The sequence below is a fragment of the Olsenella profusa genome (genome assembly GCF_016900315.1).
In the GTDB taxonomy this organism is placed as follows: Bacteria; Actinomycetota; Coriobacteriia; order Coriobacteriales; family Atopobiaceae; genus Thermophilibacter; species Thermophilibacter profusus_A.
In genome coordinates this window covers 1-56959 of the sequence record NZ_JACSNQ010000004.1, presented here as the reverse complement: position 1 = coordinate 56959, position 56959 = coordinate 1, and the positions used below count along the sequence as shown (strand labels likewise).

Below are 56959 nucleotides of genomic sequence, written 5' to 3'. Positions count from 1 at the left end.
GGCGAACCTCCAGCGCGCGCCGGTCGCCCTCCTTGGGGCGACGCTCGATGAGGCCCGCCTCCTCCATGCGCCCGAGCACCCCGGTCACCGTGGCCCGGTCCATCGCGCACGCGTTGGCGATGTCGCGCTGCAGGCAGCCCTCGTTGTCCGCCACGAACTCGAGCACCTTGGGCTGTCCGGGCATGAGGCCGTACCTGCGCGTTCGCGACGTCATTGCGTGGTTGGAGCGGCCAAACGTCACGAGCAGCAGGTGGTGGATCGTGTCTGCCTCCACACGCGCCTCCGCGGTCCGATTGTTTGGATAGCAATAGTTAGTATACAAACGATTTTGAAGAGGATGTGAGCCGGCTCTGTGTCGTCAGGCAACCTGCCTCCGGCGTGCGAGGGCATAGGCGCCCGCCCCCACCGCCACGAGCGCAAGGGTGACGGCAACCGTGACGCCGGCGGCGACCCAGTCGCCCGTGGACGCAAAGCCCGCGGCAAGGGTCGAGGTCACGACGGAGGGAATCCGCCCGACCGTAGCAATCAGGGCGATGCGCCACCAAGGGCAGTCGGTGAGCCCAGCCACGTAGGTGAGGGCGTCCTTCGGCGTGCCCGGGACGAGAAACACCACGAACATGAGCAGCTCGAAGCGCGCCGAGTCGCGCAGCCACGAGACATCCTCGATCTGCTCGGCCGTGAAGAGCGCCCGCACGACGCGCATGCCCAGCGCGCGCACCACCGCCGTCACCGCGAGCGTCCCCACGAGGCCTCCCGCAAGGCAGATGACCGTTCCCTCCCAGAACCCAAACAGGTATCCCGCGGCAAGCTCGATCGGCTCTCCGGGAAGCACCGCAACCACGACCTGCGCAACCACGAGCGCCCCCATGGCAACGGGAGCGAGCGCCCCCTGTGCGTCGACCCACGCCCGCACGGCCTCACCGTCCGTGAAGAACGACCACAGCCGCGGCCCAAACGCGGCGACCCCCAAGGCGGCGAGAAGAACCACGGCCGCCGCCACGGCAACGTAGATCGGGCGCACCACACGGTGCTCGCGGCGGCCCCTCACGCCCGAGGTCCTTCTCGCCGGTGCGCCCTGCGCCGTGTTCTCCATGCCAGCCATGCGGCCTCCTGTCTCGCTTTCCTGTCTCGCAAGCCTAGGGGACGAAGGTCAAGAAACCCTCAACGGTGGGCACCGCACTTTGTCACGCCTCGCCGACCCCGGGTGCCGCCACGCGCACGCTCACAACCGCGCCACCGTGCGGTCCGTTTGCCAGCTCGAGCGAGCCGCCGTGCCGCTCGGCGAGGGTTCGCGCAACGTAGAGTCCCAGCCCCATGTGTCCGCCCGTGCCCTTAGACTCCCCCCAGAACGGCTCGGCCGCGCGGTCGAGGGCGGCCTCGGCAAACCCCGGGCCGTCGTCGGCAACGTCGAGCTCGAGCGTCCCGTCCGCCCACGAGAGCGCCAGGCTTATCTCGGCTCGCGCGTAGCGGGCCGCGTTGGCCACGAGGTTGTCCGCAATACGCGAGAGCGCCCGGGCGTCCGCACGGACGAGCGCGGGCAGCTCTCCGTGCGTGGCGCGCACGTCCACGTCGCACGAACGCGCCACCTCGCGGGCGTCGAGAAGCGCTCCGTCAAGCCACGCTCCCGGGTCAAGCGGCCCCGGGCTCACCTCCGCCACCTCGAGCGCGTCGAGCCCGCTCATGGATTCGGCGAGGTCGGAGAGCCGCTCGGCCTGGCGGACGATTACCGCGGAGGCGGCACGCACGTCGTCCTTCTCGGCCACCCGCCCGATGAGCTCCGCCTGGCCGCGCACCACGGTGAGCGGCGTCCGCAGGTCGTGCGCGAAGGCGGCGTTCACCTGCCGGCGACCCTCCGCCGCGCGCCAGAGCTCCCCCTCGGTCCGCTCGAGCTCAAGGCGCATGGCCTCGAGCTGCCCGCAGAGCCGCCCCAGCTCGTCGGCGCGCCGGGGCTCCACGTGGAAGTCGAGGTCGTTAGCCGCGATGCGCCGCGCCGCCTCGTCCATGTCTGCCAGCGGGCCGCAGAGACGGTCGCGGTAGAAGCGCCGTCCCGCCACCACGAGGCTGGCGACGAAGATCGCCGGCACTGAGGCTATAGCCAGCCACGCGGTGGCGCGGTAGGGCTGCGGATTGCCCGGGTACGGGAGGTAGTAGCCCACGTTTGAGACGACGGGCCGCTCTCCGTCCGCGTTGGCGGGCAGCGCGGCCGCAAGCTCGGCGGCCTCCCTGGCGCCGGGACGCGCCGAGGATGCCTCCGCGTCGTAGGCGGCAAGGTCGGCAAGGGTGAGCGGGCGTCCGGAGGCGGCCGTCTCGTCAGAGAGGGACCACGCGAGGTCGCTCATCTCGTCGTCGGTCACGTCAGCGGGCGGGTCGTCCAGGGAGACCGGCAGCCTGTCGGCAGGCTCGGCCGACTCCACGTAGAGGACGACGGCCCCCTCCGCCGCACCCTCCTCGGCGACCACCTCGTAGGCGGGGGCCTCGTACCACGAGAGCGCCTCAGCCGGCACCAGCGCGTCCTCCCGCGCGTCGTAGACGTAGGTGCCAGAGTGCGCGTAGGGGTCCTCGGGCAGCGTCGACTCGGCAAGAAGCCCCAGGAGCCCGGTGGAGACAAACGACAGCACGAGCGCGGCGAGAAGGGCGACGGAGGCGTAGAGGGCGAAGGCCGCCTTGAGCGAGCAGTCGGCAACCCGCCCGCGTAGCTTCCGCAGCGCCGCCCTCACGCGCGCCACGAGTACCCCACGCCCCACACGGTAACGAGCGGTTCCGTCGTGCACCCCGCCTCGGCGAGGGCGCGACGGATGCGACGCACGTGCTCGGTCACCACGGAGGAGTCCCCGGGCTCGCCCCACACGCGCTCGTAGATCATGTCGCGCCCGTAGACCTGGCCGGGCCGGCCGGCGAGAAGCGCCACGATGTCGAAGTCCTTCCGCGCAAGCCGCACGTCCTTCTCGCCCACGCGGACCTCGCGGCGGGCAAAGTCCACGGAGACGTCGCCCGCAAAGCGGACCGTCGCCCGGTCGAGCGAGCGACGGTCACGTGCGAGCTGGGCGCGCACCCGGGCGCCGAGCACCTCCAGCGAGAAGGGCTTGGTCACGTAGTCGTCCCCTCCCGCGGCGAAGCCCTCGAGCGCGCCCGCGTCCTCTACCCGTGCGGTGAGGAAGACGATGGGACAGGTCACGAGGTCGCGAATCTGGCGGCAGACGGAGAAGCCGTCGGCGTCGGGCAGGTTCACGTCAAGCAGGATGACGTCAGGGGCCCGGTGTGCGGCGACAAGGGCACCCGCGGCGTCGCGCGCCACGAGGGTGCGGTAGCCCTCGAGCCCGAAGTACGACTCGAGCATGTCGGCGATGTCGCGCTCGTCGTCCACGATCAGGACGAGCGGCTGGTCGTGGCGTGCGGGCACGGCCTGCCCCCTTCCGTCAAAGAAGCCAATCCTGCCCATGCTATCCGGGCGATGTCAACAAACCCTCAACTCCGGTTGTCCGGGGCCGGTGGGCGCAGGGCGGGGCGCGGGGCGGGGCGCAGGGCGGGCTTACGAAAGCTCGGACGCTGCAAGCTGGCCTCCTCTGCGCTTACGAAATCGCGGGTAGTGCAGCGCTGCGGTCTCCGTGCGCTTACAGAAGTACGGGTAGTGCATCTTGCGTTCTCTGCGCGCTTACAAAATCGAGCCCCTTTCGGGTGAGAAGAACCTTGGCGCTTAGGCTTTGCCGGTCGTTGCACCAGTCAGGTTCTTCTCGCCTGCAACGGTTGTCGATTCGTAAGCAAATCGGGGTCGAGCGCCTGCAATAGCTGCGATTATGTAAGCGGCGTCGGGGTGAGAGGTACAACGGGCTTGGTTTTGTAAGCAGCAACGGCGGAGCGGAGCGCAACGGGCTCGAATTTGCAAGCGCCGTCGGCAGCACGGGACGCAACGGGCTCGAATTTGTAATCGACGACGGAGAAGCACGGGGAGGGGGCGCGCTATCGTAAGCCGCATCCCGCGCGCCGCGCTAAGCCGCACCCCGCACGTTCTGCTCGCCGGCGCCCGCCCCCTACAGCTCGCGCCGCTCGTAGAGCTTGAGGGAGATTGCGGCGGAGACGGCCAGCGCCGCGGCGGACAGCGCCACGCACGCCGCCACGCCGGCCACCATCCCGCCCGGCGTCTCCAGCGCTGCGAGCACGCCCGACACCAGGTCGAGGCCGGGGATGCCGCCGTCGAGCATGCCGCTGTTGCCGAGCACCGCCACCGGCACCACGAAGAGCAGCACAATCACGGTGGGCAGGATCTGCGTGGCGCGGGTCTGGCCCAGGCGGAAGTAGATCGGCGTGACCACGCTTGCCACCACGGCACCGATGAGCAGGCAGAAGCTGGTCACGAAGGCCATCGGCCCCAGCAGGTCCGCTCCAAAGGAGAACGCCTCGCCCACTTCGCCGCCGATGCCCAGCGCTGAGACCACGGCCACGGCGACGAGCGCGCCGGCCAGGCCCACGACCATGCCCATGAGCCCCAGCGTCACGATGGCCCCGTAGCGGCCGAGCACCACGTCGCGCCGGGAGAGCGGGAGGGTGAGCCTAAAGAGCCCCCAGTGGTTGAGCTCGTCGTAGGCAGCAAGGCCCATGGAGCCCATCATAAAGAACATGCAGGTCAGCGTTGCGGGCATGGCAAGTGGGGTCTGCATGCCGAGGCCTATGCATAGACTCACCAGAAGCCCCAGGCCCAGGAGCTGCCGTGCGTAGTCGCGGAAGATCGTCATCTCAATCAGGTAGGCGCGCTTCATTATCGGACACCGCCCTTCAGGGTGAGAGCCAGGTAGTCGTCGATGGTCATGTGGTCGCAGGGAATCTCGGGGAAGTTCTCCGCAAAGGCAAAGCGGTCGGGCACGAGCACGTCGATGCCGTAGTCGTGGCGCAGGTAGCGCAGCTCGGCGTCCGGGATGACACCTGAGGCCGCCACACGCTCGAGGTCGGCCACCCGGCAGCGCGCGATGCCCATCTCGTCGGTGATGACGTCCTTGGGCAGGTCGAAGACGATGCGCCCTGCGTCGATGCACACGATGCGGTCGGCGATGCGCTCGAGGTCGCTCGTGATGTGGCTGCTCATGAGGATGGCGCGGCCCGGCTCGGCCACGAAGTCCCGCAGACGGTCCAGCACCTCGTCACGCGCCATCGGGTCGAGCCCGGCCGTGGCCTCGTCGAGGATGAGCAGCCGTGCGTCGTGCGAGAACGCGCAGGCCAGGCTGAGCTTCATGCCCATGCCGCGGGAGAGCTCCTTGACCGTCTTTTTTGCGTCCAGGCCAAGTTCGGCCGTGAGGCGCACGAAGCGGTGGGCGTCCCACGTGGCGTATGAGCGGGCGTAGATGCGGCCCACGTCCGCCACCCTGAGGTGCTCGGGCAGGGAGATCGCGTCAAAGACCACGCCGATCTGCTCCTTGACCGCCGCCCCCGAGGGGCGGGAGAGCTCCTCGCTCGGGGTCCCGAGCACGCTGGAGGTGCCGCCGTCGGTGGGAAAGAGGCCGAGCAGTGCCTTGATGGTGGTTGACTTGCCGGCGCCGTTCTGCCCGACAAACCCCACGACCTCGCCCTCGCTCACGGCGAGGTCAACGCCCTGCAGGGAGAAGCCGTCGTAGTGCTTGGTGAGCCCGCGGGCCTCGACGAGGGTGCCGCCGGCGATGTCTGCGCTCATGCTGACGTCCTTTCTGCGCGAGGTTCTTCTCGCGCACTACTCCAGTACCAGGGCAAGCATCTCCGCGAGCTCGTCGTTGGTGAGGCCGACCGAGCGGCCCCTCTCGACGGCCTTGGCCATGAGGGCCTCGACCTCGCGCAGCTGCTCCTCGCGGATGAGCTCGGCGTTTCCGCCGGCGACGAAGCTGCCCTTGCCCTGCACCGTCTCGATGAGGCCGGCCGCCTCCAGGTCCGCGTAGGCGCGCTTGGTGGTGATCGCGCTCACGCGCAGGCTGTTGGCCAGGGCTCTGATGCTGGGGAGCTGCTCGCCCTCCGCAAGCTCGCCGCGCACAATCGCCGCCTTGATCTGGTCGGTGATCTGCTCGTAGATGGGCTTGCCGCTAGAGCTTGAGATGATGATGTCCAAGTTCGAGTCCTTCCTGCCGGCCCCTTGGGCGTCCCCGCGGGGTGTGCCGCCTCGGGGCGTCCCCCTGGGCGACCGGGGAGCCGCGGACGTCTTCGCGCCTCTCCGCCGAGTATAGCGTGTATACCCGATAAGCACAGTATATACTCACATATACACAGTGCAAGAGGTTTTTTGGATGTGGAGTGCGAGCGGCGCGGGGGCGGAGCAGGGACGCTTACAAAACCGCGGTTGTTGCGAGCGGCGACGGGGCGCGGCTTAGGGAATCGCGGCAGTTGCAGCCCCGACTCGGGTGGCCGCTTACGAAACCGCGGCTGTTGCACTCCCGGCTTGGGTGGCCGCTTGCGAAACCGCGGCTGTTACACTCTCGTGTTGTCGGCCGCTTGCGAAACCGCGGCCGTTGCAGCCCCGTGCCAGCCGCGTGCTTAGAAACACGCGGCTGGCACGCCTCACAGGCACCCGACAAGCGCAACAACCTCCGTTTTCAAAGCAACCAGACGGCCGCAAGCCGCAACAGCTCTCATTCTCTAAGCGCACGACAAGACGGAACTGCAACGGTCATCATTTCCTAAGCACGCAGCACCGCAGAAGCCGCAACAGCCGCGATTCCCTAAGCGCGCGGCCCCGCGCAGCCCCCAGCAGCCCCCCGTAACGCACCAGTGGCCGATTCTCCGTCCCCACCCCAGCACACCTCGGCGAGAAGAACGACAATTACCGAAACAGCAATGCCCGCGGCAAGAGAACGGCGGCAGCACCATGGACTTCTCGGCCATAGACGCCCGGCTGCTCGCGCACCCCGGCACCACGAGGGCACTCCACGAGACGTGGGGCTGGATGGTCTGGTGGGTGGGCGGCCGGCAGTTCGCCTGCGAGCTTGTTGCCGGGCCAGGTGCCAAGGCGCCCTATGCGGGACGGCACCTGCTTTCGCTCAAGTGCGACCCCGACCGCATCCTGGAGCTGCGTGCCGAGTGGCCGGACACGGTGCTGCCAGGCTACTACTCCGACGGTCGCACGTGGATCTCCGTCGACCTCGATGGTGACCTCCCCGAGGAGCTGCTGCTCTCCCTCTGCGACCTGAGCTACGAGCTCGTCTTTGCCCGGTTGCCCAAACGCGTGCAACGGGAGCTTGTCGGAAGGTGACCGCATGGTCACGTCCGGCTGACTAGCGGTTCAGCTTTAACGTCCCTTCCGGGCCACGGCAACGCACGCGGTCGTTCCGACCCGCCGCCACGAGACCTCGTCGAACCACGCCCCGAGAATCCCCCTGAGCTCGGACTCGGAATACATGTGAACGTCCCCCTCCCGCGAGCGCGCCATCCATGCGTTCATGACCGCGCGGGCCGGCGCCGGCTGCCACGTGTCCCCGATCACCAGCACGCCGCCCGGCGCGAGCACGCGCCACGCCTGGAAGGCGGCACGGTCGGGGTCCGGGTAGTGATGGAAGGAGTCGTTGCACCAGACGGCATCAAAGCTCGCCTCGTGGAAGGGCAGCCGCTCCGCGTCGCCAAGCCGGATCTCGGCCCGGTCCCCCAGACGGGACCGCGCCGCCCCGACCATCCCGGGCGCCAGGTCGATGCCCGTGACCCGGGCGCCCGGGACCTCGGCGAACACCCGCTCCGCAAGCGCGCCTGTCCCGCATCCCAGGTCGAGCAGGCGCGGGGCGTCCCTGCCGGCGACGGCGCGGGCCACCTCTCGCACAACGTAGGGGTAGAGCAGCCGCGTGCGCGCGCCCTCCCTGCCCTCGTCGTAGGTCGCCGCCTGCGCGTCAAAGGCGGCGCGAGAGCGAGCCTTGAGCAGCTCCGCGTTCTTCTCGTCCATGAACCTTCCTTTCTGTTGAGCATTGTTCAATACAAGGCGTCGAGAAAAGCCCCGGCCACGGCCGGGGCGAGTCTCCTATCTGGGGGATCCTCCCGCGCGGAACTCGGCGAGAAGAACGCGGAGGTAGCGGCGGGCTGCGGAGACCGCCGCCTCGTCCGGCATGCCCGGGCCGGAGGCGAGGCCCGCGCAGCCGTAGGTCATGATCGCGGCGAGCTCGTCGGCGTCTGACGCGGATTCCCCTCGCTCGGCGGCATCCTGCTCGAGCGCCGTGCGGAGGTGGGGGCGCACGGCCTCGCACAGGGCGAGGGAGAGCCGGTCGTGCAGGGCGCCCGTCTCCTCGGCGTGAAAGTAGGCGGCGTACGGGAAGGAGTCGTGGTCGGTCGCCACGGCCACGGCACGCTCGAGCTTCTGGTCAAGCGGCACGCCCCTCTCGTCGAGCGCGGCGTTGATGCCCTCGGCGCAGCGACGGGCGTAGTCCGAGATGGCCTCGGAGAACATGCGCTCCTTGGAGTCGAAGTAGTGATAGGCCAGGCCCGGCGCCACGCCCGCCGCGCGCGCGACGGCGCGCACGGAAACGTTGTCGTAGCCCTCCTCGGCAAAGAGCCGCATGGCGCAGGCCAGGAGCTCGCGGCGGCGCTCCTCGGGGTCCTTCACGGTTCTGGGCATGGGTACCACCTCCTCGTGATGAGGGTATCGCAGTATTGAACATTGGTCAATAGTTAGGCGAAACCATATGGTCCGACCCCAACGAGCAGGCATGTCGCACGTGCGAGCGCGGGGACAGTCACCTACGGAACAGCGTTACAGCGCCGCGGCAATCCTGGCAAGCGGCGTAATCTTCTTGAGCTCTGGCTCCAGCTTGCGGCGGGCCACCTCAATGTCATAGGCCGCCTGAGTACGCAGCCAGTAGCCATCGGAAAGGCCGAAGAACCGACAGAGCCTCAGATCGGTATCCGCCGTGACCGAACGACGACCCAGCACAATCTGTCCGATGCGCTGAGCGGGAATGCCCGTCTCCTTGGCCAAGCGGTACTGAGAGATTCCCAGCGGCTCAAGAAACTCCTCCTTGAGCAACTCCCCTGGCGTTACAGGGTCAACCAGGTTTGTACGGTCGGCCGTCTCAGTGATAGTCGACGATTTCGACATCCTCGGCACCTTCCTCAACCCAGCGAAAACAGAGACGGAACTGGTCATTGATGCGGATGCTATACGTTCCGACCCGATCCCCTTTAAGCGCCTCAAGCCGGTTTCCCGGCGGAACGCGTAGGTCATCCAGCGTCGCAGCCACCTGCAGCTGCCGCAGCTTGCGCAGGGCAACACGCTCGAAGGACACAAAACGAGCAACGCGAAACCCTGTGGCCAACCGCTCCGTATCCTCGTCTCTAAATGACCGTATCATAGTAACGCCTTACGTTATTACTGTCAATGTATGTCAAAGTATAGAACATATGTTCTGATTTGACAAGAGGCGTTTCTCGGTCCGTTCTCTCAGACGCCGCTCCCCGGCCTTACCGAAGCGCTCGCGCCCCCGCCCAAGCCCCGCAACCCGCTCTGGTAGTATCCCAAGCAGCAGACTGCCGAGCCAAAGGAGCCCCGCATGAGGAACCTGAAAGCAGCCGCCCTTCTCGCCGCCCTCGCGGCCTCGCTCACGCTGCCGGGATGCTTCGGTCTGCCCGTCGTAAGCGACGTGGTCGACCAGGCGGAGAGCCTCGCAAGCAGCGCGCAGGACGCAGCCGACGCGCTCTCAAGCATTGACTTCACCAAGGAGAGCCGTCTCATCGTGAAGGACGCCGCAACAGGAGAGGCGCTGCGGGAGCTGACCGACCAGGCGGAGATCGAGCAAGCCATCTCCACGCTCTCAGGGGCCAACGGGCTCGCCGGGGCGCCGGACGCCCCAGCCGAGTATGCCTTCGAAGTATGGCAGCCGGAGACGGTGAAGCTCGGGCAGGGCGAGGGCAGCACCGACGAGGTCAAGGTGCTCGAGCTCACCACCTACCGGGGCTCTTCCGTCGTGACGCTCGAGGTGAGCCCCATCGGCCTCAGCCTCAACCTTGATGCCGCCGAGGGTGCCGCCGACAGTCTGCGCGCACTGGCGGGATAGCCGTCCTCTTGCCTTACGTCATGAAGAACAGCGCGATGTTGCTGAGCAGGGACAGCACCGGCGCCACGAAGCACAGAAGCGTCCCCGTGACCGAGCAGAGCATCCCGATGGCGGTGGTGAGGCTCTTGCGGTAGTCGGCCCTCTTGGCCCGCCGCGCCAGCACGATGCCCGCGATGCCCACGAAGCCGCCCACGACCTGCAGCCAGATGAACGGCGTGAACGCCGTGGCAAGCGAGAGGACTCCGAGCACGATAGACAGGATGTCCATGGGACCTCCAACAGAAACGCGGTGACGCTGACGTAGCGTCAATCATACGGCAACGCGCAGCCAGCGCGCAGAAGCCGCCCCGGCGAGAAGAACCTCGCGAGCGAGAATCCCCCGCCCCTAGTTCTTCAGCGAGTTGAGCGGCGCCGGGAAGCGCCCGCCGCGGTGTGCGAGCACGCTGCCGGCAAACCGGTTGACCGGCATGACCGGCGCGGAGCCGAAGAGCCCGCCAAACTCGAGCATGTCGCCCTCGGACTTGCCGATCGCCGGGATCAGCCTCACCGCCGTGGTCTTGGTGTTGATCACGCCGATGGCCATCTCGTCCGCGATGATGCCCGCGATGGCCTCCACCGAGGTGTCCCCGGGCACGGCGATCATGTCCAGCCCTACCGAGCACACGCAGGTCATGGCCTCGAGCTTCTCGATCGTGAGCGCGCCGTCCATGGCGGCGCGGATCATGCCGGCGTCCTCTGAGACGGGGATGAACGCGCCGGAGAGCCCGCCCACCGAGCTCGACGCCATCACGCCGCCCTTCTTGACGGCGTCGTTCAGCAGCGCCAGGGCGCACGTGGTGCCCGGGCCGCCGCACTCGCCCACGCCGATGATCTCCAGGATGCGCGCCACGGAGTCGCCCGCGGCCGGCGTCGGCGCCAGCGACAGGTCCACGATGCCCTTCTCGACGCCCAGACGCCGCGACGCCTCGCGGCTCATGAGCTCGCCCGCGCGCGTGATCTTGAAGGCGGTCTGCTTGATCTTCTCGGCCACCTCCATGAGGCTCGCGGAGTCCGGCAGCTCCTCAAGCGCCGCCGCCATGACGCCGGGGCCGGAGACGCCCACGTTGATGACCGCGTCGGCCTCGCCGGAGCCGTGCACCGCGCCCGCCATGAACGGCGAGTCCTCCACCATGTTGGCAAACACCACGAACTTAGCGGCGCCGTAGCAGTCGATGTCTACCGTGCGGCGCGCGCACTCCAGGATGGTCTGGGCGGAGAGCAGCACGGCGTCCATGTTGATGCCCGCGCGCGTGGACGCGATGTTGAGCGAGGAGCACACACGCTCGGTGGTGGCCAGCGCCTCGGGGATGCTCGCGATGAGGCGGCGGTCGGTGGCGCCCATGCCCTTCTGCACCAGCGCCGAGAAGCCGCCCATGAAGTCGATGCCCAGGGTCTCCGCCGCGCGGTTCATGGCGTGGGCGATGGGGGAGAGGTCCTCGTCGGGGCAGCCGGCTGCGATCTGGGCCACCGGCGTCACCGAGACGCGCTTGTTGGCGATGGGGATGCCGTACTCGCTCTGGAGGTCGTCGGCGGTCTCCACCAGGTGCTCGGCCGTGCGCGTGATGCGGTCGTAGACCTTGTCGCACAGGCGGCCCATGTCCTCGTCGGCGCAGCCCGCCAGTGAGATGCCCATCGTGATGGTGCGGAGGTCGAGGTTCTGCTCGGAGACCATCGAGAGGGTCTCGGCAACTTCCTGCGGGGTGATGTCCAAGGCGGGGCCTTTCTCGCGCGTGCGTCCGGGGCCACCCATTATAGACGTGGCCGCATGCCAGGCGCAGCCCACGCCCCGGCGAGAAGAACCGTCGCCTGGTTCCTACGCCCGGCGAGAAGAACCCGCGGCCGCGCCTCGCAGCCGGCCGCTCGCCGCCCTACGCCGGCAGCGGGATCACGGCGTCGAGACGGAAGATGTGACGCTGCGCCCCGATGACGAGCGAGCCCTCGTACTTCTCGGCGATGAGGCGCATCGAGCGGGTGCCGAAGCCGTGGTTGAGCTCGTCGCCCTTGGTGGTGCGGGGCAGGCCGTCCAGGAAGGAGAGCTCTCCCTCGTAGTAGTTCTCCTCGTGGATCGTCACCATGGTGCCGTGGCGCTTCACGACGAGGGAGATGCTGCGGCGGTCGAGGTCGTCGAGGCTCGAGACCGCCTCGATCGCGTTGTCGAGCAGGTTGCCGAAGAACGCGTAGAGGTCGCTTGGCGCCACGAAGTCGAGCGACGCCCCGTCCACGATGCGGGAGAGCGTGATCCCGCGCCGCTCGCACACGAGGCTCTTCTCGGTGAGGATCGTGTCGAGGGCGTCGTTTCCCGTCTTGACCGCCGAGTCGTAGATGGAGACCTCGCGCGCCAGGTCGTCGAGGGCGCCCCGGTCCACGGCCGCCCCGCCCCCGGCGAGCGCGCGGATCTGGTGGCGCAGGTCGTGGCACTTGACGTTGATGGCCTCGATGTTGCCGCGAGCGAGCTCGTACTGGCGCTCGCGCGCGGCGAGGAGCTGGTCGGCGGTGGCCTTCTCCACGCGCAGCTGCTGGACGTAGAGGATTTCGTACTCGGAGAGCAGCACGAAGACGCATACGAGGATGTGGGTCACGCGGAGCAGCAGCGCGTTGCCGAGCGAGAGGCCGTCGTTGCACGCGCTCTTGACCACCAGGTCAAAGCCGATGACCGCAAAGGCCACGATCACAAAGACGGCGATCATGGCACGGCTGCGCATGCGCTCGAGGGAGGAGCGCTCGATCCTCCTGACAAGGACGACGTAGCAGAGCACGTAGGCGACAACGACGGCAAGCAGCCCTGCCGCGTTGGCCTCGGGCGCGCCAAGCTCCGCGGGCCGCCCCAGGAAGAGCATGCGCGCGAGCTGCTCGGCGCTGCTCCCGAGGTTCTGCGTGGCGTAGGCGGCCGTCGCGCAGAACAGCGAGGCCCACGGGTTCGCCTCGAAGAGGTAGCGCACGGCCATGACCAGCACTGCGAGTATGCAGCTGAACATGAGGAACTGGTTGAGGTAGTCCTCCGTGTCGCTCAGCTGCGCAAGGAGCCCGGTGACGCTGGGGAGGAGCGCCACAGCGGCGACGAGCACCAGGACGAGCGCGAGCCGCCGGGCAAAGTGCTCGCGCGCCTCCAGGCGCGAGCCCCACATGAGCGTCGCTACCACGAGCTGGATTGCCAGCAGGACGGGCCAGCTGCCCCAGGCCCCGCTCACCGGCTGCCCCCGAGGTAGGTGGTGATTTGGTCGGTGGCGCTGCGCTTGAGCGACCGGCTGATGCGCAGCATGTCCCCGGAGAGGGTGCGCAGGTCATAGCCGCGGACCCAGTCGATGCGCTCCATGTTGACGAGCACGCTCTTGGAGATGCGCAGCAGCGGCCCGCCGGCGTTCTCGCGCTCGAAGGCGCTCAGGTTGCCGCGGACGCGCAGCGGCTCCTCGTCGGCTATGTGGAAGATGAGCTCGTGGTTGCGTACCTCGACGTAGTCGAGCCGGGCAAGCGGCACCACGCGCACGCCGTCGGCCGTGGAGACGGGGATGGTCCTGCCCACGTTTGCCCTGAGCTTGCGCAGGGCCTTCTCCATGCGCAGGGAGAAGTCGTAGTAGCCGACCGGCTTGACCATGAAGTCAAGGGCGTCTACCTCGTAGCCGCGCACCGCGTACTGTGCCAGGTTGGTGACAAAGATGATCGGCGTCACCTCGTCGTAGGTGCGCATGAGCTGGGCGGCTTCCATCCCGTTGATGCCGGGCAGGTCAATGTCGAGAAACACCAGGTCAAACTTGCCGCCCTCCGAGATGAAGTCAAAGGCGGTCTTGAGCCAGCGCACGGAGAACTCGACGCCGTGCGCCGCGCCAAAGCGCTCGAGGTGACCGCGCAGCGTCTCGGCGGCGTCAGCCTCGTCCTCAACGATAAGAACCCGGTACATTGCCCTCCTTCGCCGTGGCCCCAGCGCTCCAGAACCACGCCCCGTTTTCAGGATAGTAGTGCCGCACCTGCGGACGGGCCGGGCATCGACCGGCGTGCCGTTCGTGCGTGCGAGCGTGCATTACGCGACGCGAGAGGTACCGTTCTCGACCTCACCGTGGGGCCGAGGACCCGCGCACGGATAGTGAGCCATGCATACAAAGGGGGCCGGGCCCAGGGGGCCGGGCAGCCGCGGGCGGGGTGCCGCCCGCACGAACGAAGGAGGAGACTGTGAAAGACAACCTGACTCGTCGCAACTTCCTGCGCGCCGCGGCGGTCGCGGGCGCTGCCGTGACGCTCGCCGGCTGCGACAACGCTACCGAAGGTGCCGGGCAGACCTCTGAGGTCCCGGCCGCCGACGCCTATCCCATCGACGCCGAGGAGTGGGGCTCCGGCACGCCCAAGCACAGCGAGGAAGAGACCCGCGACGGCTGGACGCGCGTCACCAACGAGGGCGGCGTCACGCTGGGCGTGGCCGACACTGGCAAGCTCATCCAGGTGGGCGGCTTCGCCTTCAAGGACCTCAACGGCAACGGCAAGCTCGACCTCTGGGAGGACTGGCGCCAGAGCGCCGAGGACCGCGCCGCCGCCCTTGCCGAGCAGCTCACGGCCGACGAGGCGCTCGCGCTGATGCTGCACGGCTCGGTCTTCAACGCCGGCGAGATCACCGACGTGCTCCCCGGCGTCGGCCCCGTCGAGGGCGACAACACCGACCCCACGATGCAGGAGGTCCTCGACCACGGCATCCGTACGATGCTCAACTTCGGCAACGCCAACGGCGCGCCCGTCCTCGCCCGCTGGACCAACGCCCTCCAGGAGTACGCCGAGGGCCAGACCTACGGCATCCCGGTGAACATCTCCAACAACCCCAAGGACTACGGCTTCCCGAGCACGCTCGGCCTCGCCGCGAGCTTCGACCCCGCCTTCGTGCAGCGCGTCGCCAACGAGGAGGCGCGCGCCTACCGCGCCGAGGGCGTCTCCACCCTGCTCGGCGTCCAGATGGACGTCACGAGCGAGCCGCGCTGGAGCCGCATCCCCGACACCTTCGGCGAGGACCCCGCCCTCACGCGCGACATGTCCCGTGCCTTTGCCGGCGGCCTGCAGTCGACCTTCGCCGACGGCGAGGACCAGGGCTGGGGCAGCGAGTCGGTCATCAACATGCTCAAGCACTTCCCCGGAGACGGCTGCGGCGAGCAGGGTCGCGAGGCGCACAACAACTACGGCAAGTTCTGCGTCTACCCGGGCAGCAACTTTGCCGCCCACCTCATCCCGTTTGTCGACGGCGGCCTGCACCTCGACACCAAGACCGAGCAGACGGCCGCCTACATGGACTCCTACTCCATCGCCTACTCGGACGACGAGGAGTACGGCGAGCTCGTGGGCTCCGCGTTCTCAAAGTGGAAGAACGACCTGCTGCGCGAGAAGTGCGGCTATGACGGGCTCATCTGCTCCGACTGGGGCGTCACCGACGACCCCGGCGCCATGGTCTCCACGCCGTGGGGCATGGAGGACGCGCCGAAGGTCGACCGCTTCAAGAAGATCGTCGAGGCGGGCGTCGACCAGATCGGCGGCGGCTTCGACCTTGTGACCCTCAAGGCTGCCTACGACAAGATTGCCTCCGAGACGAGCGAGGACGAGGCCCTTGCGCGTGCCCGCACCTCCGCCCGCCGCGCGCTGCGCACCTTCTACGTCATCGGCCTCGCCGACTGCCCCTACGTCGACTCCTCTCAGGCGGACAAGATCGTCGAGAGCGACGAGCTCACCTCCCTTGCCACCGAGGCCGTCGACAAGTCCATCGTCATGCTCAAGAACGCGGGCGGCGCGATCAAGGACCGCTCCGGCTCCAAGCCCAAGGTCTACGTCCCGATGAAGTTCGAGGCGAGCGCCTGGACGCTGCCCGTAACCGAGGAGACGGCCTCCGAGGTCATCGACATCGTGACCGACACCCTGGGCGAACCCACCGGCCCTGCGGACGAGGACGGCAACCCCACCTACCTCGAGAGCGACCTCACCCGCGCCACGGCCGACGAGGTCGCCGGCTGCGACCTGGTCGCCGCTTTCATCAAGAACCCGACCGCCGGCATGGGCTTTGACGACGAGGCGCAGACCTACGTGCCCATCACGCTGCAGTACGGCGAGTACGTGGCCGACGGCCCCAACGTCCGCGAGACCTCCATCGCCGGCGACGTGGTTGACGGCGTCAAGGAGAACCGCAGCTACGTGGGCAAGTCTACGACGGCCGCCAACGCCTCCGAGGCCACCTTCGTCCAGGAGATGGCCGACCTCTCCGGCGACGTGCCGCTGGTCCTGTGCGTCAACGCCGACCGTCCGATGGTCTTCTCCGAGGTCGAGCCGCTTGCCGACGCCATCCTGATGGGCTTCAACGCCCCCGGCGACGACTACCTCAACGTCCTAGCGGGCGCCGTCGAGCCGACCGCCCTGCTGCCGCTCCAGATGCCGGCCAACATGGACACCGTCGAGGCCAACCAGGAGGACGTCCCGCGCGACCTGGAGTGCTACGTCGACTCCGAGGGCAACGAGTACGACTTCGCCTACGGTCTCAACTGGTCCGGTGTCATCGACGACGAGCGCGTGCAGACCTACTCCGCCGAGCCGCTCACGACTCCGGAGAACATCGAGCTCTAGCTCAGCCCTCTCAGAGCTCCCCTCAGGTTATAAGAACGCGGGGCGTCGGGTGGTCACCTCACCCGGCGCCCCGCCGCTTTTTGTGTCGTGCCAGCCTCGTGGTTCTTCTCGCCAGGGCGTTGCCCCGTCCTGCCAGCCCCGCCTATGCCTCCGGCATGGCGAGAAGGACGTTGAGGTAGAAGACCCCGCCCTCGAAGCCGGCGTGGAGCGAGCCGCCGTAGCGCTCTGCGATCGCGCGCATGGAGCGCATGCCGAAGCCGTGGTTGGTGCTGTCGTGCTTGGTGGTGAGGGGGAGGCCGTCTGTGGCGAAGCGCGGCGTGGAGGCACAGCAGTTCTCGACGCTCACCGCGACCATGCGCCGTCTGCGCTGGACGGAGACGGTGATCGCGCGGCGCTCGGCGCCCTCCACGGCGCGCACCGCCTCGATGGCGTTGTCGAGCGCGTTGCCGAAGAGGGAGTAGATGTCCGCGGGCGCCATGAAGTCGAGCGCCGAGCCCTCGGCCATGACCGTGAGCACGATGCCCTCGCCGGAGCAGGTGAGGCTCTTCTCGGTGAGGATGGTGTCCAGGGCCTCGTTGCCGGTCTCCACCACGGAGTCGTAGACGTTGACCTCGCGCGCGATGTCCGCGAGGGCGGAGCCGTCCACCACGACGCCGCTGTCGGCGAGGTGGCGGATCTGGTGGCGGATGTCGTGGCACTTGATGTTGATGGCCTCGATGTTCTCCCTGCTGAGGCGGTACTGGCGCTCGCGCTCGGCAAGCAGGCGCTCGGTCTCGGCGCGCTCCTCGTCGGCGCGCTTGGCGTAGAGCAGCTCGTACTCGGCAAAGAGCACGAACACGCAGACCAGCGGGTGGATGAGCCTCAGCAGCACGAGGTAGCGGAAGGGTGCGCCGACGATGCTCAGCCCCTTGATGATGAGGTCAAGTCCGATGACGGTGATCACCACGATGGCAAACATCAGCAGCATGAGGCTGTTCTGGACCTCCATGAGGCCCTTCATGTTGACGCGCCGGATGAACAGTAGGTAGCCGACCACGTACACGGCTATAGGGACGCCCAGGGAGACCAGGGCGTCGGGGACGTCGGGCAGCTGGGCGCTCGTGCGCCCCGTGACGAGCATCTGGACCAGCAGCGAGAGGCCGCTCGAGATGTTCTGCAGCGTGTAGCCGGCCGTCGCGCAGAAGAGGGCCGTCCACGGGCTCACGTCATAGACCGCGAGGACCGCCACCACAAACACGGCGAGAAGCGCGCTGAACACCACGAACGACTGCGTGACGTCGAGCCCTCGGACGGTCCCCGTGGCCAAGGGGACGATGGCCAGGCACAGGAGCGCTGCGACCACAGCTGCCCCTCGCAGCACGCCATGCGACCGTCTTGGCAGATGAAACGCCATCAGGAACACGGGCACGAAGAGCTGCGCGAGCGGCTCAAGGGACCACCAGGTGTCAAGGAACTCCCTCATCGACGCCCGCCGAGGTAGTCGGTCACCGCGTCGGTCACCTCGCACTTGCGGGTGCGCGAGATGCTCAGCTGCTCGCCGGTCACCATCTGGAGCGACTGCGGGCGCAGGATCTGGATCTTGTCCATGTTCGCCAGGCAGCTCTTTGCGATGCGGATGACGGGCGCGCCGGCGAGCTCCTCCTCCACCTGCGAAAGCGAGCCGCGCGTCTCGATGACCTCCCCGCTCTCCAGGTGGTAGGAGAGTCGGTGCCCCGTGACCTCCACGTAGACGATGGCGCTCAGCGGCACCACGCGCATTCCCTCCTCGGTGGGCACGATTACGGAGCGACCGGAGCTCTTCTTGATGGCGCGAAGGGCACGGTCCAGGTTCATGGAGAGGTTGCCCCAGTTGACGGGCTTGATGATGAAGCCCGTGGCGCCCACCTCGTAGCCCTTGACGGCGTACTTGGCGAGGTTGGTCACAAAGATGATAGGTGTCTCCTCGTCGTAGACGCGCATGAGCTGCGCCGCCTCCATGCCGTTGATCCCCGGCAGGTCAATGTCGAGAAGAACGAGGTCGTAGTGGCTCTTGTCGGAGAGCATGTCCATGGCCGACTTGAGCCAGGTAATCTGGAACTGCTCGCCATGGGCCTTGCCGTAGCGATGCACGTATTCGGTGAGCCGGCTCGCCTCGTCCGGCTCATCCTCGACGATGAGCGTTCTATACATGTGCTCCCTTTCCCCGGATATGAACGATGTCATATCCGTCCCTGTTAAAGCATACCGTTTTACGTTCATCGACAAAATGGTACCGCTTGCCTGGCGTGAACGGCGAATTACGTTGCCGTTTGACGGGTCTGCGCGACCGACACGCCAGAAAACGCGCGGTTCATGCCAGAAGCACTTTTTGTGAGCTGGCTCGGATTTGAATGGGACTGAAACGTTAAGGAAACGTCAGGCGCGTCTGACAAAGGGAAGGGAAGGCGCCTGACGGCAAACAAGGGAGGAGAACCCATGAAGAAGAACGTGCTTCTGGCAGGCGCCCTCGCGGCCACGCTCGCGCTGCCGCTGGCGGCCTGCGGCAGCCAGCCCGCCGCCACCACGGGCGACGGCGGCTCCGGCGACGCCCCGGCCGCCGAGCAGGGCGGCGACTTCGACGCCCACGCCACCTACTGGGGCCAGTGGAGGGGCTCGGTGGAGATCACCGGCACCACCGTCTACGGCACCGCGGGCGGCTCCGAGCAGATGCTCGACCTCCAGCTCAACGAGGACGGCACCTGCGAGGTGACGCCGCTCGAGGCCCACGCCGACCTGCCGACCGACTCCGGCACCTGGGACGGCACCGAGAGCGAGATCACGCTGCACCTGGATACCGCCGGCGACGTGACGCTCACCGTCGTCGACGACGTCACCTGCGAGGGCGACGCCCACGCCTTCGGCATCGCCGACTTCGACACCATCAACTTCGACTTCTACGGCTAAACCATCAGGAAGCAACCCAGCTGAGCTGGGACGTATTGGTAGAAAACGCACAGAGGAGACAAGATGAGCAACATCTCGCGCAGGAACTTCCTCGCGGCTTCTGCGGTGACGGCTGGCTTGGTGGGCCTTGCCGGCTGCGATAACAGCGCTACCACCACGCCCTCCGGTGGCGACGACGCCCTCGCCGCTCCCGCGGCCGATGCCTATCCCATCGACCCTGACGGTGACGACGTCGAGGCCAAGTGGACCTCTGAGGAGGTGCGTGACGGTTGGACCAAGGTCACCCAGGAGGGTGGTGCCGAGATTGGTACCATGAACCCTGACAAGATCATTCAGGTCAACGGCTACGCCTTCCGTGACATGAACGGTAACGGCAAGCTCGATATGTGGGAGGACTGGCGTCAGACTGCTGACGATCGCGCCAAGGCCCTTGCCGACTCCCTGAGCGCTGAGGACATCTTCCCGCTGCTGTGGGCGGGCGGAAACACCTCCGGATCCGCCGTGCCGGGCGGCGACTCCGAGTCTAACGACTGGATCGAGGCCGGTTCGCGTGCGGGCGTCTCCCGTCTCTCCGCAAACGAGGAGTCCTACGCCTCCGCCGTCAGCTGGATCAACACGATTCAGCAGATCTGCGAGGAGGGTGCCAACGGCATCCCGTACCTGAACTACTCCGATCCCTACGTTCTCTTCAACGTTCCGTCGAGCAACGGCCTTGCCGCGGCTATGGACAAGGACCTCTGGCGTAAGGCCGGCATGTGGCAGGCTCGTGCCTGGCGCGCCACGGGTGTGCGTTGCGAGCTTGGTCCTCAGATCGACGTCTACTCTCAGCCGCGCGGCACGCGTCTGTCCGGTTCCGTGTCCGAGGACCCCGCTCTGAACCGTGACTTTGCCAGGGCATTTGGCGGCGGCATGCAGTCCACGTGGGGCGACGACGAGGCCACTGACGACCAGGGCTGGGGCTCCGAGTCCTGCGGCGTCATGCTCAAGCACTTCGTGGGCGAGGGTTCCAACGAGGGCGGCCGTGACGACCACTCCGACTCCGGCAAGTGGAACGTCTTCCCGGGCTCCAACTTCAACGCCCACCTCGTTCCGTTCCTCGACGGCGGCATGCACCTCGACTCCTCGACCGAGCAGGTGGCGGCCATGATGCCGTGCTATGGCATCGCCTACGACCCCAACGACCCCGAGGGCCTCGGCGAGCACGTTGGCAGCGCCTATTCCAAGCACAACATCTCGATTCTGCGCAACGCCGGCTGGGACGGCATGCTCTGCACCGACTGGATGATTCTCGACGCCATCGCCCACGGCTGCACCGACCTCACCACCGAGGAGCGCTACGCGAAGCTCATGGAGAACACGATCTCCCAGCACGGTGGCACCTTCGAGCCTGACGTTGCCAAGTCTGCCTACGACCTCATGGTCGAGCAGCTCGGAGAGGATGAGGCCCTCTCCACGCTCCGCGAGAACGCCCGCCGCATCTTTAAGCTCATGGTCGACGTCGAGCTCTTCGACCAGCCCTACTCGGACCGCACCGTGGCCAAGGCCGTCTTTGACAACGAGGCTCCCGCCCAGTTCGGCATGGAGGCTTCCGAGAAGTGCGTCATCATGCTCAAGAACGCCGGCAACGTCATCTCCGAGTCTGGCCTGAGCGGAAAGGTGTACATCCCCCAGAAGTTCACAGCTGGTTCCGCGAGCGCCTTCGGGACCTCTCCGGCCACGATCGCCCCGGTCATCGACCCCGCCATCTTCGAGGGTCTCGACGTCGTGACTGATGCGGTCAACTCTGCCGATTCCGAGAACCCGGCCGAGGGCGATATCACGCGCCTCACCGCGGAGGAGCTCGCCGACGTCCAGTACGCCATCGTGAAGGTGAACAACCCGCAGGATGCCTACCAGGGCGTTCAGGGTGGCCCGAGCTTCGCCTCCATCATCATGGGCACCGAGCCCGAGCCCGGCCCCTACTGGAAGCCCATCTCGCTCCAGTATCGTCCGTACACTGCGGACGGCCCCAACGTCCGCAAGGAGTCTCTGAACCCCGAGGACGAGTACGGCGAGTACATCAACCGTGCCTACTACGGCGAGTCCACCTACGCCACCAACGAGAGCGACCTTGACCTGGTCCTCGACGTCAAGTCCAGGCTCCCGGAGGGTGCCAAGCTCATCCTCATCGTCGACGCTGACCGCCCGATGGTCTTCTCCGAGATCGAGCCCTCTGCCGACGCGATTCTTATGGGCTTCAACGGCATCATCGACGAGGCGTTCGCCCACATCATCACCGGTTCGGTTGAGCCCTCCGGCCTTCTTCCGTTCCAGATGCCCAAGGACATGGACACCGTCGAGGCCAACGAGGAGGACGTCCCGCGCGACATGGAGTGCTACACCGACTCCGAGGGCAACACCTACGACTTCGCCTACGGCCTCAACTGGTCCGGCGTCATCGACGACGAGCGCACCCAGACCTACAAGGCCAACCCGCTCACCGAGCCGGAGACCGAGGTAACTGTAAGCGAGTAGCATTCGCCTCCCAGCGGGCGCGCCGTCCCACCCCGAGGGCGGCGCGCCCTTCTTGCTAGAGGGGCACTTTTGTCCGTGGCCGCCCGCATGCCTCGCATGCGCTTCGCGTCGCCAAACCGACAGGTTGCGAGAAAAGCGCTCCTCACACACGGTCCTTCTCGTTAGATGAGAGGGTCGAAGCACCAACCAGAAGGAGTCAGTATGGCTGATAAGAAGCCAAAGAAGCAGCCCAAGAAGATGTCGCGGCGCGCCTTCGTGGCAAGCGGCGTGGGGGCCGGCGCGCTCGTGGGCGTGACCGTTGCCGCCAACGTGGGCACCAACATGTTCAAGTCCGCCCTGGACCACTACGTCGGTGCCGGCACGACCACCATCACCAACGCGCCTGGTTCCGAGAACTGGGACACGGCCTACTATGACCGGCAGTATCGAGGCAAGGGAGCCGCGGCCGAGGACGCCAAGAACATCGTCATCGAGATCGAGGGCGAGGGCATCGTCCTGCTCAAGAACGACAACAACGCCCTGCCGCTGGCCTCGGGCACCGAGGTCTCGCTAATCGGCCGCTATGCCGCAGACCCCGTCTACGGCGGCGCGGGCTCCGGCACCGTCGACCCCAACGACTGCACCACGCTCTATGACGGCGTCGCGGGAGCCGGCCTTGTGGTCAACGACACGGCCTACAACTGGATCGCGGAGAACTACTCCAACTACCCCAAGGCCAACATCACGATGGACAGCCCCTCCACGGCAAGCTACTACATCGGCGAGATTCCCTGGGACGCCTACAGCGACGAGGCCAAGAACTCGATCTCGGGCACCACGGCCCTCGTGGTCATCGGGCGTGGCGGCGGCGAGGGCGGCGACCTCAGCCGTGACCTCATCGGCGACGTGAACTCGGGCGTGTCTGAGAACTTCACGGCCAACGACGAGACCGCCAACTACGTCGAGGGCCAGCACGAGCTCGAGCTCTCCAAGGAGGAGCGCGACCTCATCTCAGCTGCCAAGGCGGCCTGCGACAAGGTCATCGTGCTCTACAACGGCTCCACGCCGATGGAGATGGGCCCGCTCATGTCCGGTGACCTCGCGGTCGACGCCATCCTGAGCATCGGCTCGCTCGGCGCCTCCGGTGCGGCCGCCGTGGGCCAGGTCCTCACCGGTGCCGTCAACCCGTCCGGCAAGACCACCGACATCTGGGCCGCAGACTTCACGGCCGACCCCACGTTCGGCAACTTTGGCGGCAAGCAGTACACCGACGTCTCCGACTACTATCCCACCAACTACACCAGCACCCCCTCCAACGGTACGGCGTACTTCGTGGAGTACAAGGAGGGCATCTACTACGGCTACCGCTTCTACGAGACGGCGGCGGCCGAGGCCGAGGCGGGCAACTACTCCGGCTTCAACTACGACGAGGCGGTCGTCTACCCGTTTGGCTACGGCCTCAGCTATACCACCTTCGACCAGACGCTTGACTCCTGCGAGGTCGTGGACGACTCCGTGAATGCCTCGGTCACCGTGACCAACACCGGCTCCGTGGCCGGCAAGTGCGTCGTGGAGCTCTACTACTCCGCGCCCTACACCCCGGGCGGCATCGAGAAGAGCGCCGTGGTCCTGGGCGCCTTCGGCAAGACGCAGCTGCTTGAGCCGGGTGCCTCCGAGACCGTCGAGCTCTCCTTCCCCGTGCGCGAGATGGCGTCCTGGAGCTCCGAGCAGGGCGGCTACGTCCTCGACGCGGGCGACTACGTGATCTCCCTGCGCTCCGACTCCCACAACGTCATTGCCGAGCAGGCCGTGACCCTGGAGGAGCAGGTCTACACCACCGACTCCGCCACCGGCAACGAGCTTGCCGCGCGCTTCGCGGACATGGACGAGTACATGGAGGCCAACTGCGGGCACTTCACGCGCGAGAACTTCGCGGGCAGCTGGCCCGAGCCGGCCGAGGACAAGACCACGGCCGACTGCGGCATCACGCTCGCAGAGTACAACTACGCCGACCACCTTGGCGACGAGCCCATGCCCACCACCGGCGCCGATAACGGGATCTCCCTCATCGACCTGCGCGGCAAGGCCTTTGACGACGAGATGTGGGATCAGCTGCTCGACGAGCTGACCGTGGACGACATGACCACGATGCTTAACGACTGCGCCTACAACACGCCCGCCATCGCGCACATCGGCAAGCCCGCCACCTCCGAGCCTGACGGCCCGGCCGGCTTCACCTCGCTCACCGGCGCCACCGGCAACTGCGCGTACTGCTCCGAGTTCATCATGGCCCAGACCTGGAACACCGAGCTCATGTACCGCACCGGCCAGATGGTTGGTCAGGAGGCGCTCGCGTCCGGCTACAACGGCTGGTACGCGCCTGCCATGAACACGCACCGCAGCCCGTTTGCCGGCCGCAACTTCGAGTACTACTCCGAGGACCCGCTGCTCGCCGGTAAGATCGGCGCCGCGGTGGTCTCCGGCGCGGCGAGCAACGGCGTCTACGCGATGGTCAAGCACTACGCGCTCAACGACCAGGAGTCCTACCGCGTCCAGCACCTCTGCACCTGGGCGACCGAGCAGACCGCGCGCGAGATCTACCTGCGCCCGTTCGAGATCACCATCAAGGAGTCCTCGAACGAGATGAAGTACATCGCCGACGACCAGGGCACCGTCGAGACGGTCACCATGCCGGGCTGCACCGCGCTCATGAGCTCCTTCAACTACGTGGGCTCCCAGTGGTCCGGCGGCAACCACGCCCTCTGCACGGAGATCCCGCGCGGCGAGTGGGGCTTCACGGGCTGCATCATCACGGACTTCAACCTCTACGGCTACATGGACAAGAACTGGGGCCTCGACGGCGGCACGGACATGCACCTCACCTACGCTGCCATGACGCCCGCGTTCCAGGGCACCAACGAGGCGAGCGTCGTCGCGCGCCTGCGCGAGGCGTCCCACCGCGTGCTCTACACCGTGGTGAACTCCAACGCGATGCAGGGCATGGCCCCCGGCTCCACCATCAGCACCTCGCCGTCGCCGTGGCAGTACGGTGTCTGGGGCGCGAGCGCCGTCATGCTCGTGGGCGCCGCCGCGCTCGGCGCGCGCTGCTACCTCGGGTCGCGTCGCAACAAGGAGATCGATGCCGCCGAGGCCAAGAAGGGCCAGGCCGCTGACAAGAAGTAACGCGCCGGAAGCTGCGCGCTACGACGCTGACCTTCCTCCCGGGACCGGCCCGCCGCGCGCGGGCCGGTTTCTTTGTGCGCGGGGTGGCGGGCCGCAGGTTCTTCTCGCCAGGTCTTTTGCGGCGTGCGTTCGGCTGCCGTGACGTCCCATCAAGTGCTCCCGGGCCGAGGTGCCTCCGTCAAGTGCACCCGCTCGCCGTGCGCCTCTATCAAGTGCACCCGCCGGGCACGCCCGTACGTTGGGTGTACCCGTCAGGTGCACCCATCTGCCATGCGCACTCACCAAGTGCACTCCTCGTGCGCGCCTGTCCGCTGGGTGCACTCATCAAGTGCACCCATCTGTCAGGTGCACTCCTCAAGTGCACCCGGGAGGAGGCGATTTATCGCTCAAGTGCACCGATTTGGCGAGAAATACCTTCAAGTGCACTGACCTCGCAGTGCACTTAGCGGGTGCACTTGGCGAATGGCCGTCAGGTGTACCCGAAAGACGCGTCGGCGGTGCACTTAGCTGGTGCACCTACGAGATGTGGCTGCGGGTCGTGCCAAGCGGTGCACGTAGCGGGTGCACTTGTGGGCCGGCCGGGGTCGGCCGGGGTCAGCCGGGGCCGACCGGGCTGACCGGGGGCGGCTGATATGGCGCGCCAGCAGAGCGCGCCAGCGGAGCGCACCAGCAGGGTGCACCTGAAGCCTGCACCGAAGCCCGGCCGCGTTGCCGGCGACGGCCCCTACGTGTGCAGCAGGGCGTCGACGAGGCGATTGTCCTCTGGATCGGGCGAGCCGAGGGGCAGCCCGCAGGCCTCGAAGAAGTGGCTGCCGGCAAACTGCCGCGCGCGGAACGTGTCGTGCGCGCCGTCGTCGAGGTAGCGCACGCGCGAGAGGCAGTCGGTGGTGGCGCAGTAGAGGACCCCGTGGCGCTCGGCGTAGGCGAGGTAGGTCTCGTCGTCTGACCAGAGGGTCACGCCGGCCATGTTCTCCAGCTCGTAGGCAACGGCGTACTCCGTCCACGGGATCCCCCGGACGCGCACATAGCGGTCGAGCAGGGAGGCCATCCGCGTCACGCGGCGCATCGTGGCCGGCGCGTCGATGAGGCGCGCGCCCTCGGCTGGCGGAAAGAGCGCGCGCTGCGTCATCGTGTCCAGCGCGCGGTCGCGCTCGTCCCCCTCAAGCAGGACGGCGGGCACGGAGAGCTTCATGGACTCGTCGTCAAAGAGCTCGATGGCCGAGTGCGGCACCACCGTCTCGTTGCGCGCGGGCATGCGGAAGACCAGGCTGTCGTGGGCGTGCTGCACGCGGCAGGAAAGCCCCTGCTGGGAGAACGCCTCGCGCATGGCCGCCGCGCAGGCGTTGGTGTGCTCGCGGGCATGGGCGTCCTCGGCCTCGCGACCCATGCGGAAGAGGTAGAGGTTGAAGAGCGGCAGCTCGCCGGGGGAGGCCGCGGCCATCGGGTAGTGGACGGTGCGCCGGCAGAAGGCGCGCACCTCAAGCCGGCGGCGCGTGGCCTTGTCGTAGAGGTCGACGAGGGCGGTCCCCGCCGCGGGGCCGGACGTGGAGCCCTCGCGAATCTCCACCACGCCGTCCGCCACGTAGGGCGGGAAGTCCCCCTCGTAGACCTGAACCAGAATGACGCCCTGTTCAGGTGTGGTGGGGTCGGAAAGGAAGCGCGCGTCGAAGCGCGGGGCGGGGGAGACGTGGCGCCGGCAGAGCTCGCCGATGGTCTGACTCACGTCGGCGACGGGGCGCGGCACCGGGCAGACGTCCTTCTCGGCATCGGACAGACCGATCACGAGCCAGCCGCCGCGCGAGTTGGCAAACGACGCCACGATCTTGGGGATCTTGCGCCTCACGCTGGCCGAGAAGGTCTGCTTGAACTCGAGGGCAAAGCCCTCCTCGAGCTCGCGCAGCTGGGCGAGGTCGGCAAACGCGACGTCCGCAAGCGTCTTGGGCGTGCCCTGCTCGTCGTGGAAGGGGCTGAACATGCGGGTCTCCCCTCGGTCGTCTCCCTTTCCCGCAGTATACCCGCGGAGCCGGTCGTGACGGGCCGCCGCGGGACGCAAGGCAATCCAGGGCGCACCCGCAACAAGTCTCGCACAACAACGCCGGCGAGAAGAACCTCCTGCCCCGGCTCCCCGCCCTCGCTACCGCTCCGCCAGCAGCGGGGTGAGCTCGCCCTGCGCGAGGACGGTCACGCGGTGCATGGCGCGGGAGAGCGCGGTGTAGAGGCGCCGGCGCGCGAGCGGGGTGTCCGGGTAGACCTCGGCCTGGGCGTCGGGCACGATCACGTGGTCGAACTCGAGGCCCTTGGCCGTGCGCAGCGGCAGCAGGATCACGCCGCTGGCCGGTAGGTTCTTGTCGCCGCGCACCACGGGGGCCGCGTCGCCGAGCTGCTTGGAGAGCCAGTTCACGCGTGCGTCGCTCTCGGCCACCACGGCCGTGAGGCCCTCGCCCGGGTCGGCCACGGCCGCCCGCAGCGCCGTGAGGTAGTCGTCGCGGTCGTCGAATGAGCGGATCACGGGCTCCACGCCGGCGCGCTGCACCGAGGTCAGGCGCAGCTGCTCGTCCGGATCCAGGAGCCCGGTGAAGAGCGCCGTGATCTCCGGGGAGGAGCGGTAGCTCGTGAGCAGGCGGCACTCGTCCACGCTGCCGTGCGTGGTGCGGAAGATGTCGGCGATCTGCGCAAAGCTCGCCGTCCCCTCGTAGATGGCCTGGTGCTCGTCTCCCAGCAGCAGGAAGTGAGCGCGCGAGAAGAACCGTGCAAGTACCATGAGCTGGGCCTCGGTGTAGTCCTGCACCTCGTCGACCATGACGTAGCGCGCGTCACGGCTGCCCACGCCGGTGAAGAGCAGCCGCAGCCACAGCCACTCGGTGGCCGAGAGCGCGCCCTGGCCGAGGAGGCGCATGCCGATGCGGTCGAGTCGCAGCCACGCCAGGCGCTCGATCTCGTCGTGGGCGCCGGCATAGCGCGCCTCCACGTAGCGCCGTGCGTACTCGAGCGTCTCATTGTCGTCGTCCGGGGAGATCGTCTCGCCGAAGACCTCCACCTGCTGCTCCACGTCCATCTCGAGCAGCTCCTCCTGGAGCTCCTCGCTCTTGGCCATCTGGGCGAGGCGGCGGTTGAGCCGGTCGTGCAGCTCCTCCTTGACGAGCGCCGTGAAGCGCGGGCCCACCTCGAAGTCGGCGTACTTCTCTACGGCGCCCTTGACCTGCCCCTGCTTGAGCAGCACCTCGCCGTCAAAACGAATCTCGCGCAGGTCGTCCGGCTCGATTACGAGCCCGTGGGCCGCGCGCTCCATACGGCGCAGCGTCTCGGGGGAGGTGGACAGGCCGAGGTCCCTCTCGCCGGCGCCCTGCTCGCTCACAAAGGCGCGCCACGTGAACGTCTGCGGGTTGGCCTCGCCCATCGAGGGCAGCACGGTGTCGATGTAGCTCTCAAAGACGCTGTTGGGCGTGAAGAGCCACACCTGGTCCGGGCGCAGGGTCTTGCGCTCGCGGTAGAGCAGGTACGCGATGCGCTGCAGCAGCACGCTCGTCTTGCCCGAGCCCGCGATGCCGTTCACCAGCAGCACGGGGACGTCCTCGTGGCGGACCACCTCGTTCTGCTCGCGCTGGATGGTGGCCGTGATGGCCTTGAGCTTCTCCGAGTGGTGCTTCTTGAGCGCGCCGAGCAGCAGCGAGTCCTGGATCGCCACCGTGGTGTCGAAGTAGGAGTTGAGCCGGTCGCCCACGATGTCGAACTGGCGGCGCAGCAGGAGGTTGACGGTGCGCCGCTTACCCGCGGCCTCGTAGCTGGTGGGGCCCATCTCCTGGTTGTAGTAGGTCTCGGCCACGGGGCTGCGCCAGTCCACCACGAGCGGGCGGCTGTGCTCGTCGGTCATGCCGGCGGTACCGATGTAGACGTCGCGCGGCGGCCGGCCGGGGCGCATCTCAAGCGTGACCTTGGCGAAGTAGGGCTGCAGCAGGAGCATCATCACGCGGCGCAGCTTGTCCACGTTGGCGTCATGGTGCTGGTTGTAGGCGTCGATGATGGAGTTCAGGGCCTCGATGGAGGCGGCCGCCTCGGCGAGGTCGTCGTAGTTGGGGTCGTCCACGTCCAGGACGTCGACGTTGACCTCCTCGCTCATCTCGATGAGGTCCTTGACCGAGGTGACGTGCATGGCGTCAAGCGTGGACGTGAGGTCGTCGCGGATCTCCCTCAGCTTGGCGTAGAGCTCGCTGAGGTGAGCCTGCTCCGCCTGGAAGACGGGGTCTTCTCGCTGGGTGTCGTTCGAGGCGTTGAGGGTATCGTCTGCCATGGCGCTTCTCCTGCCGATTCGCAAGAATTTCGAGTTATCAATGGTACGCCACGACCGCCGCCGGGACAAGAAAAACAAGTGACGTCGCGTCTCTAAAGGGTACAATGAGCACAGGGAAAGCCCGCGGACAAGGAGGCAGCATGGCCGAGAAGAACCCCGTTCCCGGAACCGGCGGAGACGTGTACGTTCCCTACGAGGACCGTGACGGCAACGAGTCGATCGTCTACTTCACGCGCGACCTCTCCGCGGCCGGCCTGCGCCGCGCCTACGAGCAGGTGAGCGGCAACATCTCCGGCAAGGTGGGCGTGAAGCTCCATACTGGCGAGCAGCACGGCCCCAACATCCTCCCGCGCGACTGGGTGGCCGAGCTCATGGCCGCCGACCTGCCCGGCGCCGCCATCGTGGAGACCAACACCTACTACGAGGGCGACCGCTACACCACCGGGCAGCACCGCGAGACCCTGCGCGTCAACGGCTGGACCTTCGCGCCGGTCGACATCATGGACGAGGACGGCTGCACGCCCTTCCCCGTGGCGGGCGGCAAGTGGTTCGACGCGGTCCACATGGGCTCCCACCTGGCCGACTACGACTCGCTCGTGGTGCTCACGCACTTCAAGGGCCACACGCAGGGCGGCTTTGGCGGCTCGGCCAAGAACATCGGCATCGGCTGCGCGGACGGGCGCGTGGGGAAGAAGGAGATCCACACCACGCCGGGCTCGGAGGACATGTGGGACATCGCGCGCGAGGAGTTCATGGAGCGCATGATGGAGAGCGCCAAGGCGGTGTGCGACCACTTTGGCAGGAAGATCACCTTCGTGAACGTGATGCGCAATATGAGCGTGTCGTGCGACTGCGAGGGCACGGCCGCCGCTCCCGTGGTGACGCCGAACGTGGGCATCATGGCCTCGACGGACATCCTCGCCCTTGACCAGGCGTGCATCGACGCCGTCTACGCCATGGGCGAGCAGGACCACCACGACCTCGTGGAGCGCATCGAGACGCGCCACGGCCTCAGGCAGCTCACCTACATGCGCGAGCTCGGGATGGGCAACTGGCGCTACGCCCTGCTCGACCTGGACAACGGCGGGGCGCGCATCACCGCGGCTGACGCCGTGGAGGGCGTCGTCCCGTTTGAGGGCTAGGGTCTGCGGACTGCTGCGTTCGCGCCGAAACCGCGCTTGCGCCGAAGCCGCGCTCGCGCCACCGGTGCGTAACAAAAAAGGTCGGAGGCCCTGAGGCCTCCGACCTGAGCATGTATGGTCGCGGGGGCAGGATTTGAACCTACGACCTTCGGGTTATGAGCCCAAGACCGAGCTCTCAACGACGTATAACCATGTTATCGGATTGTGTTTCTTTTGTACCGTCTACCTGCGGTTTTGAGTCAATCTCGTTATCTCTCGCGCAACGGCGAAAAACGGCGTACCTTGCTCGATTCCCCCCGATTCCCCCCAAATCAGTTAGCTACATCTAACATATTCCCCCCTTGCTAGAATTCGCCGCGAGGGAGGGCGGGCGACTCGTCCCTCCCTCGAGGGGGCGCTCCGCGTCTCCGGACGAACCAGGCGGCCCCTCTTCCACACCATGGGCCGCCGAGAGCACAAGGGAGGCGGCCATGCCGAAGGTGACGGGCTGCGGCGAGATCGAGGAGATCGAGCGCGGCAAGGTCTACCGCATCAGGCACCACCTCGGGAGGGACCCCGAGACCGGGAGGTACCTGAGGTCCCCCAAGAGGACGGTGCACGGAACGAAGTCGGACGCGAGGAGGGCGCTCGAGGAGTACCGGCGCGAGCTCGAGGAGGGGTTCGCGAACCCCGAGAACCTGACGGTGCCCGAGCTCGGGTGGAGGTGGCACGAGCAGCGCAAGCTCCTCAAGGACCTCTCGCCCCTCACGCACGCGACCGACGAGTGCGAGCTCAGGAAGGTGGAGCGCTGGTTCGGCGGGATCCTCGTCTCGGACCTCTCGCTCTCGCTGCTCAACATGGTCTACTCGAGCATGCGCGAGGACCACGGCGTGTCGCAGCGCGGCGTCCACAAGCTCAACGCCGTCCTCAGCCAGGTCATGGACCTCGCCGTGAAGGAGCGCCTCGTCAAGCACAACCCGTGCCGCGACGTGGACGCGTCGCGCCCGCGCTCCGCCGAGCGCACTCCCCTCACGCTCGACGAGGCCATAGCGCTGTGCCAGGCGCTCAGGTCCGAGGGCTTCGACGGCCGCCGCGTCGCCGTGTGGCTCGCGCTCGCGACCGGGGTGAGGCGCGGCGAGGCGCTCGGCCTCACGTGGCGCTACGTCGACTTCGAGAACCGCCGCATCTACATCAAGTACCAGTACACGCGCGACAAGAAGCTGCGCGAGACCAAGAACAAGCGGTCGAGGTGGATCGCCGTCGACGACGGGACGGTCGCCTACCTGAGGACCTGGAGGGCGGTGCAGGCCCGCAGGATGCAGGTCCAGGGGCTCGCCCAGGCGCCCGACACCCCGGTGTGCTCCGACGACGCCTTCGGGCTCCACGACCCGGACAACTTCTCGGCGTGGCAGCGCGGCTACTTCGTCGAGCACGGTCTCGGCAGGATCGAGGAGCCCGAGGAGGGCGGGCGCAAGCGGAGGCGCTACGTGGGCTACGACTTCCACGAGCTGAGGCACACGCAGGCGACCTTCCTGATCGGCAACGGCATCGACCCCAAGAGCGTGCAGGGGCGCCTCGGCCACGAGGTGTCGAGCATGACGATGGACGTCTACGCCCACACCATCGGCGGGAACGACCGCGAGGCCGCCGACCTCATGGGCAGGCTGCTGATGACGGGCGGCGAGGGCGCCGGCGACGCCCCGGGGGAGGCGGACGACGCCGGGGAGCCCGAGGGGGCGCCCGCCGCGCCCGCTGCCGCCGGGGCCGAGCCGGTGAGGCTCACCGTCGTCGGCCCCGACCCCGACTCCCGGCCGTGCCCGGGGGCGAGGCTCGTCGAGCGCGAGGTCGTCCGCGACGGGCGCACCGTCTGGGTAGAGGAGTGGAGGGTCACGCTCTCCTCGGTCGGCGAGCTCCTCGAGCTCCAGAGCGGCCTCGGCGCGCCCGTCCTGCTCGAGGGCGGACGCCTCACGGTGATGGCGGAGGGCGCGTGAATGATATTGCGTAGTCTCCCCGGCGCGGCTCGCCGCTCGGGGAGACTATGCAATCTGTTGGGAAGGCTTCGAATTCAAGCTCCGTGTGACTGGTCGCCCGGGTCTGACAAGGTCCGACAGAGGTTCGACAGCCCTGAGGACCAAGACGAGCCTCTCTGGTGACCCCGGCACCCGAGGTCCGACAAGGTCCGACAGAGGTCCGACAAGATCTCGAGCCGGGAGGCGCACTTGTGGGGCACGCCGGCGGCCGAGGTCCGACAAGGTCCGACAGAGGTCCGACAAGATCTCGAGCCGGGAGGGGCGCGTGCAGGGGGCGCCCCGGCGGCCGAGGTCCGACGGAGGTCCGACAGAGGTCCGACAGAGCCGGGGGCAAGCTACGCGACTGTGTAGTACTGCATGGGGTCGTTGGTCGAAGTCCCGTGCCATTCAAGGACCCCTCGGTTCGAGAGCCCCTTGAGCACGCGCGTGGCGGAGCGCTGGCTCCTGTTGATGAGCGAGGAGAGCTCCCTCGGGGTCACGCGGCCCCTCGCGTAGGCTGCCTGGACCGCGACGATCTCGTACTCGCCGAGGCCGTCCAGGACCTCCCGTGAGATCCTGTCCTCGAGGGCGTCCCGCTGCCTGAGGGTCCTCGCGACGATGTTGTTCTCCAGCGTGAGCTGGACCTTCGTCCCGTCCGGCTCGCTGAAGACCGGGTCGTTGAGCAGGAGCCTCTGCATCTCGGTGTAGATGCGCTTCACGCCCTCGTTGAGCTCCCGGACCCAGCCGAACTCCACGAGGGTGCGTGCGATCCTGGGGTTCCTCGAGTAGCGCGTCTCGCGCATGTTGTCGAGCGTGACCGTGTTGGGGAGCCTGCCCGGGCTCAGGATCTCGAGCCTGTCGTCGTACATGGAGACCCGGATGTAGTCCCCCGCGTAGGCGTAGTCGCGGTGGGTGACGGCGTTGACCAGGCCCTCGAACCAGGCGAACTCGGGGTACTCCGGCACGGTCTGGAACCTGCCGTCGTCCCCGAGGAACTGGAACTCCCTCAGCATCCCGGAGATGAGGGAGAAGGCCCCGTCGACGACCTTGGGGATGGGCCCGTCGAACGTGACGTCCTTGGTCGTGTTCAGCCGCTCGCCGGTCTCCATCTTGGTCCCGTCGAAGCGGAGCACGCGCACGCGCGCCTGCGGGAGGAAGGCGGCCGGGCACTCGCCGAAGAGCAGGAGCCCCGCCACGGTGAGGCGCCCGTCGCGCATGAAGCGCCTCGCGCGGAGGACCTGCTCGTCGGGGGCGTCCGTGCCGAGGATCTCCTTGTAGCGGGCGAGGACCTCGCGGTCCACGTCCCCGATCCCGGAGTCCTCGACGAGCTCGTCCTCGAAGACGCGCTGGTTCTTGTCGTACTCGAGGGCGCGTATCTGCTCGTAGCCGAGCGTCTTGCTCTGGTCGCCCTGCCGCAGGAACACCGCGCCGTCCTTGCGCCGCGTGATGACGCGGTTGGTCGACGGCTCGACGTCCATGACGAGCACGAAGTCTTCCTCGCCGGAGGCGTTGGTGGCGGGCACGCGCGTGCAGGAGACGTCGGGCGCCGGGGAGCAGTCGGTGATGGCGCACTGCTCGAAGCGCTCGGGGTCGCGGGCGCCCTGGCGGGCGAAGCCGGTCACGGTCCCGTCGTCCTCTATGCCCACGACGACCTTCCCGCCCGACGCGTTGGCGAGGGCCACGACGTGCCGGGCGAGGTCCTCCGGCTTGATCCTCGCGCTCTTGCGGTCGAAGTAGTGGTTCTCCCGCGTGGAGGAGAGCGTCTCTATGTTGTTCGTGACGACGGGGCTCTGCATCCGTCCACCCCCCGGCTGCTCTGCGGCGCGGCGGCCGCGGTTGTTCTGAGGACATGATACCAGCGGTCGCCGTCGGCCCCTGCTGGAGGGGCGGGCTATCCCCTCTGTGCAATATCGACCATTCGGGCGACGTCCTCGTCCTTCAGCCCGAGCCGGAGCATCTGGATGGCGAGAACGACCTTCTCGAGGGCCAGCACGTCGTCCACGATGCTGTCGCCGTAGGCGACCTCGAGATGGCCGTGCGCGAGGGAGTTGCGGAGGGCCTGGATCCTCTCAGCGAGCTCGGTGAACGACTCCCTTGAGTCGAGGCAGGGGCAAAGACCCTCGATTAAGCTGGAATGATCCTTGTAGACCTGAACCATCCTAGAGGAGAAGGGCTCGCCCTCTTCCGCGACCCTGGTGAGCCGCTTCACCAGCTTTATGACCTTCTTCCTGATCTTCTTATTCCGGGCCTCCCCCTCGGCTTTCCCCAGGGTGCCGACGACGATCGACCGGGCCTCCATGGTCGACTCCTTGTGGGGGATGCCCTCGGGGTAGAGCAGGGTCGCCTCCTGGTCGAACGACGCCGCGAGGAGGATTATGCGGGCGTCGTCCCAGACGCCGACGCGGCCGGGGGACGGGAGGTGCCTGAGCGACAGCTTCCCGTCGGCGATCTTCTGGAAGAGCGCGCCCTCGAATCCGTCAACGATCCCGAGGGGGATGTGATACTTGACCTCCCCGGCACACCCAACCGGGCGTTTGCTCAGCGTGAGGCTCCCCCCGGGGGAGACGACGCGGTCCTTCCCTGTGCGCTCCCGGTACCAGCCGTTCGCCGGCTTCTCCACGAGGACCTCGACCGCGTCGAACTCCGCGCCGGAGGCCTGGAGGCAGAAGGCCAGAAAGTCGCGGGCAACCATCGCGAGGTCGAAGACGAAGGAGAAGTCGTCCTCGGCGCCGAAGCTGAGGTCGAGGGCCGACTCCACGGTGAGGGGAGGTTCCCCGGAACCGTGCTTCATCTTCTCGATGTAGAAGAGGGTGGCCCTGACCGGCCTCCCCTCGAACGTGAAGTCGCAGGAGAGGGGCTTGGGCCTCTTCGTGCTCACGGAGAATCTCGCCGCCTCTCTTTCACACCGCATGTCGAGGGCGGCCTTGTCGTCGTAGCACTTCGAGAGGTGGGGGGAGTGGAACCGAAGGCCGACGACCGGGAGGCGACGGTCGAGCTCGAAAAACGCCCTCGCCCCGACGCGAAGGGACCTGAAGAGAATGGGTTCCGGGGCGAAGGCGTCCGACTCAGGGAAGACGACGAGCTTCTCGGGGGCGTTGCTCGGGCTCAGCTCGAAGTAGTCGGACTCGATGGGCGCCCCCTCCCCCGTGAAATACCGGACGCCATTCTGGCGAAATCCGGGCTCGAGCGCCTGGGCCTTGTCCCATTCGCCGGGCCGGGGAACGAGCTCGAGCCGCTCCCCGTCGAAGCCGTACGAGAAGTCGGTGCCCTTGTAGTTCGTGTCGCCGAGGTAGAGCATCCTGAGCCTCCGATCAAAGGTGTTAGCCCGATTATTCCACGTGCGAAGTCCGTCCAATCGCGTCCCCATGCCCGCTCAGGCGCCGCGGGGGCTGTCGCGCCGGTCGGCGGCGCGTAAAGGGCCCGCAAAATCCCTCCACAGCCCCCGCGCGCGGGGCCGGTGGAGGGAGCGGCCGGGGCCTTTTCGCAGGCTCCTTGACGCGCCCCTCCTCGGCGCTCTCCCGGCAGGCAGGCCGGAGGCAAGCGCGCTTGCATCCGGCGGGCGCGGACCCGAGGAAGGGAAGGCAATCATGAGCCACTTCTCAGTTCTGGTGCTGACGGGGGAGGGGCAGGACGTCGAGGGGCTCCTGCTCCCGTACATGGAGAACTGCTGCGGCGAGCCGCCGCGCGAGTACATGGAGTTCTTCGAGGACGAGGAGTGCGAGGTGGACGAGGAGACCGGGCGCCGCGGCTACTGGCAGAACCCCAACGCCCGCTGGGACTGGTACGAGGTCGGCGGCAGGTTCCGCGGCATGCTCAGGGCGTCCCGCGGCTCGCGCGCGGTGCCCGAGCAGCTGGGCGGGCGCTACCCCGAGGGGCGCTACGACTCCGCCCGCGTGGGGGACTGCGACTTCGGCACCGACGAGGCGGCCCGCGCCGCCGCGGAGGAGTTCTGGGCGCAGGCGGTCGAGGGCGCGGGCGACGGGGCGCCGCTCACCCTCCGCTCTCCGGAGTTCTACCTGCGCAGGTACGGCGACGCCGCCACGTTCGCCGAGCTCGAGTCGGCGTTCAGCACGTGGGCGGTCGTGACGCCGGACGGCGAGTGGCACGAGCAGGGCGAGATGGGCTGGTGGGGCCTGAGCTCCGAGACCGACGAGGAGGCCCTCGGCTGGCTGCGCGGCTTCAGGGGGAGGTTCCTCGACACGGCGGACCCCGACTGGACCGCGACGGTGGTCGACTGCCACATCTAGCGGTGGGGCCCCGGGCGACCGGGGCCCGCCCTCGCCCGCGGGGGCTGCGCGCCCCCGCGCCCCGCGCCAGGGGGACCGGTCCCCCTGCACCCCCGTACCGGCACCGCCACGCCCGCTCACGCGCCGCGGGGGCTGTGGCCCGCGCCCCCGCCGCCGTAAACGGCCCGCAGGATCCCTCCACAGATCCCGCTGCGCGGCATCGGTGCAGGGACCGGCCGGGGCCTTCCCGCAGGCCGCTGACGCCGGCGGTCGCGCGGGCCCGGCGGCAGGAAGGCCGGAGGCAAGCGCGCTTGCATCCGGCGGGCGCGGACGCGAGAGAGGAGAGCGAGATGCAGGAGAGGCTCATCCCCGACGAGGTGGCGGCGACCATCCCCGCGCTGGGCGCGACGGAGGAGTGCGAGGCGCCGCTCGCCGCCGTCCACCTGTTCACCCCGGCGGGCGGCTGGGACTGGTACCTGACCGAGTACGACCCCGAGACCGGCGAGGCGTTCGGGCTCGTGCGCGGCATCGAGACCGAGTGGGGCTACTTCTCGGTGAGCGAGATGGAGGGGCTCAACCGCTCGAGGGGCGCCTCGCTCGTCGAGCGCGACCTCCACTTCGCGCCGCGCCCCGCGAGGGAGTTCGAGTGAGCGCGCGGGCGGCGGCCCTCCCCGTGCTCACCGTCGTGCTCGAGTGGGACGACGGCGAGGGCGGCGGGGCGTCCGAGGAGGGCAGGGCGCCCGCGGGCTCGGCCGAGCTCGCCGCCGCCGTCGCGCGGGCGTCCGAGGAGGCCGCCTCGCTCGCCGAGGGCGGGGGCTGGGCGTCGGTGTTCGTGGGCGAGGGCGACCTCGAGGAGGTGAACTGCGAGACCGCCGAGTGCGCCTTCTCCGCCGGGTGAGGCGCCGCCCGGGCCCGTCCGGCCCGGGCCCCGGCGGGGGCTGCGCGCCCCCGCGCCCCGCGCCAGGGGGACCGGTCCCCCTGAACCCCCGTCTCCCGCACGGCCACGCCCGCTCAGGCGCCGCGGGGGCTGTGCCCGGCGCCTCGCCCGCGTCAATGTCGCCGCAGGATCCCTCCACAGATCCCGCTGCGCGGCATCGGTGCAGGGACCGGCCGGAGGCCTTCCCGCAGCTCGTTGACCCGCCCTCGGCGCCGGGCACGCGGCAGGCAAGCCGAAGGCAAGCGCGCTTGCGTTCGGCCGGCGCGAACCCGAGAGAAGGGACGAGAGATGGGAAACAGGGCGGTCATCACCACGAGGAAGCGCGACCTAGGCGTCTACCTCCACTGGAACGGCGGGCGGGACTCGGTCGAGGCGTTCCTCGAGTACTGCAGGCTGCGCGGCTTCCGCGCCCCCGAGACCGACGACTACGGCTGGGCGAGGCTCTGCCAGGTCGTCTGCAACTACATGGGCGGCGAGGGGCTGAGCGTCGGGGTGTGGCCCTACACCACCGACGAGGCGGCGCTCTCCGCGGGCGACGACAACGGCGTCTACGTGACCGAGGGCTGGCGCGTCGTCGGGCGCGTCCTCCCGTGGGAGGGCTTCGAGGAGCAGCGGGAGTACGACCTCGACGGGATGCTGCGCGAGATCAACCGGGCGCAGCCCGAGGTGCAGAGGCTCGGGGCCTACCTCGACGCCGAGGAGGTGCCCGTCGGCGAGGTGCGCCCCGGCGACACCGTGTTCGTGCGCGAGGTCGGCGGGTCGCTCCGCCCCTACCCGGTCGTGGGCCTCGGGGACGAGGGCCGCGTGGTGAACGGCGTCAGCGTCGGGGGCGTCCCCTACGTCGCGCGCTTCTGGAACGGCGGGTGGCAGGAGAACTGCAACAACTTCCTGAGGGAGGAGACGGTCCGGCGCGTGCGCGACCCGTGGCGCAGCGCGTAGGGGGCGAGGGGGCGGCGGGCGCGCCCGCCGCCCCCTGACATCGCGTCAGGTACCGCGCCGGGGCGGCGCGAAGTACGCTGGGTTCGCGCGCACGGGGCGCCCAGGTCAGCAAGTAGCCTGCTCCGTGCGCACGGCGCCCGGAGCAGCGCGCCGCGGCGCCGTGCGGGCGCCCCCCGGCCCGATTCCGATGGCTGCGGATCGGGATCGGGCCGGGGCCCGGCGGCGATGGCTTCGCGATCGCCGCCGCGCTCGCGGCGCGCAGCGGGGGAGCCCCCGCGCCCCTGGGACGGAGAGGGAGGGAGCCCATGGAGAGGTACCCCGAGCGCCTGTACGTCAGGCTCGCGAGGGAGGACAAGGAGCGCGCGCAGGAGGTCGCCGTGGCGATGGGGCTGAACCTGTCGGACCTCGTCCGCCTCATGGTGCGCCTCGCCGCGGCGGACCCGGGGCTCGCCGCCCGCGCGGCCTCGGAGGGCGGGCCGATCGTGCTGGACACCGCGACGTGCCTGCGCATCGCGCGGGAGCTCAGGCGCTGGGGTTACCACTACAACCAGGGCGTCCACGCGCTCAACTCCGTCGCGTTCCACCTGCGGCACGGCTCGCGCGACTACGGCGACATGACCGAGGCCCTGCGCGACGCCCGCGCGGAGCTCTCCGCGGTGAACGGGGCGGCCGGGGGCCTCTGCCGCGAGATGGCGTCGCTCACCGGGCGCGCCGCGCTCTTCCTCTAGGGGGCGGCCGTGGCGAACCTCAAGGCGATAACCGGCCACACCTCGGCGCGCGGCGTCATGCGCTACCTCGAGCGGGGCGGGCGCGCTCTCGCCCGCGACTTCCTGAACCTCGCCCCGCCCGTCGCGGGAGAGGGCCCCGGCGGCCTGCCCGAGCACGGCCCCTACGACTGGGCCGCCGCCATGGACGCCACGCGCGCGGCGGCGGGCAACGACCTGCCCTGGCGCGGGCGCGCGGCGAGGACCTGGAAGCACTACGTGATCTCGCCCGACCCCCGCAACGGCGTGTCGCTCGACGAGCTCAGGGAGCTCGCGACGGCGTGGGCCAGGCGCTGGTTCACCGACTGCGAGGTGGCCGTCGTCTACCACGACGACAACGCCGGGCGCATACCCCACGCGCACGTCGTCGTGAACAACACCGTTCTCTCGACGGGCAGGCGCCTCCAGGTGCCCGACCCCCTCGAGCTCAACCGCTCACTGCAGCGCATGGAGGCGGAGCGGGGCTTCGCCCACCGCTACTCCAACGAGCGCGCGGGGTCGGGGCGCGGGAGGCCGCGCACGGCTCAGCGCGTCCACGTCAGGCGCGCGGAGCGCGAGATAGCCGCCAGGGGCGGGCGCTCCTGGGTGGCCGACATCCGCGGCAGGGTGGAGGCGGCGCGCGCCGTGTCGCGCCGCGAGGGGGAGTTCCGCTCGGCCCTCGCCGCCATGGGCGTCGAGCTCTCAGACGCCTCGCCGCGCGGCGGCAGGCGCGACTGGGTGTACTCGCTCGCCGGGACGCCCTCGCGCAGGGTGCGCGGAGAGGGGCTCGGGCTCGAGTACGGCCGCGCCGCCATCGAGGCCCGCTGGGCGGGGTCGGCCCCGCCCGCGCTGCCCCGCGAGGAGGTGGAGCGCGTCGCGCGCTCCGCGCTGGAGGTCGGGGACCTCGCCGAGCTCGACGAGCTCGCCCGGGCCGTGGGCGCGCTGGAGCGATACCGCGTCCGCGGCGCGGCGGACCTGGAGCGGCGGGCCGGGGCGCTGGAGGCCCGCGGGGACGCCGCGGGCGCGGCGGCCCTGAGGGGCGCGCACGAGCTCTTCGAGCGCAAGGGGGTGGCCCTCCCGGAGGCCGCGCCGCGGCCCCCGCGGCAGCCCGCCCCCGGCCGGGGCCCCGCGGGGCGCGGCGGACGGGCAGGCGCAGCGCCCGGCGGCGGGCGCGACGCGGGCCGGCGCGGGCGCGCGGAGAGAGGAGAGAGGGGCGAGAGGGGGAGCCGATGGTCGTCGAGGTGAGCTACGCCGACGGGCGCGAGGACGTCTTCGACCTCGAGCGGCTCTGCGAGGGGCGCGGCCAGCCGCTCGCCACGGAGTACCGCCTGAGGTTCGACCGCATGGAGAGCGACGGGCTCTGGGTCGAGGCGAACAGCTACGGCCCGGGCGATGGGGGCGTCGCCGAGCGCAGGCGCGGCTGGCGGCTCATGCTCGCCTCGCCGGAGGAGGTCCGCTCGATAGAGTCCGTGAGCAGGGACGGGAGGCTCAGGTACTGGCGGCTCGGCGGCTCGCTCGTCGACGACCGGCGGCTGTCGGCCGCCGAGCAGCGCCTCTACGAGGGCGACCCCGGGGCCTGCCTCCTGCGGCGGGCGCTGTGGCTCGACGGCGCGGTGTCGCGGGCGAGGCCCGACCTCGGCGCGGAGGAGGCGTGCGCGCTCTACGGGTTCACGCTCGCGGCGCGCGAGGAGGCCGCCGAGGCGGTCTCGGCGGCCGGGGAGGGGGTGTGAGCGATGAGGGTCCTCATGAGGGCAATCAGGTGGCTGTTCCGCGCGGTGTTCCGCTGGATGTGAGCCCCGCCGCCGGGGCCGCCCGTGGGGACTGTCTTCTGGGCGGCCCCGGCGAGTCGGGCGGGGCGGCTACGCCACCTGGCGCCTCCTGAAGGAGACCACCGCCACGGGGGTCGAGACGAGCGCAAGCGCTGCGTAGACGAGGAGCACCATGCCGATGAGGTCGAGCACGAACGGGCCGAGCGGGTAGGACTCGAGCGCCGTGTAGAGCACGCTGAAGTTGGCGAAGTTGATCGGGAAGAGCGCAAGCACGCGCTCGAGCGCGCCCACGCCGGCCGAGGGGACGAGCCCCGTGAGCAGCACGAGCACCACGTCCGTCAGGAAGACCGCGAGCGTCGAGGGGGTGCGCGACGAGAGCGCGAGCGTGAGGCACGAAAAGCCCAGGCACGCGGCGTACATGAGCCCCACGCACGCGAGCGCGGCCTGCCCCGCCGTGAGCGGGTAGGGCGAGGAGAGCGCCATGCTCTGGACCGAGAGCCCGAAGCCCTCCGCCCCGTAGAAGGCGAGCGAGACCCCGACGACGATGGCGGCGCAGAGGACGAAGTAGGCGGTGGCGTAGGCGAGCGCGGCCACGACCTTGGCCGCCACGAGCGTCGAGCGGCCGCGCCGGGTGGCGAGCACCACCGCGTCCGCGCCGGACTGGTACTCGAAGGAGAACGCGGGCGCAAGCGTCACGCATACCGCCAGGATCGCGAAGACGAGGAAGGCCGCGCAGTCGACCACGTTGCCCCAGCCGCCCGAGTAGCCGTATTCGATGGGCTCGGGCACGGAGGAGCGCATCTCCGTCCAGTACGCGCGCTCCGCCTCGGAGTACTCCCACATGCCGCCCTGGCCGTCGTCGAGGGCCGCCTGGGTCAGGTCGTCGGCGGCGCCGTACCAGTCGGCCGCCATCTCGGGCGTCACGCGGGCGGCCGTCTGCGCGGGCTCCTCGCCCGAGATCCGCCAGGGGCGCAGCAGCCAGCTCCAGTAGGGGTTGTAGAGCTCGTAGACCTCCTCGTCGGAGAAGCTCTGGAACATGAGGTCGTAGACGGCCGAGCCCGTCATCTGGGTCACGGCGTCGCGGTCGATGCGCGAGAAGACCGTCTCCTGGTAGGCGGCTATGTCCGCAGCCGCGCGCTCGGCGGTTATCGTGCCCGCGTGCTCCTCGGCGTCGGCGCGCATCTGCGCGATAGCCTCGGTGCCGGAGACGATCTCGCCCCGGGCGTTCGCCGTCTTGGTCTGGACCACGTTGAGCGCCATGATGGCGACGAGGAATACGACGACGCCGACGTTGGCCGCGAGCGCCACGCGGCGGGAGAGCATCTTCTTGAGCTCGAACAGGATGAGCCTAGGCATGGCGTCCCTCCTCGAAGTGGGACCCGCGGGCGGCGCGGGGCGATCCCGCCCCGGTCGCGCCGTCGCGGAACACGTACAGGTACAGGTCCTCGAGCGTGGGCTCGGCGGGGGCGGAGCCCGGCACCCTGGGCTCGTCGGCAACGTAGCGCAGGAGCGCCCGCCCGCCCTCGAGGTGGCGGACGTTGCCCACCGTGAGCGCGGCCTCGAGCGCCTCGGCACGCCCGGCGGGGACGGCGGCCTCCCAGACCCTGCCCTCGGCCTTGGAGACGAGCTCCTCGGGCCTCCCCGAGAGCACCACGGACCCCGCCCGCATCACGAGGATCTCGTCCGCGATGTGCTCCACGTCCGAGACGATGTGCGTGGAGAGAAGGACGATCTTGTCGCGCGCGAGGCCGGCGATGAGGTTGCGGAACCGCACGCGCTCCTTGGGGTCGAGCCCGGCCGTGGGCTCGTCGAGCACGAGGACCTCCGGGTCGTTGAGGACGGCCTGCGCGATGCCCAGGCGCTGGCGCATGCCGCCGGAGAAGGTCCGGATGCGGCGGCGCTCCTCGCCGCCGAGCCCCACGCGCTCGAGGAGGGCGAGCGAGCGGTCGCGCGCGTCGCGCCGGCCGAGGCCCTTGAGGGCGGCCATGTACTCCATGAAGTCGAGCGCCGTGAACTCGGGGTAGTAGCCGAAGTCCTGCGGCAGGTAGCCGAGGAGGGCGCGGTAGGCGTCGCCCATGCGCGCGACGGGCGCGCCGTCGTAGCGCACCTCGCCCGAGGTGGGGCGCAGCACCCCGCACACCATCCTCATGAGCGTGGTCTTGCCGGCGCCGTTGGCGCCGAGCAGGCCGTAGACGCCGGGGGCGAGCGTCGCGCTCACGCGGTCCACGGCGATCTTGGACCCGAACTCCCGGGTCAGCCGGTCGAGCGTCAGTTCCATGCTGGATTTCCTCTCTGGTAGTCGGTCTTACGGTGGGGTCGCTAGAGCGCGCCTGCGGACGCGGGCGCGTCGGCGAAGCCGGACGCCGCCGCGCGCAGCCACGCGCGGGCCTGCGCCGCGGCGAAGGCGAGGGCCGCCGCCGCGGCCGCCCACCAGGCGAGCGCCGCCGCGGGGCCGAAGGCCGCCGGGCAGACGGTGCGCGCGAGGACGCAGGCGGCGCACACCCCGGCCGCTGCGGCGACGGCGGCGACGGTCGCGTCCGGGCTCGCCACGCGGCGGGCGGCGAGGAGCCCCGCCCCGAGGGCGGCGAGGTAGGGCGCGAGCCCCTGGGCGAGCACGGCCCAGGGCGCGCCCCCCGCCGGGCCGGAGAGGGCGGCGAGGAGGGCGATCGCGAGGGCGTCCGCGCAGCAGAGCACGAGCCCCCGGGCGCACGCCGCGGCCTGGGCGTTCACGGGGCACGCGGCCTCGAGCTCGGCCATGCCGCAGGAGCGCGAGCGCGTGACGCCCGCGAGCGAGGCGAGCGCGAGCGCCGCCCCGAGAGCCGCCGCGACCGTACCGACGCCGACCCCGGAAAGGGCGCACGGCACGGCGAGGAGGGCGAGCGCCGCGTGCAGCGCCCACGCCCCCGCCCCGACGCGACGGGCCTGCCCGGCGACGACCTCCGCGGCGCGCGGCCGGGCGGGCCGTGCCATCTCGGCCGCGACCGCCTCCACGAGCGCGCGGGGCGCGGCGGCGTCGGTGCCGGGCACCGCCCGGTAGTGCTCTCGCAGCGCGTCCTCGAGGGCACGCTCTTCTCGCCTTCTCATCGTGTGCCTCCCCACTCGTCCGTCGAAACGTCCAGGTCCGCCCGCAGCGCATCGAGCGCCGACGACAGGGCGCGCGCCGCGGCGAACCTGCTCATGCCCAGCGCGGCGCCCACCTCGCCGACCGTGAGGCCCTCCCCGTACCTGAGCTCGAGCGCCTCGCGCTGGGCGCGGGGCAGGCGCGCGAGGGCCGATGCCAGGTCGCGGCGGTCGTCCGCCTCGCCCGGGTCGCCCCCGCCGGGGAGCGCCTCCGGGAGATCGGCCCACGAGGAGGCGCGGTCGCGCGCCATGTCGGCGCAGACGTTGCGGGCTATTGTGACGAGGTAGGCGCGGGCGCGGCCCCGCTCCCGGTAGCGCGATCGGGCGCGGACGAAGCGCAGGAACGTCTCCTGGGCGGCGTCCTCGGCGAGCCCCGCCGGCGCGTGCCTGCGGCAGTACCGCAGCACGTCGGCGTAGTGCTCGCCGACCAGGCGCTCCGCCTCTTCCGCCCGCCCGTTCCTCTCGCCCACGGCGCCACCTCCCTCTATCCCTATTAACGCAGCGGCGGCCCCGGATGAGCGGTCGGATTGAAAAAACTTTCGCCATCGGCCGTTACGGCTTCGTTAGAAACGCGCCCCACCATGGATGGTGAACCCGAAAGGTGAGGCGCGCGGGCACGGCGACTCGGTCCGCGCGCCCGGGAGAGAAGGGACGAACCCATGGGCTACATGCTCGAGACGCGCGGGCTCACCAAGCGCTTCGGCTGCGTCGTCCTGGCGCTCTTCGCCCTGGTGGTGGCCTACGGGGTGACGAGTGGGGGCCTCTTCGTGAGGTAGGAGCCGGCGGCGGGAGGTGCCGGGGAGGGGCCGCCGTGGGGACTTCTCGTGGCGGCCCCTCGCCCGGCGTCACTCGCCCCAGCCGGGGCCCAGGAGCCCGCGGCGGGCGACCGCGCGGCCTTCCTCGTCTTCGCGATCCTGGCGGTATGCGTGACGCTTGCGCCCGCGTTCTCCTTCGAGTACCAGTCCGGCGCGGACGCGGTGGTGCTCGCCACCCGGCGCGGCCGCTCGACGCTCGTGGCGGCCAAGGTCGTGGCCGCGCTCGCCTACGCCACCGCCTACTTCGTCCTCTGCGCCGCCATCGTCGTCGGGGTCTCGCTCGCCTTCTACGGGGCGGAGGGCTTCGGGCTCTCGGTCCAGAGCATGGCGCTCTCCTCGCCCTACCCGCTCACGGCGGGGCAGGCCGCGCTCGCGTGCGTGGGGCTCATGTACGCCGCGTGCCTGGGCTTTTCGTGCCTCACGCTCGCGCTCTCGTCGCGCACCCCCTCGACGCTCGCCGCCGAGGTGCTCGGGGAGGAGGACTATGAGAATCTTGCTTAGGGCGGCGCGCTGGCTGTTCCGCGCCGCATTCCGCTGGATGTAGTGAACACGCCTCCGCCACGGTATGATTAGCTGGTGGGAGGGGCCGTCCGTGGGGATTGATCGGTTGGGCGGCCCCTCCCGTAATCGTTTGAAAGAGACAATGTGATTTGAGCCGCTGCCCTAAAGCCCCGCCCGGTACCAGGAGACGGCTATCTGCGTCCGGTCGCGCATGCCCAACTTGGAGAGGATCCGCGACACAGCACGCTTCGCGCTGGCGGGCTGGATGACCAGGCGTTCGGCGATCTCGCCGTTGGAGAGGCCGTCGGCGATGAGCGAGCAGATCTCACGCTCGTGGTCGGTGAGCTGGCGGAAGGCGCGGCGCAGGCGCTCGCGCTCGGAACCCGAGACGACCTTGGGGACATTGACCTCGAGAACCGCCCGGGTGATGCGCGGGGTGAGCACGGCGTCCCCTTCCGCGACGGCGTGGACCGCGTCGATGAGCTCGCGGGAGCGGACGTCCTTGAGCAGAAACCCGGAGGCGCCCGCCTCGAGCCCGCCGAAGGCGTAGTCGTCCTCGTCGTACGTTGTGAGGATGAGCACGCGAACCTCGGGGTGGCGCTCGCAGATGCGCGCGCAGGCGTCGATGCCGTCCATGACGGGCATTCGCACGTCCATGAGCACAACGTCCGGGAGCGTCCGCCCTGCCTCGGCTGCCCGATCGACGGCATCCACCGCCTGCTTGCCGTCGCCCGCCTGACCCCAAAGGCGCAGCGAGGGATCACGGCGGAGCACCAGGGCAAAACCCAGGCGGGTCTCGGCCTGGTCGTCCACGATCATCACGTTAAAGTGGTCGCTCATAGGCTCTCGGCCTCCTCTGCATCTGGAGCTGGATCGAGGTGCGGGATGGATGCCCGGACCTCCCAGCCTCCGTCGGGAGACGGTCCGGCGCTCAGGTCGCCACCGGCCTCCTCAACGCGCCGGCCCAGGCGCGCGAGCCCCGTCCCCGCATCACCGGTCCCCTCGACCGGAGAGCCATCGTCGCGGACGGTGACCATGCAGGAGCCGTCTCCCGCATGGTCCCACGCCACCGTTACGCGCCGCGCACCGCACGCGTGGCGCAGGACGTTCGTCACCGCCTCGCGCGTCACGGAGAAAGCCAGCTCGGCCTGCGCGCGGTCTGACGACCGGGAACCGGTCTCCGTGAACGCGACCGCAAGGCCGGCGGAACGCGCGTGCTCGAGCACGGGCCGGGTGTCGTCCCACGTATGCAGGCCGGAGCGACCCGCATCCGCGGCATCCCCGTGAAGGGCCGAGAGCTGCCGGACCGCACGTCGGGTGTCGGAGAGGCCCGCGCGCGCGAGATCGTTGATGCTCGCTACCGCTGCGTCGAGCGTCTCGTCCCCGGTCGCCCCCATGAGCCCCTCGGAAAGCGCGATGATGGCCGTGAGGTCATGGCCCACCGAATCGTGCAGCTCTCCGGCGATGCGGCTGCGCGCCTCGGCCTCGTCACGCTCGCGGGCAATCTGCTCACGTGCAGTGCGCTCATCTTCAAGCTCCTGATCTGCACGGCGCCTGGTCCACAGGGCGCGGGACACGAGCGCCGCCACGACCACGGCCAAAATCCACTCGAGGTGCACGAGGGCGAGGTTCTCATCCCCCGCAAGGTGGACGGGCACCCAGAACGCGGCGATGACGGCGAGCACCGACGCGGCCGCCTTGAGGTGGTCCCGACGAGCGACCAGGCCGTACATCAGCACCAGGAGCGGGACGCCCGTGTAGGCGCCCTCGTCGACAGGGGACGACACCGCCGCGCAGGCGCATGCCGCGAGCGTCGCGGCGAGGGGATAGCGCCTCCGGAGGAAGACGCACGCGAGGATCGCCGCGACGCATCCCACGAGAAGCCACACGGATGCCGCGTCGTATTCGGGGGGCAGGAAGGAGATGTACCTTGTGAGGAAGACCGCCTCGAGGATCACGCAGGCGGCAGGCGCGACGAGCGCCAGCTCCCTCGAATCATCCCACCGCCCGATAGCCCGGCCAATGACGGATCGCATCGGCTCGCCCGCATCCCTCATGGCCGCCACCTCCTTCTTTTCATTTTCCCATACCTCCCTCAAGATGACGAGGCAGCGCCGCTATCCGGGGAGCCACACGGCAGCGCCGGCGTATCAGCTGGCAACTGGCAACGCCTCGGGGAGGTTCTCCCGCGCCGGTTCGGGAATGGCCTCCCAAGCGACCTCCTCCCAGCTTCTGACGCCCAAGAGGGGCCACACGTCGCACTTGATGTACGCCCCGTCACGCAGTTCGCGCGAGGTGAGGAAACTCAGGTCCGCAGTCGAGCCGTCGTCCCTCGCCCCCTCAAGCCTGTACTCGAAGGTCATCTCCTCGCCGAACCTCTGACGGGCATCCTCGCTGGTCGGCTCGCATTTGTCGTTGTCAACCTGGACATAATAGGTTCCGAAGTTCCAGCCGAACCTGCTGCCCAGCTCGCCGAGGGGCCCTGCGAGCACGACCAGGAACGCGGCGGCAAACAGGGCGATAGCCGCGATGACCATGGCTACGGTCCTCTTCATCTCAAGCGCCATCCTTTCACTATCGGGCGTGGCAAAGCGGTTAGCTGCGAAAACCGGTGCTACCCGTGCAGGCCGACTCCGTTCTCAGGCTAGCTCACATCGTCGCGACGACGTCCCGTCGCGAGAGCCATCGGCACGCCCACGCGATGGCGAGCGATGCGTACACGACCGAGAAGACCACGACTTGGATGACGCCGGTGGCGGACAGGTCGACGAGCTCGTTCGAGTTCATGCCGGTCTGGAGCAGGGAGTAGGGCCAGACGTTCCCGAACCCGGCGACGGTGGCGATGACGCCCGACACGCCTCCCGCGAGCGCTATGCCCACCGGCGCGGCGAAGTTGCGCACCACCATGGATATGTCGAGCTGGATCGCCACGACCACGAGCGAGCCCAGGACCCCGAGCGTCACGTACTCGGCGATGCGCGCCGCCGGGAACTCGCCGGGCACCCCGAGGGCTACGCCGCTCGCGACGTAGAACGCCAGGATCGATGCGAAGGCGAGGGCGGACATCAGCGCGCCCACGCAGAACTTGGCGAGCACGAGGTCGCGGATGGGGACCGGCTGCACCATGAGCTCGTTCCAGTTGGAGCCCTGGTGCTCCTGGCGCCACAGGAACGAGCACCCCGCGCCGAGGAGCGCCGGGAGGAAGAAGTAACAGACGAAGAGCGTCTGCTGGGTCCACAGGTTCGACCAGCCGGGCGTGATGACCCCGAGGTTCCCCTGGTAGTTCGCGCAGCCGATGAGGGCGGAGATGCCGGGCAGCGCCACGAACACCAGCCAGATCGGAGAGCGGCGGAGCTTCACCAGCTCCGCTCGGACACATGAGGCGAGCATGCTAGAGCTCCTTTCTCGCGAAGGCGCGCAGGGAGAGCGCGAACGCGGCGACGGTGACGAGGACGATGACGGCGAAGTAGCCCACGGGCCAGGCGACGGTGCTCCAGGTGATGACCTCCGTGGCGTAGTCGTAGCTCATCCCCACCGTGGACAGGAGCCCGAAGTAGGAGCTCGGCACGAAGACGGAGACATACGCCGGCAGGTACATGGAGAAGAGCCCCAGGAAAGACAGCGCCACGCCCACGACGAGCGGCACGAACTGGTTGGCGATGAACAGGCAGAGACACTCAACGACCGTCGCCACGAACAGGCACACGGCAAGCGTCGAGACCCAGAGCACGAGGCTCTCGGACGCGGGAACCGACTGGAAGCCGAGGGCGCCGCCGATGGCGGAGGCGCCCGCGACCTCGACGGTCACCACCGCCGCGAGCACGAGCGCGCAGGTGAGCCACTTCGAGCAGAACAGGTCCTCCGCCCGCTCCATCGTGAGGAGCTGCTTCCACATGTTCGCCCGGTTCTCGACGTCGCAGACGGTCGAGGCGACCACGGCGGAGAGCAGCGGGAGGAAGACCGCGTTGACCGTGGGCAGGCTGTAGAGCAGAACGCGGTAGTCCGACGTGACCTCCACCTGGCGCGCCGACTGGTACCCGAACCACAGCAGGAGCACGCCGAGCATGGCGGCGCAGATGAGCCAGAGGTGCTTGCGCTTACCCTTCTGGATCTCGAGGACGACCTGGCGCGCGATGCCGAGGTGCCGCGCGGGGGCCGTCGCCCCCTTCCCGTTGGCTGTCATAGCGTCTCCTCCATCCCCGTGAGCGCGAGGAAGATGTCCTCGAGCGAGTCCTCGTGCTCCTCCATGCGGACGACGCCGACGCCGCGCTCGGCGAGGCCCAGGCTGAGGCGCGCCGCCGTGGCGTCGTCCACCGCCTTGATGCGCAGGTAGGCGGCATCGTCCGGGTCCGTCTGCGCACCGGGCAGGAGCTCGAGCGCCCGCGCGTTGTCCGTGGTCTTGAGGCCGATCCAGTGCCGGCCGCGCGCGTGGAGTGCCGCGAGCGGGCCCTGCCACACCATCCGGCCCTTGCGGATGATCCCGACGTGGTCGGCCATCTGGTCGACCTCGGAGAGCAGGTGGCTCGACACGACGACCGTCATGTCGAACATGCGCGGCAGCTCGCGCACGAGGGCACGGATCTCGTGTATGCCCGCCGGGTCGAGGCCGTTGGTCGGCTCATCGAGCAGGAGCAAGGGCGGCCTGCCCATGAGCGCGGCGGCGATGCCGAGGCGCTGCTTCATGCCGAGCGAGAAGTTCCCGACTCGCTTGCGGCGCACGGACGGGTCGTCGAGGCGGACGATCTTCAGCACCTCGTCGATCTCGGACTTGGGCAGTCCGCGCAGCTGCCGCACGATTTCGAGGTTCTCGCGCGCCGTGAGATGCGGGTAGCAGCTCGGGCTCTCGATGAGCGATCCCACGTGCCGCAGCACCTCGAGGCGGTTCTCCGGCGTGAGGGGCGTGCCCAGGACCGTGGCCGAGCCCTCCGTGGGGTGCACGAGGCCGAGGAGCATCTTCATCGTGGTCGACTTGCCGGCCCCGTTGGGCCCGAGGAAGCCATAGACCGTGTGCTCGGGCACGGCGAGGTCCACGCTGTCGACCACGCGCGTGTCGCCGTAGCGCTTGCTGAGCCCAGTCGTGGTCACCGCCATGCGCACAGCACAATGTCCCATCGATGCCTGAGTCATGGGCTCGCAAGACCCGTGACTCTCCTGCCGAGACTTGAGCGCAACACTCAGCCGTTCGGCAGGATATTTAACGTTGTCTGACATTCCGGTTCTCCTTTCCAGTCGATTTCAAGTACGCAATCATTCTGTCTACGGGAAAACGCTCAATCGGAAGCGCGGAGGGAATTGACATCTCAGGGTGACAAGAGCAGAGAAAGGCTGTCATCTCGAGACGACAGCCTTCCCGTCTCAGCGAGTAAGCAGCCGAGACGCATCCCTATACCTCACGCTGAAACATGGGCGGGCGAGGCCCGGACGGCACCTTGCGTCCAACAGGCCTGGCACCTCCCCGACGACGGTTTCGCACTTCGGCAGCGAAATCGTAAGCGCCGCGCCACTTGAATAGGGCCACATAACATAAATCGGGCCCCAACCGTTAATCCCCACGGGCCCGGCTTGCCAGCATACGAAGGAGCCCCGCCGAGACAACTTCGCCTCCGCGGGGCTTCAAGCCATGACGTCTGGTCATGGCATGTGTCTATTCGCCTTCCCCATCAATCCGATCCGCGTTGCCCGCCGCCACGCAGCACGCGTAGGCGACGAGCGTGACCGTCGAGGAGAGGACCGCGGTGACGGCGCAGGCGATCACGATCTCCATCGCTTGCCTCCCTTCGCGCTGGCCCTGGCGCCGAGCCGGAATCCGGGAGCGGCCGGGGCCGCCTTGGCGCGGCGGCGGGAGCCGAGGGCGATGGCGCCCCCGATGCAGGCGGCCGCGCCTGCCGCGCACGCCGCGGGGACGAGCCAGGACCAGTCGCCCGTCTGGGGCAGGCCGCCGGGCGTCGTCCCCGGGGCGGTCCCCGGCAGCGCCTCGTCGGCCATGGTCACGGCCTGGACGTCGGCGGTCCCCTCCACGGTGAAGGGGACGTCCTCGGCCAGCGCGTACCCCTCGGGAGCCTCGGTCTCGCGGAGGAGGTAGTCGCCCGGGGCGAGCGCCTCGATGAGGTGGGGCTCGCCGTCGGAGACCCACTCCTCGACGACCTCCCCCTCTGCGTCCACGACCTGTATGGTGGCGCCCGCGAGGGGCTCGCCCGTGGCCGCGTCGACCTTCCCGGCCTCCACCCTGGTGGGCTCGTCGACCATCTCGACCTTCGTCACCGGGACGCCCTCGGCGACCTCGAACGCCACATCATTAGCGACGAGGTAGCCCTCGGGCGCCGCCTCCTCGTGGAGCGTGTAGGTGCCCGGGAGCAACGTGAGCTCGTGGGGCTCCTCGCCGGAGACCCACTCCTCCACGAGCTCGCCGTCCGCGTCGTAGACGCGCAGGGTCGCCCCGGGCAGCTCGTCCTCGCCCGTCACCGACTTCTTGGAGACCACGGTGCGGGGCAGGTCGTCGTTCGTGAGCGTTCCCAGGCCCACGGTCACGCCGTCGCGGTAGACCCTCACCTCGATGGGGCCGAGGAGCTCCTTGCCCTCGTTCGCCGAGCAGGGGAGCTCGGTAAGCTCGTAGGTGTCGTAGGGCAGCGCCCCCTTGGAGTCGTCGGGCCCGGAGGACCCGAACCACACTCCGGCGGAGGGGTCCCAGGAGCCGTCGGCCGCCTGGTCGTTGGCGTTGGTCGACGTTGTGTGCGGGTTCCACGAGGCCGCCGTACTGGCGTACCCGTTGCCGTCGGTCACGACGACGTGGGACTCGCCGGTGGTCGCGCTGGTGATGCGGAACGGCACGCCCGCCATGCGGGAGAGGTCGCCGTCGGAGACCTTCACGAGCTCGAGGTCGCCGCGCCTGACCTGGTTGGCCACCGCGCGCTCGCCCGTGAGCTCCACGACCTCGCCGTCCTTCTCGATCGAGAACGGCACCTCGGCGTCGGTGCCGAGGTAGCCCTCCGGGGCCTCCACCTCGCGCACGAGGTAGTCGCCGTAGGGCAGGGCGTCGGGCGCGGACTCCGCGGCCCCGCCCTCGGTCTCGAGCGTGAGCGCCACCTCCCCGGGCGCGACCTCCTCCCCGCCGACGAGCACGGGGTTCGCGGACGCGTTCACGACCTCGAAGACCGCGCCGTCCACCGACGCCCCGCCCTGGGGCGCGTTCTCGCCGGTCTCGAGGTCGTTCTTCTCGATGCGCACCCCTCCGCGCACGACGTCCTCGGCGAAGTCGGCCTCATTGGAGACCTCAGCCGACGCGTTGCCCTCGAACGACACCTTGAGCAGGAACTCCTCGCCGGAGGCGAGGTAGCCCTCCGGGGCCTTCCGCTCCGTCACGAGCAGGACGCCGAGCGGCACGCCCGGCACCTCGGCCCCGTCGGCCGCCGTCATGGAGGAGACCTCCGCGCGGCCGTCCTCGCCCGTGACCGCCACGGCGCTCATGTCGGGCTCGAGGCCCTCGAGGTCCTCGGGGCCGTCCACGGACGCGGGGTCGACGGCGTAGTGCTCGACGAGGAGCTCCGCGCCGGCGAGCGAGGCGCCGCCCTGGGGCAAGCCCTCCCCGGTCTCGGAGTCGTGCTTCCGCACCTCGACGGAGGCCGCCATGAGCGGCGCCTCGGGGTCGGGCGTCACGAGGACCTCGCGGCTCTCGTCCCACGTCCCGCTGCCGAGCTCGACCGTGTAGGTGCCCGGGTCGAGCGAGAAGCCCTTGGGCGCCTTGGTCTCCCTCACGGTGTAGGTGCCGCTGGGCAGGTCCGCCGTGGGGCCCGCCGCGCCGGACTCGTCGGTGACGAGCGTGGCCACCAGCGCGCCGGCGTCGTCATAGACCGCGTACTTCGCCCCGGCGAGGCTGTAGCTCGGGTTGCCCTCCGTGGCGGCGGGCTGCGCGGAGGACTTCTGGAGCCGGATGCGCCCCGCGTCCTCGAGCCCGCGGTACACGTCGAAGCTCGCGTAGACCTTGCCGTGGCCGCCGTTCACGCCCCACACGTCGTCGAACGCCTGGTGGCAGGTGCCCATCCGCTCGTTCAGGGCGTGGTAGAGCGTGCGGTCCTCGCCGACGATCGCGGTGTGCACGGTCGACCCCGAGGCGTTGCAGAACACCACGACGTCGCCGGGCCGCACGGTGCCGGCGTCGAAGGCCGAGTCGAACCCCTGCGCCGAGTCGCCGTGGTACACCCAGCCGTCCGAGACGTACTCCCTGATGGCGTCGGTGCCGCAGTAGCCGGGCGAGCCGCCGGGCCACTCGGTCCCGTAGACGTGGACCATCACCCAGCCGACGAACCCCGAGCAGTCCCACCCCGAGTCGTCCTTGCCGCCCCACACGTAGGGCGTCCCCAGGTACGACTCGATCTTGGGCTTCGCCTCGGCCCAGCTGACCGAGGACAGCGCGGGCGCGCGCTCGGCGGCCTGCGCCTGGCCGGGCGCGACGAGTGCCTGGACCAGCACCGCGAGCGCGAGCGCCGCGACGAGGGCCGCGCGCAGGGCGCGGCCGCGTGATTCCTTCGCCTCATTCCCCATCTCTCCTCCTATCTGGCGTCCCTGCCGGCGGCGGGCGCCTCCCTGCCGGCGAGGGCCTCCGAGCACGCCCGCGCCGAGGCGGCGCGCTCGCCGAGCCCCTCGCGCTCGCGCATGCGCTCCGCGTAGGCGCGCCGCGCCTCCTTGAGGGCGTCCTTGATCTGCTGCGGGGTGACCGTGACGACGTTCTTCTCGCGCCTCCCGTCGGCGCCGAGGACGGGGTTGCCCTCCTCGTCGAGCACGGAGCGCGAGAGCCGCACCTCGCGGTCGGCGAGCAGCGGGATGTCCCGCCACGCCTCCGGGTCGCGGAACCGCGCGGGGTTCACGAACAGGGGACTGAACTCGTAGCCCCCGACGTCCCTGCCGTCGATCACGGTCCCGGCCGGCAGCGTCACCTGGTTGAAGGTGCGCGTCTCGCCGGTCCTGCGGTCGGTGTACTCGATGCCCTCTCGCACGAAGTTGCGGTGGAGCGTGATGTAGACGTTCCTGCGCTCGCCCTGGGCCCCCTCGGGCCTCTCGTTCTCGGCCAATCTGCCTCCTATCGCTCGGTTCCTTCCTTCGCCGCCCGCCCGGGGCGGGCCCCGCCCGCGGCCGCCCACGCGCGTCACCCGCCCACGATGTCGCGCGCCCACGACCCGCTCTTCACGAGCGCGAGGATGAGCAGCACGCACATGGCGAGGTACTGGAGGGCGTAGGAGAGGCCGCCCACGACCGAGTCGACGGGCGTGCCGGTTCCGGCGGAGGCGGCGTTGAGGCCGCCGAGCACGATGGGGAACGACACCAGGACGACCAGGATGACGAGGCCGGCCAGGCACACCGCGGCGAAGTTTCGCAGGTACCCGACGCCCACCTGGCGACCCTCCTCGAGGGCCATCACCGACAGCGGTATCGGCGCCGCGGCCGCCATGACGTAGATCTGCAGGGCCCGCGCCCACGACACCACGAGCGCCACGACGTAGGCGGCGATGACGACGACCCAGCTCACGAGCGCGACGACCACCATGGCGAGGAGCGACGCGACGTCGTCCTCCGTGGTCACGATGCTCACCTCGGTCAGGTCGAGCGAGCCGCCCGCGCCGAACAGGTCCGTGACGCGGCGGATCGCGAGCCTGACCACCTCGTAGACCGAGCCCATGAGGTCGAAGCTGTGCTGGACGAGGAACAGGAAGACGGCGAAGAACACGAGCAGGAACACCACCTCGCGCACGCCCGGGACGCGGGCGTCGCCCTCCATGCGCTGGGAGACGTGGATGAGCTGCACCGTGAACGACAGCGAGAGCACCCCGCAGCCGATGGGCAGTATCGCCGCCTCCCAGACGCCGCGCGCCACGTCGTGCATGGTGACGTCGCCCGCGGTGCCGAGCATCGAGTCGAAGGCGCTCGAGAGCACCCCGTCGTAGCCGATCCCCGACAGCACGTCCACCTGGGCGGCGAAGATCCAGTTGCACAGGTCGCGCAGCAGGCCGCAGAGCCACGAGTTGATGTCGCCGGCGATGTCCGCGTAGGCGGGCGTCGGCAGGAGCAGGCAGAGCGCGAGCGCGAGCAGCCCCGCCGCCGCGGCGGCGGGGGCGCGTCGCGCGTCGCGGGCGGCCCCGGTTCCGGTTTCCATGGTTCCCCCTCTTATCGGTACCTGACCGCGCAGGTGAAGTAGGCGACGCCGGTCGCCTCCCGGACCACGTCGCCCGGCTTGGGCGCGTGGATGTAGGAGTCGCCGCCGACGTAGATGGCGACGTGGCCGTCGCGCCATAGGATGTCGCCCGGCCTCGCCTCGGAGAGGGGCACCTCCTCGCCCCCCTCGTGCTGCTCGTTCGCGGTGCGCGGGATCGCGATCCCCGCCTGCGAGTAGCACCACTGGGTGAGGCCCGAGCAGTCGAGCGCCTCGCCCGGCGTGGAGCCGCCCCACACGTAGGGCACCCCCAGCTGCGAGCGGGCGGCCTCGAGGACCGCCGCCATGGCGGCCTCCCCGCTCTCGTACTCCTCGACCGTCATGCCGTCGAAGCGCCTGAGGCCGTAGGCGTCCATCGCGGACTTGAGCGCCTCGACGTAGGACGAGTCGGTCGCGTAGCCGGCGTCCTTGAGGCCCTCCGCCATGAGGTCCGAGTCGCACTCCTCGATGGCGCGGCGTATGAGGGCGTTGCCGGCGTAGCGCTCGGCTTGCAGGAGCACACGGGAGCGGAAGACGATGCAGTCCCGGTGGCTCGAGAAGACTGTGAAGCGCGCCTGCACCTGGACGTCCTGGCCGCCGAGCTCCTCGCCGGTCTGCCAGCTCGACCACCCCTCGACCTCGGGGCAGCCCGCGAAGGAGTCCGCCCACTTGATGCCGAAGAGGTTGCGGTCGCGCTCGGCGAGGCCCGACAGCGAGTCGCCGACGCCCGACTCGCAGATGATCTGGGCGATCGTGCAGCCGGCCGGGTGGCCGTACTCCTCCTGGCACTCAAGGGCGGTGACGACCATCTCCCTGGTCACGTAGGGCGGCAGCCCGCTCGCCCGCGCCGCCGACTCCTCGTGGCTCCAGAACCCGAAGAGCGCCGACACGAGCTGTGCGACGGCTAGGACGCACACGACGAAGGAGAGCGCCGCGGCGACGCACGCCCCCGCGGGCAGCGCCCCGGGCGCGACGGCGGCGACCAGCTTCGCCGCCGCCCCCTTCTTCGCCGCGGAGCGGGCCGCGGTCGCAGCGGCGCCCCGCGCCCTTGCCTGGGCGGCCCGGCGGGCGGCGTGCCCACGGGCGCCGGGGCCAGCGGCGCGCCTCCCCCTCCC

The 56959-nt window shown here is 69.4% G+C and carries 51 protein-coding genes (1 of these 51 cut by a window edge); 16 read left to right on the top strand and 35 right to left on the bottom strand.

All coding sequences use genetic code 11. The annotated features are described in order from the left end of the window. The 7 genes from H9X80_RS03355 to H9X80_RS03325 all read right to left on the bottom strand — a co-directional run. Window positions 1–274: the 5' portion of a MarR family transcriptional regulator gene (locus H9X80_RS03355; RefSeq protein ID WP_204792943.1), read on the bottom strand. Its footprint begins 170 nt before the window's first position; 274 of the gene's 444 nt are visible here — the first part of the coding sequence; the start codon lies at window positions 272–274; the stop codon falls past the left edge of the window. An 84-nt stretch (window positions 275–358) separates the two neighbouring features. Further along, complete coding sequence (locus H9X80_RS03350; RefSeq protein WP_204792942.1) at window positions 359–1102, bottom strand: TVP38/TMEM64 family protein; 744 nt, start codon at window positions 1100–1102, stop codon at window positions 359–361. An 82-nt stretch (window positions 1103–1184) separates the two neighbouring features. Beyond that, window positions 1185–2726 carry an ATP-binding protein gene (locus tag H9X80_RS09360; RefSeq protein WP_204792941.1) on the bottom strand — a complete coding sequence of 514 codons (1542 nt, stop codon included), beginning with the start codon at window positions 2724–2726 and terminating at the stop codon, window positions 1185–1187. Then, window positions 2714–3400, bottom strand: a complete 687-nt coding sequence (locus H9X80_RS03340; protein ID WP_342590861.1) for a response regulator transcription factor — start codon at window positions 3398–3400, stop codon at window positions 2714–2716. Before H9X80_RS03340 ends, H9X80_RS09360 begins: the two co-directional genes overlap by 13 nt. 628 nt (window positions 3401–4028) lie before the next feature. After that, complete coding sequence (locus H9X80_RS03335) at window positions 4029–4754, bottom strand: ABC-2 transporter permease (RefSeq protein ID WP_204792939.1); 726 nt, start codon at window positions 4752–4754, stop codon at window positions 4029–4031. Next, entirely contained in the window at window positions 4754–5659 is a 906-nt protein-coding gene (locus tag H9X80_RS03330) for an ABC transporter ATP-binding protein (RefSeq protein ID WP_204792938.1), read from the bottom strand. Before H9X80_RS03330 ends, H9X80_RS03335 begins: the two co-directional genes overlap by 1 nt. A gap of 36 nt (window positions 5660–5695) precedes the next feature. Continuing rightward, complete coding sequence (locus H9X80_RS03325) at window positions 5696–6064, bottom strand: GntR family transcriptional regulator (RefSeq protein WP_204792937.1); 369 nt, start codon at window positions 6062–6064, stop codon at window positions 5696–5698. 753 nt (window positions 6065–6817) lie between these two features. On the opposite strand from H9X80_RS03325, the gene H9X80_RS03320 reads away from it, so the two are divergent. Continuing rightward, complete coding sequence (locus H9X80_RS03320; RefSeq protein ID WP_204792936.1) at window positions 6818–7201, top strand: MmcQ/YjbR family DNA-binding protein; 384 nt, start codon at window positions 6818–6820, stop codon at window positions 7199–7201. A 36-nt stretch (window positions 7202–7237) separates the two neighbouring features. Here H9X80_RS03320 and H9X80_RS03315 read toward each other — a convergent pair whose 3' ends face one another. The 4 genes from H9X80_RS03315 to H9X80_RS03300 form a co-directional block, all read right to left on the bottom strand. Then, window positions 7238–7879 (bottom strand): class I SAM-dependent methyltransferase, encoded by a 642-nt coding sequence (locus tag H9X80_RS03315; RefSeq protein ID WP_204792935.1) that lies wholly within the window; start codon window positions 7877–7879, stop codon window positions 7238–7240. 75 nt (window positions 7880–7954) lie between these two features. Further along, a complete protein-coding gene (locus H9X80_RS03310) occupies window positions 7955–8545 on the bottom strand; it encodes a TetR/AcrR family transcriptional regulator (RefSeq protein ID WP_204792934.1) in 591 nt (196 codons plus the stop codon). Between the two features lie 135 nt (window positions 8546–8680). Continuing rightward, window positions 8681–9025 carry a HigA family addiction module antitoxin gene (locus H9X80_RS03305; protein ID WP_204792933.1) on the bottom strand — a complete coding sequence of 115 codons (345 nt, stop codon included), beginning with the start codon at window positions 9023–9025 and terminating at the stop codon, window positions 8681–8683. Next, window positions 9000–9278, bottom strand: coding sequence for a type II toxin-antitoxin system RelE/ParE family toxin (locus H9X80_RS03300; RefSeq protein ID WP_204792932.1), 279 nt, complete (start codon window positions 9276–9278; stop codon window positions 9000–9002). The genes H9X80_RS03305 and H9X80_RS03300 overlap by 26 nt, the downstream gene beginning before the upstream one ends. Window positions 9279–9476: 198 nt before the next feature. Here H9X80_RS03300 and H9X80_RS03295 point away from each other — a divergent pair, with 198 nt between their 5' ends. Then, window positions 9477–9980 carry a hypothetical protein gene (locus H9X80_RS03295; RefSeq protein ID WP_204792931.1) on the top strand — a complete coding sequence of 168 codons (504 nt, stop codon included), beginning with the start codon at window positions 9477–9479 and terminating at the stop codon, window positions 9978–9980. A gap of 13 nt (window positions 9981–9993) precedes the next feature. Here H9X80_RS03295 and H9X80_RS03290 read toward each other — a convergent pair whose 3' ends face one another. The 4 genes from H9X80_RS03290 to H9X80_RS03275 form a co-directional block, all read right to left on the bottom strand. Further along, window positions 9994–10248: a hypothetical protein gene (locus tag H9X80_RS03290; RefSeq protein ID WP_204792930.1), complete on the bottom strand. Its 255-nt coding sequence runs from the start codon at window positions 10246–10248 to the stop codon at window positions 9994–9996. Window positions 10249–10365: 117 nt separating this feature from the next. Next, window positions 10366–11730, bottom strand: a complete 1365-nt coding sequence (locus H9X80_RS03285; protein WP_204792929.1) for a PFL family protein — start codon at window positions 11728–11730, stop codon at window positions 10366–10368. A gap of 157 nt (window positions 11731–11887) precedes the next feature. After that, entirely contained in the window at window positions 11888–13207 is a 1320-nt protein-coding gene (locus tag H9X80_RS09355) for a GHKL domain-containing protein (RefSeq protein ID WP_204792928.1), read from the bottom strand. Then, a complete protein-coding gene (locus H9X80_RS03275; protein ID WP_204792927.1) occupies window positions 13204–13914 on the bottom strand; it encodes a LytR/AlgR family response regulator transcription factor in 711 nt (236 codons plus the stop codon). Before H9X80_RS03275 ends, H9X80_RS09355 begins: the two co-directional genes overlap by 4 nt. Window positions 13915–14183: 269 nt before the next feature. Here H9X80_RS03275 and H9X80_RS03270 point away from each other — a divergent pair, with 269 nt between their 5' ends. Next, window positions 14184–16598: a glycoside hydrolase family 3 N-terminal domain-containing protein gene (locus H9X80_RS03270; RefSeq protein WP_204792926.1), complete on the top strand. Its 2415-nt coding sequence runs from the start codon at window positions 14184–14186 to the stop codon at window positions 16596–16598. 142 nt (window positions 16599–16740) lie between these two features. Here H9X80_RS03270 and H9X80_RS09350 read toward each other — a convergent pair whose 3' ends face one another. Both H9X80_RS09350 and H9X80_RS03260 read right to left on the bottom strand, forming a co-directional pair. Continuing rightward, window positions 16741–17940 carry an ATP-binding protein gene (locus H9X80_RS09350; protein WP_204792925.1) on the bottom strand — a complete coding sequence of 400 codons (1200 nt, stop codon included), beginning with the start codon at window positions 17938–17940 and terminating at the stop codon, window positions 16741–16743. Window positions 17941–18056: 116 nt separating this feature from the next. Then, window positions 18057–18767, bottom strand: a complete 711-nt coding sequence (locus H9X80_RS03260; RefSeq protein WP_204792924.1) for a LytR/AlgR family response regulator transcription factor — start codon at window positions 18765–18767, stop codon at window positions 18057–18059. A 285-nt stretch (window positions 18768–19052) separates the two neighbouring features. On the opposite strand from H9X80_RS03260, the gene H9X80_RS03255 reads away from it, so the two are divergent. The 3 genes from H9X80_RS03255 (at window position 19053) to H9X80_RS03245 (ending at window position 25196) form a co-directional block, all read left to right on the top strand. Then, window positions 19053–19520, top strand: a complete 468-nt coding sequence (locus tag H9X80_RS03255) for a hypothetical protein (protein ID WP_204792923.1) — start codon at window positions 19053–19055, stop codon at window positions 19518–19520. 63 nt (window positions 19521–19583) lie between these two features. Beyond that, a complete protein-coding gene (locus H9X80_RS03250; RefSeq protein ID WP_204792922.1) occupies window positions 19584–22034 on the top strand; it encodes a glycoside hydrolase family 3 N-terminal domain-containing protein in 2451 nt (816 codons plus the stop codon). Between the two features lie 201 nt (window positions 22035–22235). Next, on the top strand, window positions 22236–25196 hold the full coding sequence (locus H9X80_RS03245) for a glycoside hydrolase family 3 protein (RefSeq protein WP_204792921.1): 2961 nt from the start codon (window positions 22236–22238) through the stop codon (window positions 25194–25196). Between the two features lie 724 nt (window positions 25197–25920). On the opposite strand, the gene H9X80_RS03240 is transcribed toward H9X80_RS03245, so the two are convergent. Both H9X80_RS03240 and H9X80_RS03235 read right to left on the bottom strand, forming a co-directional pair. Next, window positions 25921–27171 (bottom strand): ATP-binding protein, encoded by a 1251-nt coding sequence (locus tag H9X80_RS03240; RefSeq protein WP_204792920.1) that lies wholly within the window; start codon window positions 27169–27171, stop codon window positions 25921–25923. A 159-nt stretch (window positions 27172–27330) separates the two neighbouring features. Next, window positions 27331–29484, bottom strand: coding sequence for a HelD family protein (locus H9X80_RS03235; RefSeq protein ID WP_204792919.1), 2154 nt, complete (start codon window positions 29482–29484; stop codon window positions 27331–27333). Between the two features lie 140 nt (window positions 29485–29624). On the opposite strand from H9X80_RS03235, the gene H9X80_RS03230 reads away from it, so the two are divergent. Both H9X80_RS03230 and H9X80_RS03225 read left to right on the top strand, forming a co-directional pair. Further along, the gene (locus H9X80_RS03230) at window positions 29625–30626 is read left to right on the top strand and encodes a DUF362 domain-containing protein (RefSeq protein WP_204792918.1); all 1002 of its coding nucleotides are present in this window, start codon (window positions 29625–29627) and stop codon (window positions 30624–30626) included. Window positions 30627–31096: 470 nt separating this feature from the next. Continuing rightward, window positions 31097–32596 carry a tyrosine-type recombinase/integrase gene (locus H9X80_RS03225; RefSeq protein ID WP_204792917.1) on the top strand — a complete coding sequence of 500 codons (1500 nt, stop codon included), beginning with the start codon at window positions 31097–31099 and terminating at the stop codon, window positions 32594–32596. Between the two features lie 374 nt (window positions 32597–32970). Here the strand turns inward: H9X80_RS03225 and H9X80_RS09055 are convergent, their stop codons facing one another. After that, entirely contained in the window at window positions 32971–34410 is a 1440-nt protein-coding gene (locus H9X80_RS09055) for an ATP-binding protein (RefSeq protein ID WP_239471534.1), read from the bottom strand. A 95-nt stretch (window positions 34411–34505) separates the two neighbouring features. After that, window positions 34506–35912: a hypothetical protein gene (locus H9X80_RS03210; RefSeq protein ID WP_204792916.1), complete on the bottom strand. Its 1407-nt coding sequence runs from the start codon at window positions 35910–35912 to the stop codon at window positions 34506–34508. Between the two features lie 289 nt (window positions 35913–36201). Here H9X80_RS03210 and H9X80_RS03205 point away from each other — a divergent pair, with 289 nt between their 5' ends. The 7 genes from H9X80_RS03205 to H9X80_RS03175 all read left to right on the top strand — a co-directional run bounded on the left by H9X80_RS03205 (window position 36202) and on the right by H9X80_RS03175 (window position 41189). Next, window positions 36202–36861 (top strand): hypothetical protein, encoded by a 660-nt coding sequence (locus H9X80_RS03205; protein ID WP_204792915.1) that lies wholly within the window; start codon window positions 36202–36204, stop codon window positions 36859–36861. Between the two features lie 329 nt (window positions 36862–37190). Beyond that, on the top strand, window positions 37191–37490 hold the full coding sequence (locus H9X80_RS03200) for a DUF2958 domain-containing protein (RefSeq protein ID WP_204792914.1): 300 nt from the start codon (window positions 37191–37193) through the stop codon (window positions 37488–37490). After that, window positions 37487–37738: a hypothetical protein gene (locus tag H9X80_RS03195; RefSeq protein WP_204792913.1), complete on the top strand. Its 252-nt coding sequence runs from the start codon at window positions 37487–37489 to the stop codon at window positions 37736–37738. Before H9X80_RS03200 ends, H9X80_RS03195 begins: the two co-directional genes overlap by 4 nt. A gap of 327 nt (window positions 37739–38065) precedes the next feature. Then, complete coding sequence (locus H9X80_RS03190; protein WP_204792912.1) at window positions 38066–38716, top strand: hypothetical protein; 651 nt, start codon at window positions 38066–38068, stop codon at window positions 38714–38716. A gap of 305 nt (window positions 38717–39021) precedes the next feature. Then, complete coding sequence (locus tag H9X80_RS03185; protein WP_204792911.1) at window positions 39022–39444, top strand: hypothetical protein; 423 nt, start codon at window positions 39022–39024, stop codon at window positions 39442–39444. A 9-nt stretch (window positions 39445–39453) separates the two neighbouring features. After that, window positions 39454–40704: a relaxase/mobilization nuclease domain-containing protein gene (locus H9X80_RS03180; RefSeq protein ID WP_204792910.1), complete on the top strand. Its 1251-nt coding sequence runs from the start codon at window positions 39454–39456 to the stop codon at window positions 40702–40704. Beyond that, window positions 40689–41189 carry a hypothetical protein gene (locus H9X80_RS03175; RefSeq protein ID WP_204792909.1) on the top strand — a complete coding sequence of 167 codons (501 nt, stop codon included), beginning with the start codon at window positions 40689–40691 and terminating at the stop codon, window positions 41187–41189. Before H9X80_RS03180 ends, H9X80_RS03175 begins: the two co-directional genes overlap by 16 nt. A gap of 129 nt (window positions 41190–41318) precedes the next feature. On the opposite strand, the gene H9X80_RS03170 is transcribed toward H9X80_RS03175, so the two are convergent. From H9X80_RS03170 to H9X80_RS03155, 4 genes are read right to left on the bottom strand one after another with little or no spacing between them, the layout of a single operon-like run. Then, complete coding sequence (locus H9X80_RS03170; protein WP_204792908.1) at window positions 41319–42584, bottom strand: ABC transporter permease; 1266 nt, start codon at window positions 42582–42584, stop codon at window positions 41319–41321. Further along, complete coding sequence (locus tag H9X80_RS03165; RefSeq protein ID WP_204792907.1) at window positions 42577–43506, bottom strand: ABC transporter ATP-binding protein; 930 nt, start codon at window positions 43504–43506, stop codon at window positions 42577–42579. The genes H9X80_RS03170 and H9X80_RS03165 overlap by 8 nt, the downstream gene beginning before the upstream one ends. A gap of 41 nt (window positions 43507–43547) precedes the next feature. Then, the gene (locus H9X80_RS03160) at window positions 43548–44312 is read right to left on the bottom strand and encodes a hypothetical protein (protein ID WP_204792906.1); all 765 of its coding nucleotides are present in this window, start codon (window positions 44310–44312) and stop codon (window positions 43548–43550) included. Continuing rightward, complete coding sequence (locus H9X80_RS03155) at window positions 44309–44818, bottom strand: sigma-70 family RNA polymerase sigma factor (protein WP_204792905.1); 510 nt, start codon at window positions 44816–44818, stop codon at window positions 44309–44311. Before H9X80_RS03155 ends, H9X80_RS03160 begins: the two co-directional genes overlap by 4 nt. A 354-nt stretch (window positions 44819–45172) precedes the next feature. On the opposite strand from H9X80_RS03155, the gene H9X80_RS03150 reads away from it, so the two are divergent. Continuing rightward, window positions 45173–45664 carry a hypothetical protein gene (locus tag H9X80_RS03150; protein WP_204792904.1) on the top strand — a complete coding sequence of 164 codons (492 nt, stop codon included), beginning with the start codon at window positions 45173–45175 and terminating at the stop codon, window positions 45662–45664. A gap of 162 nt (window positions 45665–45826) precedes the next feature. Here the strand turns inward: H9X80_RS03150 and H9X80_RS03145 are convergent, their stop codons facing one another. The 10 genes from H9X80_RS03145 to H9X80_RS03100 form a co-directional block, all read right to left on the bottom strand. Then, window positions 45827–46504 (bottom strand): response regulator transcription factor, encoded by a 678-nt coding sequence (locus tag H9X80_RS03145; RefSeq protein WP_204792903.1) that lies wholly within the window; start codon window positions 46502–46504, stop codon window positions 45827–45829. Beyond that, window positions 46501–47700: a sensor histidine kinase gene (locus tag H9X80_RS03140; RefSeq protein ID WP_239471532.1), complete on the bottom strand. Its 1200-nt coding sequence runs from the start codon at window positions 47698–47700 to the stop codon at window positions 46501–46503. The genes H9X80_RS03145 and H9X80_RS03140 overlap by 4 nt, the downstream gene beginning before the upstream one ends. A 114-nt stretch (window positions 47701–47814) precedes the next feature. Further along, window positions 47815–48231: a YxeA family protein gene (locus H9X80_RS03135; protein WP_239471530.1), complete on the bottom strand. Its 417-nt coding sequence runs from the start codon at window positions 48229–48231 to the stop codon at window positions 47815–47817. 82 nt (window positions 48232–48313) lie between these two features. Next, window positions 48314–49054: an ABC transporter permease gene (locus H9X80_RS03130; RefSeq protein WP_204585085.1), complete on the bottom strand. Its 741-nt coding sequence runs from the start codon at window positions 49052–49054 to the stop codon at window positions 48314–48316. Window position 49055: 1 nt separating this feature from the next. Further along, the gene (locus H9X80_RS03125) at window positions 49056–49847 is read right to left on the bottom strand and encodes an ABC transporter permease (RefSeq protein WP_204792901.1); all 792 of its coding nucleotides are present in this window, start codon (window positions 49845–49847) and stop codon (window positions 49056–49058) included. Then, a complete protein-coding gene (locus tag H9X80_RS03120) occupies window positions 49844–50791 on the bottom strand; it encodes an ABC transporter ATP-binding protein (protein WP_239471528.1) in 948 nt (315 codons plus the stop codon). The genes H9X80_RS03125 and H9X80_RS03120 overlap by 4 nt, the downstream gene beginning before the upstream one ends. A gap of 624 nt (window positions 50792–51415) precedes the next feature. Continuing rightward, window positions 51416–54202: a SpaA isopeptide-forming pilin-related protein gene (locus H9X80_RS03115; protein ID WP_204792900.1), complete on the bottom strand. Its 2787-nt coding sequence runs from the start codon at window positions 54200–54202 to the stop codon at window positions 51416–51418. Window positions 54203–54210: 8 nt separating this feature from the next. Next, window positions 54211–54729, bottom strand: a complete 519-nt coding sequence (locus H9X80_RS03110) for a DNA gyrase (protein ID WP_204792899.1) — start codon at window positions 54727–54729, stop codon at window positions 54211–54213. A 74-nt stretch (window positions 54730–54803) separates the two neighbouring features. Next, window positions 54804–55808 carry a conjugal transfer protein TrbL gene (locus H9X80_RS03105; protein WP_239471525.1) on the bottom strand — a complete coding sequence of 335 codons (1005 nt, stop codon included), beginning with the start codon at window positions 55806–55808 and terminating at the stop codon, window positions 54804–54806. Window positions 55809–55819: 11 nt separating this feature from the next. Beyond that, window positions 55820–56959, bottom strand: a 1140-nt coding sequence (locus H9X80_RS03100; protein ID WP_204792898.1) for an NlpC/P60 family protein, incomplete at its 5' end; no start/stop codon positions are given.

Bases quoted from the DNA above. Each gene is read 5' to 3' on its own strand.
- H9X80_RS03120 (WP_239471528.1), bottom strand. From the start codon at position 50,791: ATGACTCAGGCATCGATGGGACATTGTGCTGTGCGCATGGCGGTGACC.
- H9X80_RS03145 (WP_204792903.1), bottom strand. From the start codon at position 46,504: ATGAGCGACCACTTTAACGTGATGATCGTGGACGACCAGGCCGAGACC.
- H9X80_RS03165 (WP_204792907.1), bottom strand. From the start codon at position 43,506: ATGGAACTGACGCTCGACCGGCTGACCCGGGAGTTCGGGTCCAAGATC.
- H9X80_RS03125 (WP_204792901.1), bottom strand. From the start codon at position 49,847: ATGACAGCCAACGGGAAGGGGGCGACGGCCCCCGCGCGGCACCTCGGC.
- H9X80_RS03240 (WP_204792920.1), bottom strand. From the start codon at position 27,171: ATGTTCAGCCCCTTCCACGACGAGCAGGGCACGCCCAAGACGCTTGCG.
- H9X80_RS03295 (WP_204792931.1), top strand. From the start codon at position 9,477: ATGAGGAACCTGAAAGCAGCCGCCCTTCTCGCCGCCCTCGCGGCCTCG.
- H9X80_RS03105 (WP_239471525.1), bottom strand. From the start codon at position 55,808: ATGGAAACCGGAACCGGGGCCGCCCGCGACGCGCGACGCGCCCCCGCC.
- H9X80_RS03175 (WP_204792909.1), top strand. From the start codon at position 40,689: ATGGTCGTCGAGGTGAGCTACGCCGACGGGCGCGAGGACGTCTTCGAC.
- H9X80_RS03130 (WP_204585085.1), bottom strand. From the start codon at position 49,054: ATGCTCGCCTCATGTGTCCGAGCGGAGCTGGTGAAGCTCCGCCGCTCT.
- H9X80_RS03250 (WP_204792922.1), top strand. From the start codon at position 19,584: ATGAGCAACATCTCGCGCAGGAACTTCCTCGCGGCTTCTGCGGTGACG.
- H9X80_RS03170 (WP_204792908.1), bottom strand. From the start codon at position 42,584: ATGCCTAGGCTCATCCTGTTCGAGCTCAAGAAGATGCTCTCCCGCCGC.
- H9X80_RS03330 (WP_204792938.1), bottom strand. From the start codon at position 5,659: ATGAGCGCAGACATCGCCGGCGGCACCCTCGTCGAGGCCCGCGGGCTC.
- H9X80_RS03290 (WP_204792930.1), bottom strand. From the start codon at position 10,248: ATGGACATCCTGTCTATCGTGCTCGGAGTCCTCTCGCTTGCCACGGCG.
- H9X80_RS03115 (WP_204792900.1), bottom strand. From the start codon at position 54,202: ATGGGGAATGAGGCGAAGGAATCACGCGGCCGCGCCCTGCGCGCGGCC.
- H9X80_RS03140 (WP_239471532.1), bottom strand. From the start codon at position 47,700: ATGCGATCCGTCATTGGCCGGGCTATCGGGCGGTGGGATGATTCGAGG.
- H9X80_RS03300 (WP_204792932.1), bottom strand. From the start codon at position 9,278: ATGATACGGTCATTTAGAGACGAGGATACGGAGCGGTTGGCCACAGGG.
- H9X80_RS03185 (WP_204792911.1), top strand. From the start codon at position 39,022: ATGGAGAGGTACCCCGAGCGCCTGTACGTCAGGCTCGCGAGGGAGGAC.
- H9X80_RS03335 (WP_204792939.1), bottom strand. From the start codon at position 4,754: ATGAAGCGCGCCTACCTGATTGAGATGACGATCTTCCGCGACTACGCA.
- H9X80_RS03205 (WP_204792915.1), top strand. From the start codon at position 36,202: ATGAGCCACTTCTCAGTTCTGGTGCTGACGGGGGAGGGGCAGGACGTC.
- H9X80_RS03305 (WP_204792933.1), bottom strand. From the start codon at position 9,025: ATGTCGAAATCGTCGACTATCACTGAGACGGCCGACCGTACAAACCTG.
- H9X80_RS03315 (WP_204792935.1), bottom strand. From the start codon at position 7,879: ATGGACGAGAAGAACGCGGAGCTGCTCAAGGCTCGCTCTCGCGCCGCC.
- H9X80_RS03255 (WP_204792923.1), top strand. From the start codon at position 19,053: ATGAAGAAGAACGTGCTTCTGGCAGGCGCCCTCGCGGCCACGCTCGCG.
- H9X80_RS03190 (WP_204792912.1), top strand. From the start codon at position 38,066: ATGGGAAACAGGGCGGTCATCACCACGAGGAAGCGCGACCTAGGCGTC.
- H9X80_RS03235 (WP_204792919.1), bottom strand. From the start codon at position 29,484: ATGGCAGACGATACCCTCAACGCCTCGAACGACACCCAGCGAGAAGAC.
- H9X80_RS03160 (WP_204792906.1), bottom strand. From the start codon at position 44,312: ATGAGAAGGCGAGAAGAGCGTGCCCTCGAGGACGCGCTGCGAGAGCAC.
- H9X80_RS03200 (WP_204792914.1), top strand. From the start codon at position 37,191: ATGCAGGAGAGGCTCATCCCCGACGAGGTGGCGGCGACCATCCCCGCG.
- H9X80_RS03310 (WP_204792934.1), bottom strand. From the start codon at position 8,545: ATGCCCAGAACCGTGAAGGACCCCGAGGAGCGCCGCCGCGAGCTCCTG.
- H9X80_RS03210 (WP_204792916.1), bottom strand. From the start codon at position 35,912: ATGCTCTACCTCGGCGACACGAACTACAAGGGCACCGACTTCTCGTAC.
- H9X80_RS03350 (WP_204792942.1), bottom strand. From the start codon at position 1,102: ATGGCTGGCATGGAGAACACGGCGCAGGGCGCACCGGCGAGAAGGACC.
- H9X80_RS03260 (WP_204792924.1), bottom strand. From the start codon at position 18,767: ATGTATAGAACGCTCATCGTCGAGGATGAGCCGGACGAGGCGAGCCGG.
- H9X80_RS03275 (WP_204792927.1), bottom strand. From the start codon at position 13,914: ATGTACCGGGTTCTTATCGTTGAGGACGAGGCTGACGCCGCCGAGACG.
- H9X80_RS09055 (WP_239471534.1), bottom strand. From the start codon at position 34,410: ATGCAGAGCCCCGTCGTCACGAACAACATAGAGACGCTCTCCTCCACG.
- H9X80_RS03230 (WP_204792918.1), top strand. From the start codon at position 29,625: ATGGCCGAGAAGAACCCCGTTCCCGGAACCGGCGGAGACGTGTACGTT.
- H9X80_RS03225 (WP_204792917.1), top strand. From the start codon at position 31,097: ATGCCGAAGGTGACGGGCTGCGGCGAGATCGAGGAGATCGAGCGCGGC.
- H9X80_RS03245 (WP_204792921.1), top strand. From the start codon at position 22,236: ATGGCTGATAAGAAGCCAAAGAAGCAGCCCAAGAAGATGTCGCGGCGC.
- H9X80_RS03135 (WP_239471530.1), bottom strand. From the start codon at position 48,231: ATGGCGCTTGAGATGAAGAGGACCGTAGCCATGGTCATCGCGGCTATC.
- H9X80_RS03320 (WP_204792936.1), top strand. From the start codon at position 6,818: ATGGACTTCTCGGCCATAGACGCCCGGCTGCTCGCGCACCCCGGCACC.